Genomic DNA, 55994 nt, shown 5'->3' with positions numbered 1-55994 from the left:
GCGCTCCACCACCGTCACGTCCGCGCCCAGACGCGCGGCAACGAGGGCGGCCTCGTAACCGCCCGGTCCTCCACCCAGAATTACGATACGCGTGCTCACAACGCCCATTCTCCCGCACGGAGGGCGATGAGCGGGCCGGTACTCTAAGGCAGCGTGGCTCTGTATGCGGCGTACGCCTCCAACTTGGACCCCGACCAGATGGCCGAGCGGGCTCCCCACTCGCCCCTGCGCGACACCGGCTGGCTGAAGGGCTGGCGGCTGACCTTCGGCGGTGAGGAGATCGGCTGGGACGGTGCGCTGGCCACCGTCGTCGAGGACTCCGGCGCCGAGGTCTTCGTCGCCCTCTACGACGTCCCCGAACTGGACGAGCAGGCCCTGGACGCCTGGGAGGGGCACGAACTCGGCCTCTACACCAAGATCAGGGTCCGGGTGCAGACCCTCTTCGGCGAGGAGCTGGCCTGGATCTACGTCCTCGACGCCTACGAGGGCGGCCTGCCCTCCGCGCGGTTCCTCGGCATCATCGCCGACGCCGCGGAGAAGGCGGGGGCGCCCGAGCCCTACGTCAAGGAGTTGCGGGCCCGGCCCTGCGACACCCTCGGCACCGAGCCCTGATCCCGCCCCACCTGGAGAACCCTCCAAAACCCGCCGGAGCGGCACCGGAGAGTTTGGTAGAGATTCGGCGCGTGTCGACTTCACCGTCCCCCTAGCCTGGTGGAGTGCAGAACAACCCGTATGAGCTGGCCCGTGAGGCCGCGACCGCGCTGACCGAGCGAACGTTCGAGAAATTCGATGTGGCCCTCGTCATGGGCTCCGGATGGGTTCCGGCCGCCGACGTCATCGGCGAACCGGAGTTCGAGCTGCCGTTCACGGACCTGCCGGGGTTCGCCGCCCCGGCCGTCCAGGGGCACGGCGGGAAGGTCCGCGCGGTGCGGGTCGGAGACAAGAACGCGCTGGTCTTCCTCGGCCGCACCCACCTGTACGAGGGCCGGGGGGTGGACCCGGTGGTCCACGGCGTCCGCACGGCCCTGGCCGCGGGGGTCGAGACCGTCGTCCTGACGAACGCCGCCGGAGGCCTGCGCCCGGAGAAGCAGAAGATCGGCGACCCGGTGCTGATCGGCGACCACCTGAACCTGAGCGGGGCCAACCCGCTGACCGGCACGTCCTTCCTCGACCTCACCGAGGTCTACTCCAAGCGGCTGCGGACGCTGGCCAGGAGCGTCGACCCGGAACTGGACGAGGGCGTCTACGCGGCGTTCCGCGGCCCGACGTACGAGACCCCGGCCGAGATCCGCATGCTGCAGACGCTGGGCGCCGACCTCATCGGCATGTCCACGGTCCTGGAGGCGATCGCGGCGCGCGAGGGCGGCGCGGAGGTCCTGGGCATCTCCCTGGTGACGAACATCGCGGCGGGCCTGTCGGACTCCCTGCTCGACCACGAGGAGGTGCTGGCGGCAGGGCTGGCCGCCGCCGAGCGCATGGGGCGCCTGCTGGTGACGGTGGTGGAGCGGCTGTGAACCTGCGGGAACGCGCGGAGCTGTGGCTCGCCCAGGACCCCGACCCGGTCACCCAGGCCGAGCTCGGCCTGATCCTGGAGAGCGGGGACACCGCGGCGCTGGCCGACAGGTTCGGCTCCTCCCTGGAGTTCGGGACCGCCGGGCTGCGCGGCGAGCTGGGCGCCGGCCCCAACCGGATGAACCGGGTGACGGTCATGCGGGCCGCGGCCGGGCTGGGCCGCACGCTGCTGGCCGGGCGGGAGGCGCAGGGCCAGGCCGTCATGATCGGCTACGACGCGCGCCACGGCTCCCGCAGGTTCGCGCTGGACACCGCGGCGGTGCTGTCGGGCATGGGGATCCGCCCCTGGCTGCTGCCGGCCCCGCTGCCCACGCCCGTCCTGGCGTACGCGGTGCGGCACGTGTCGGCCGACGCCGGGGTGATGGTGACCGCCAGCCACAACCCGCCGGGCGACAACGGCTACAAGGTCTACTGGAGCGACGGCTCCCAGATCGTCCCGCCGGTCGACGAGGAGATCGCCGCCGCGATCGAGGCGGTCGGGCCGGTGAACGAGCTGCCGCTGGGCGTGGCGCCCGGCGGCTCCCGCGGCCCGGACGACCAGAGCTGGAAGGTTCTCGGGGACGAGATCGTCCAGGCGTACCTGGAGGCGCTGCGCGGGATCCCGCTGGGGGACGCGCGGGACGTCCGGGTCGCCTACACCCCGCTGCACGGCGTCGGGGCGGCCACGGCGCTGCGGGCGTTCATGGAGTTCGGGTTCGCCGCGCCGCTGGTGGTGCCCGAGCAGTGCCTGCCGGATCCGGCCTTCCCCACGGTCGCCTTCCCCAACCCGGAGGAGCCGGGGGCGATGGACCTGGTGCTGGAGCTGGCCGGCCGGGTCGGCGCGGACCTGGCGCTGGCCAACGACCCGGACGCCGACCGGTGCGCGGTCGCCGTCCCGCTGCCCGGAGGCGGCGGGCGCATGCTCACCGGGGACGAGGTCGGCGGTCTGCTGGCCGAGCACGTGCTGCGCCGCACGAGCGGCGACGACCGGCTGGTCGCGACCACGATCGTCTCGTCGTCGCTGCTGGGGAGGATCGCCCGGGAGTACGGGGCGCACTACTCCGAGACCCTCACCGGCTTCAAGTGGATCATGCGGGCGGGTTCGCCCACCCACCGGCTCGTCTTCGGCTACGAGGAGGCCCTCGGCTACAGCCTCGGCGGCGACCGGGGCGTCCCGGTGCACGACAAGGACGGGATCGGCGCCGCCCTGGCGGTGGCGGCGCTGGCCGCCGAGGCCAAGCGCGACGGCCGGACGCTGCTGGACCTCCTGGACGACCAGGCGCGGCGCTTCGGCGTGCACGCCACCGGCCAGCTGTCGGTGCGGGTGGCCGACAAGGCGCTGATCGACGAGGCGATGGCGGCGCTGCGCCAGGCCCCGCCCGCCGAACTGGGCGGCCGCGCGGTGGAGCGGATGGACGACCTGGCCGAGGGCGTCGACAACCTGCCGCCCACCGAGGGCCTGCGGTTCCGGCTGGAAGGCGGCGCCCGGGTGGTGGTCCGCCCGTCGGGCACCGAACCCAAGCTCAAGTGCTACCTCGAGGTCGTCGTGCCGGTGGAGGGCGACGACGTCGCGGCCGCACGGGAAGCGGCCGCCACCGGACTGGAGTCCCTGAGGACGGCGATGGCGGCCCACCTGCCCGCCTAGATCATCGATGGGCATCGCTGATCGGCCGCATGCCACTTTCGCGGCCGAAGGCCCGGTTCCGGAGAGAGATCCGGAACCGGGCTTCACGCTTCCGGGCGTCAGGAGACGGGCGCGGGCGCCGCGGAGCGGAACCGGCGCGTGATTCCGGACGCCCAGAGGGCGACGGCGATGAAGAGGACCTGCTCGGGAACGCGGAACCAGAGCGGTGTGGCCGGGTCGCCGTTCAGCGGGATCTCTTCGACGGCCGCGTGGACGTTGGCCGGGAACATCAGGACGAACAGGATGGCGAGGCAGGCGCCGGCCGCCGGGCGGGTTCTCGTCAGGACGAGTCCGAGTGCGCCGAGGAACTCCAGCACTCCGGTCGCGTAGACCATGAAACGGGGAAACGGGACGTAGGACGGGACCATCGCCACCATGTCGTCGTGGTTGGGCATCACCGTGACGCTTTCCGGAAGGAAGTGCGCGAAGCCGGTGAAGACGAGCATGACGGCCATGCCGTGGGCGGCGCAGATCCGCAGATCGGTGAACCCGCGGACCCCGAGCGAGCCGAGGAGGCGGAATCCCAGCAAGGGGACGGCGAGGAGCAGGAGGGTCGTGAACATGATTTTTTCTCCAAGGGGCGGGCCGGTCGGCTTAGGTAGTGATTGACCAATAACTTTCGAGGGTGAAAAAAGAGGGCCGTGAGGCCCTCGGGAATCAGCCGGAGGAAAGCCTCACGCCGGTCCAGACGCGGTCTTCGGGCGGGTAGCCCAGGGCCACCCAGGTGTTGATCATCATGCCGGAGGACAGGAACTCGGTGGTGATCGCGGGGTCCCCGCCGAGCAGCAGGTGGACGGTGTCGTAGAGCTCGTTCCAGTCGCGCCGGACGATCTGCCCGAACTCCTCGTCCCCGCGCTGCTGGGCCTGGAAGGTCGCGACCTGGACCTGCATCTGCATCATCAGCAGGTCGGTGTCGGCGATCAGTTCCAGGTAGGCGCCGGCCAGTGCTCCGTAGACCTGGTTCGGCGGCACCCCCTCGGCGGCCTCGACGAAGGTGTCGCGGGTCCGGGTGAGGCAGAGCCGCGTCGCGGCCAGAAAGATGGCTCGCTTGTTGGAGAAGAGGCGGAACAGATAGGGCTGGGAGACCTCGGCCCGCCTGGCGATGGACTCGGTGGAGGTGCCCTCGTAACCGCCGCGGGCGAACTCGCTCATCGCCACGGCGGCCACGCATCGGCGGCGCTCCTCCGCGCTCATCCTCGGGCTCATGACAGGAAGGTTAGTGACTGATAACTAACTCCGCAACCCTCCTCAGAAATCTCCGCCGCCGAAACCGCCACCGCCGAAGTCGCCGAACCCCCCGAAGTCACCTCCGCCTCCGAAGTCCCCACCGCCGCCGAACCCGTCGGAGTGGCCGACCGTGCCGTAGCCCATGCCCAGCCCGCCGCCCCACATCGAGCCGATCGCGGTGCCCAGGAGGATCGAGTTGAGCATGCCGAACCCGCCGTAACCGGCGTAGTAACCGCCCGCGTAGGGGGCCCACTGCGGTCCGGCCTCCCAGTAGGGGCGGCGCTGCCCGGAGACCTCCACCATCCGGGCCTCGGGGTCGTACCCGTTCTCGACCCGCTCGGCGTCCGCGGCGCAGGCCGGTACGTCGCGTGGTCGCCCGCCGACCGGGGCCCACATCACGTCCTTGACGGACGGGCCGTGCTGGGGGTTGAAGAAGCAGGGGGCGCGGCGTTCGGGGACGGGTTCGCCGGCCTGCCTGGCCCGGACGGCGACCATCGAGTAGCGGCCGTCCTCCAGGGCCTGGGTGACCCGTTCCATGTCCTCGGACGTGCGGGCGGACTCGGTGGCGGCCTTCGCGCGGTCGTAGGAGTCCAGGGCGCGCACGTAGTCGTCCTTGGCGGCCTGGTCGACCTTCGGGCTCTTCAGGTCGAGGTCGAGCGCCGCGATGTCCTCGCCGAGCCGGGTGACGTCCTCCTCCACCCCCTGCTTGAGCTCCTGCATCTGCCGTTGCTCGTCCCGGGCCCGGCGGCGCCTGCCCGCCCTGACGTAGAAGAACCCGCCGACCACCAGGAGCAGCAGCACCCCCAGGAACCCGTAGGTGAGGGCGCTGCTGGCGGTGGACGGCTTCTGCCCGCTGGCGACGTTCACCGACTCGACGAAGGCGACCAGCCCGTCGGCGGGTTCGCCCCGGTTCTCGCCGGCGGCCTCCGAGGCGAGCCGGCCGGCCTCGCCGCGGTTCAGCCCGGTCTGCCCGAGCGAACCGGCGACGAAGTGCCGCCCCGACAGCAGCCCGTAGACGCCGGTGCTGCCCACCGCGTTCGCCACGTCCGACAGGTACTGGTCGGAACTGGCGGCGGTGCCCATGTCGCCGGTGACCATGAGGTACACCGGTGATTCGGACTCCTTCAGCGCCTGTTTCACCCGGGCGATGCCCGCCGCGTCCAGCGAGGTCTGGTCCGGAGAGGCGTAGAACCTCTCGCTGCGCAGCGCGGAGACCACCTGGGGATCGGGCGCTTTCACCGCGTGCGCCCCCGCGGCTCCGGCCGGCAGGCTCGCCGCCAGCAGGACGAAGAGCAGGAAGAACACACGCAGTGATCTCATATGTCCATAGTGCGCAGTTTGTGGCTTTTTAATCGCAAAGAGGCGGAAAAGACTGTTTGATCGGTCACGTTCCGCCGGAAGCCTTCGGACGGCTTCTGGGATCAGGAGGCTCCGGGAGCGAGGCGAGCGGCACGGGAGAGGAGATGGCGGCGCTCCGGGGCGCTGGGGGCCCGGTGGGCGGCGGCACGGTAGGCGGCCGCGGCGGCGGAGAGGTCGCCCTGGAGCTCCAGGAGGTGGGCGCGCGTCGCCAGGAGCCGGTGGTGGCGGGCCAGGCGGGAATCGGACTCCAGGACCGCGAGCAGTTCCAGCGCGGCGGCGGGGCCGTGGACCATGGCCACCGCGACCGCCCTGTTGAGGGAGGCCACGGGGTTCGGGGCGATCTTCTCCAGGAGGTCGTACAGGGCGAGGATCTGGAGCCAGTCGGTGTCCTCCACCCGCTCGGCCTCGGTGTGGACGGCGGCGACGGCGGCCTGCAGCTGGTAGGGGCCCAACGGGGAGGGGCCGCTCAGGGCGCCGGTGAGCAGGGCGGCGCCCTCGTCGACGAGGGCCCGGTCCCACAGGGCGCGGTCCTGTTCGGGCAGGGGCACCAGCTCCCCGTCCGCGCCGGTGCGGGCCGGGCGGCGGGCCTCGGTGAACAGCATCAGGGCCAGCAGTCCCGCGATCTCGGGCTCCCCGGGAAGGGACCGGTGCAGCAGACGGGTGAGCCGGACGGCCTCTCCGGACAGCTCGGGCGCGGTCAGGGAGTCGCCGCCGGAGGCGGTGTACCCCTCGTTGAAGACGAGGTAGAGGACGTGCAGCACCTCGGCGAGCCGCTCGGCCCGCTCGGACTCCTCGGGGAGCCGGAAGGACAGCCCGGCGGCCCTGACGCTCTGCTTCGCCCGGCTGATCCGCTGGGCCATCGTCGCCTCCGGGACCAGGAACGCCGCGGCGATCTGCGCGGTGGTCAGGCCGCCCACGGCCCGCAGGGTCAGGGCGATCCGGCTCGGCGTGGACAGGGCCGGGTGGCAGCACAGGAAGAGCAGTGCCAGGGAGTCGTCCCGGTCTGTCTCCGGGTCGGTGTCGGCGGGCCTGCCGAGCAGCTCCGACTGCGGAGTGGCCAGCATGACGCGGTCCTCGCGGTCCCGGCGGGACCTCTCGGCCCGCATCTGGTCCACCAGCCTGCGCGAGGCGACGGCGACCAGCCACCCCCGGGGGTTGTCCGGAACGCCCTCCTGGGGCCACTGCAGGGCCGCGGAGAGGAGCGCCTCCTGGACGGCGTCCTCGCACAGGTCGAACTGCCCGTACCGCCGGACGAGGGCCCCGAGGGCCTGCGGCGCGAGTTCGCGCAGCAGGCCCTCGAAAGCGGGGACGCCGTTCACGCGTCCGCCGGAGCCTCGTGCAGGACCGGCCACAGCTCCACCGGGTCCTGGTCGGCGAAGGGCATGTCCGCCGCGATCTCCAGCGCACGCTCCTCGCTCTCGCAGTCCAGGAGGTAGAAGCTGGCCATGTACTCCTTGGTCTCCAGGTAGGGCCCGTCGGTGACGACCGGGGCCCCGTCCTTCCGCCGCACCAGCTTGGAGTTCACGGCGTCCGCCAGCCCGTACGCCCCGAGGAGCTCCCCGCTTTCCCGGTACCGCTTGTTGAAGGCGTCCTGCGCGGCGACGGCCTGAGGGAACTCCTCGGCCGGGATCGAGTCCCACTTCTCCTGGTTCCCGTAGATCATCAGCAGGTACTTCATTGTGGTCTCCCTTCGTTCCGGTGTGTTCTCACCCCTCGGTCGGAGCCGTTCACGCCGCCTCGACACCCCCGCCGTTCTCTCCTCGATTTTTTTCACGGCTCCTCCGGGCGGACCGGGAAACGGCCGGAGGCCGGTGCGCGCTCGGGGAGCGTGCGCCGGCCTCCGGGAGGAGACGGAAGGGACCCGTCAGTCCTTGAGCTCGCAGATGGCGGCGCCGCTGGTGACGGTCTGGCCGACCTCGGCGGACAGGCCGGTGACGGTGCCGGCCTTGTGCGCGGTGAGGGGCTGCTCCATCTTCATGGCCTCCAGGACGACGATGGTGTCGCCGGCCGCGACCGCCGCCCCCTCCTCGACGAGGATCTTGACGATGGTGCCCTGCATCGGGGAGACGAGGGAGTCGCCGCCGGCCGCGGCCGCCCCGCCCTTCTTGCCGCCGCGCTTGGGAGCCGCCTTGCCCGCGGCGGCCGGGGCCGCGCCCGCGCCGAGACCCGCGGGGAGCACGACCTCCAGGCGCTTGCCGCCGACCTCGACGACGACCTTCTGCCGCTCGGCCTGCTCCTCCACCTCGGTGGCGGCGGCGTACGGCTCGATGGTGTTGTCGTACTCGGTCTCGATCCACCGGGTGTGGACGGAGAACGGCGCCGAGGTGTAGGCGTCCTGGGTGAGGACGTCCCGGTGGAAGGGGATCACCGTGGGCATGCCCTCGATGACGAACTCCGCCAGGGCGCGGCGGGAGCGCTCGATGGCCTGCTCGCGGGTGGCGCCGGTGACGATCAGCTTGGCGACCAGCGAGTCGAACGACTGCGGCACCGTCTGGCCCGCGACGTACCCGGAGTCCAGGCGCACGCCGGGACCGGTCGGGGCCTGCAGGCCGGTGATCGTGCCGGGCGCCGGGAGGAAGCCGCGGCCGGCGTCCTCGGCGTTGATGCGGAACTCGATGGAGTGGCCGCGCACCTCGGGGTCGCCGTAGCCGAGCTCCTCGCCGTCGGCGACGCGGAACATCTCGCGGACCAGGTCGATGCCGGTGACCTCCTCGGTGACCGGGTGCTCGACCTGGAGGCGGGTGTTGACCTCGAGGAAGGAGATCGTGCCGTCCTGGCCGACGAGGAACTCGCAGGTGCCCGCGCCGACGTAGCCGGCCTCCTTCAGGATCGCCTTGGAGGAGGTGTACAGCAGCTCCATCTGCTCGGAGCTGAGGAACGGCGCGGGGGCCTCCTCCACCAGCTTCTGGTGGCGGCGCTGCAGCGAGCAGTCACGGGTGGAGACGACGACCACGTTGCCGTGGGAGTCGGCCAGGCACTGGGTCTCCACGTGCCGGGGCTTGTCCAGGTAGCGCTCCACGAAGCACTCGCCGCGGCCGAACGCGCCGACGGCCTCGCGCACCGCCGAGTCGTACAGCTCGGGGACCTCTTCGAGGGTGCGGGCGACCTTCAGGCCGCGGCCGCCGCCGCCGAACGCCGCCTTGATCGCGATCGGAAGGCCGTTGGCCTTGGCGAACTCCACGACCTCGTCCGCGCCCGACACCGGGTCGGCTGTGCCGGCCACCAGCGGAGCCCCGACCTTCTGCGCGATGTGGCGGGCCTGGACCTTGTCGCCCAGCGCGGTGATCGCCGCGGGCGGGGGGCCGATCCAGATCAGGCCGGCGTCGATCACGGCCTGGGCGAAGTCCGCGTTCTCCGCGAGGAAGCCGTAGCCCGGGTGCACCGCGTCGGCGCCGCTGTCGGAAGCGATCTTCAGCAGCTTGTCCACGCTCAGATAGGACTCGGCCGCGCTCTGCCCGCCCAGCGCGTAGGCCTCGTCGGCCACGCGTACGTGCAGGGCGTCGAGATCCTGCTCGCTGTAGACCGCCACGCTGCCGAGCCCCGCGTCCCGGCATGCGCGCGCGATCCGCACCGCGATCTCGCCCCGGTTGGCGATGAGAACTTTCCGCAACGTACGTCTCCGTCCCTGAGAACCGTCGAGAGGGATCACCCCTGACCTGACCCGTCAGAACGCGAGTTTAGGGAATCGGGTTTTCTGCTCCGTAATCGCCTCCTTATTTGGACGCTTCCGCAGCTGAAACACCCACCTGAGGCCGTTTTGGCCGGATGCGGACGCGCCCCGGACGAGCCGCCCGGGGGCGAAGTGGTGTGAGCTGTGGAAGGTACGCCGGAAACCGGCTCTACGAGCGGAAGGACCACCCCATGGGAGCGGACCGCAGAGGCGGCAACATCGCCCAGATGGAAGAACTCGCCCGCCTGTTCTCCCGGCACTCCAAGAACCTCGACGCCCTGATCAAGGACCTCAACGGCCGCACCGTCGGCTCCGCCGAGATCTGGTGGGGCCCCGGAGCCGACCGCTTCCGCGCCGCCTGGGCCGAGGCCAAGTCCGCCTTCGACAAGATGGCCGTCGCCCTCGAAGAGGGCTCCGCCGACGTCCGCCGCTCCCAGCAGAACATCGAGTCCGCCACCCGCTGACCCCCGCCCCGGCGGGCCCGCCCCGCCGAGGGGAGGGCTCAGGGGACGATCTCGCGGACGGTCACGCCCATGCCCGCGTACCGCGCGGGAAGGACGGTGCAGATCGGCCGGCCGTCGGGGGAGTCCGCCCTGGGGCGGGCTTCGAGCGCCGCGTGGGCGAAGGCCCAGTCGGCGCCGTTCTCGAGGAGCGCGCCGAGGGAGTAGCCCTCGACGCCGCCCAGGGGCAGGAACTGGAGCTTGTCCAGGGTCAGCAGGAACTCGCCGAGGCGGGGCCGGCTCGCGGTCGCGGCGGCCAGGCAGAGGGCGGGGACCAGCAGGGGCTGCCCCGGCTCCTTGGCGGCCTCGACCATGATCTGCGCCATGCGGCGGCTGCCGATCGCCACCAGCGCCGTGTGGTCCAGGACGTGCGGGATCACCGGGGCCTCGTGTCGGCGGGGATCTCCTCGGCGGGAGTGCCCTCGGCGAGCCACCGCTCCCAGTCGGCGCGGGTGCCCTCGGGGTCGACGTTCGCGCGGTACTCGGCGAGCAGGAAGTCGTACAGGTGCCGCCTCTGCTCCTCGAGCTCGGCGAGGTCCGGCTCGCGGGGCCGGCCGAAGGCGCTCTCCAGCAGCTCCTGCACGGAGATCTTCCGCTCCGCGGCGAGCTCGGCGAGGTGACGGCGCATGCGGTCGTCGATCTGGAAGGACGGGGCTCCGGAACGGTCCGTCCGCCGAGCGCGGTCCCGGGCCCCCGCCGACCCCGGGGCGTCTCGGGAATCGAACTTCGGTGTCATGGCCAGATCCTGGCACGACCATCCGACACTCTCTGTGATTTTCGAGATACCCGCGGTCATGAACGGTCTGCGGTGGCGGGCCTGGGGCCATACGGCGGACTCGCTCCCCTCGCTCGACCCGGCCGGTTCCGGTGCCCGGCCCGCCGGGCCGGGCGGAGGACCGCCTCCGGAGGGCGTCAGTCCTCCTCCGGGGCCGGGGGGAGGGCGGCCTGGACGGGGGCGGGGATGCCGGAGAGCACGAGGAGGCCGCGGCCCGGAGGGCCGGTGTAGGTGGCGTTGCGGGGGAGGCGGAGGCCGAAGAGCTCGCCGTCGTCGGGGGACTGGATGCCCAGGAGGAGGCCGGTGCGGGTCTTGCGGGCGTCGGCGATGAAGCCCCGGTAGCCGCGGCCCAGGTCCTCGGTGGTGCCCGCGATGACGACGGCGTGCTCGCCGTCGCGGGCGCTGCGCAGCAGGGACTGGACGGCGTCGCCCAGCTCGGTCTCGTCGATGAGCTCGGCGTCGTCGACGAGGACGGCGAAGCGGTGCTCGGGGGCGACGATCGCCTCGACCTCGGCCTCCTCGGCGGTGGAGTCGAGCACGGCCAGCACGCCGGGGACGTCGCGCAGCTCCCGCAGCGGGGAGCGGCGGGGGGCGATCGCCAGCAGGGGCACACCCCGCTCCAGCAGGGACCGCGCCATCGTCATCAGGGTGGTGGAGCGGCCGGAGCGCGGCGGGCCCGCCACGATGAAGGACGGGCCGTCCTCCAGCAGGTCGATGCCGACGGGCGAGAGCGTGTCGCCGCCCGCGCCGACCAGGCACCACAGCGGGGACGGCGGGCGGTGCTCGGGGGCGAGGGCGAGCGCCTCCTCGGTGGTGACGCGGGCGGGGAGCTCGTCCACCCGCAGCGGGCCCGGCCGCACCCTGCCGTAGCGGGCCGAGGCGGCGGAGGCGATCGCGTGGAGGGCGGCGACCTGGGCGGTGCCGGACGGGTCCTGGCCGAGGAGCCCGATCTGCGACTCCAGGGTCGGGGCGTTGGGGGTGACGCGCAGGGCCCGCCCCGGAGGCATGCGGGCGGGGATGTGCGCGTCGGGCAGGCCCGCGTAGCCGTAGTCGGACGGATCGGCCATGCGCATGATCAGCCGCCGGTCGAAGGCCATCGCGGCCTGGCCCATCAGCCCCGTGCGGTCGCCGGTGAAGACGGCGCGCAGCCCGACCGCGGCGCCCTCCTGGAGCAGCCGCAGCAGGGACGTGACGAGCCGCCCGTAGTCGTAGTGCTCGAAGGAGGCGGTGAAGCCCTCCCAGCGGTCGAGGAGGAGCACCATCCAGGGCAGCCGCTCGCCCGCCGAGACGGTGGCGCGCTGCTCGGCCAGCGAGGCGAACCCCGCCTCGGCGAGCAGCTGCTGGCGGCGCCCGACCTCGGCGCCCAGCGCGTTCAGCAGCCGCTCGACCCGGTCGTAGGAGTCGCGGGAGACGACGGCGCCGCAGTGCGGCAGGGCGGCGAGCGGCGCCAGCCCGCTGCCGCCGCAGTCGACGGCGTACAGGTGCACGTCGTAGGGGGTGCAGGAGGCGGCCAGCGCCCCGGCGAGGGAGCGCAGCGCCGTCGTGCGCCCCGACTGGGCGGATCCGGCCAGGTAGAGGTGCCCGTCGTTCTCGAGGTCGAGGGCGAGCGGCGCGCGGCTCTGCTCGGCGGGCAGGTCGGTGACGCCGAACTCGACGGGCGGGACCCGCACCACCGAGCCCCCGGCGGCGGGCCTGGGGGACAGGACGACGGCGTCGGGCAGCGGGGTGAGCCACGGGCTCGGCTGGGGCGGGATGCCGGCCTTGCGCGCGGCGTCGGCGATCGCCCGCACCAGCACCGCCAGGTCGGTGACCTGCTCGTCCTGCTCCTCCTCGTGGACCGGCAGGGGGTGCCCGAGCTGGACCCAGCCCAGCGTCCGCGCCTCGGTGGGCCGGTTGCCGCCGCCGCGCCTCCCGCCGATCCGCGCCGACTGCACGGCGGCAGGGGCGCCCGCCCCCGACCTCACGTAGCACCGGCCCGGCGTCGCCTTGGAGATGCGGGCGGCGTCGGGGACCTCCAGCACGTCGGAGGAGTCCTCCGCGTCGGTGACCCGGAGCGCGATCCGCAGGTTGGTGTTGGCGCGGATCTCCGCGGTCACCACTCCGGCGGGCCGCTGCGTGGCCAGGATCAGGTGCACGCCCAGCGAGCGCCCCCTGCGGCCGATGTCCACCAGCCCGTCGACGAACCCGGGCAGCTCCGCGGCCATCGCCGCGAACTCGTCGATGACCAGCACCAGCCGGGGCAGCGCCGGCGGTCCGCCGGGCCGCGCGGCGCGGGCGGCCTGGTAGTCCTCGATGTCCTTGGCGCCGGCCTCCAGGAGGAGGTGCTCGCGGCGGCGGAGCTCGGCGGCGAGGGACTCCAGGGCGCGTTCGGTGAGGTGGCCGTCGAGGTCGGTGACCATCCCGACGGTGTGGGGGAGGGCGGCGCAGTCCTTGAAGGCGGCGCCGCCCTTGTAGTCGATGAGGACGAAGGTCATCTCGTCCGGGCGGTTGCGGACGGCCAGGGAGGCGATGAGCGTCTGCAGCAGCTCGGACTTGCCCGCGCCGGTGGTGCCGGCGATGAGTCCATGCGGGCCGTCGGCGCTCAGGTCGACCTCGAACGGGCCGCCTCCGCCGACGCCGATCGGCACCCGGGTGCCGCGCCCGCCGCGCTTCCAGCCGTCGAGGACGTGCGCGGCGGTGGGGTCGGGCAGCCCGAGGAGGTCCAGCAGCCGGGCGGAGGCGGGCAGCGCCTCGGCGGTGTCCTCGCGGGAGACGTCCTTGACGGGCGCCAGCGCACGGGCGAGCCGCCCCGCCCACAGGGCGCTCACCCGGTCGGCGAGGACCGGCCCGAGCGCCTCCAGGGCGTGGCCGCGCAGCCGCAGGTGGTCCTCGCCGGCCCAGGAGGCGACGACGGTGCACTCCTCGGGCAGCAGCCGGTCCTCGTCGTCCAGGCAGACGACGTGGACGCCGTACTCGGGCCCGTGCTTGAGCACCTGCGGCATGCCGGGAATGCGCCGCAGGGTCCGCGCGCCGTCCAGGACGAGCAGGATGTTGTAGGGGACCTCGGCCTTCGGGCGGGAGGAGGCGTCGAAGAAGCCCTGCTGCCGCCCCCGGCGCCGCTCGGTGATCTTGATGGCGAGCTCGGTGACCCGCGCGGCGGCGCCCGCCGGGTCCGCGCCGACCAGCGCCACGCACTCCTCGCCCTCGCGCGGCGCGCAGTGCGGCAGCCAGCGCACCCAGTTCCAGTCCTGCTCGGCGTCCCCGTCCGCCGCCAGCACGACGATCGACAGGTCGCGGGGGCTGTGCAGCACCGCGGCCTGCGCGAGGAGCCAGCGCGCGACGCTCCGGGAGCGGTCGCGCGGCCCGGTGAGGCCCAGCACGCCGTACTCCGGCAGGGGGAGCGGCACCGGGACGCTGCGCGCGAGCGGCGGCATCTCCTGCTCGCTGCGGGCGAGCGCCTCGCGGACGTCCTCCTCGCCGCCCTCCAGTTCGACGTCGGCGGCCAGGTCGGCGAGGCCGAGGCGGAGGTGCAGGGTGTCGGGGTCGTTCAGGCGGCGCTCCCACAGGCGCCGCCGCGGTCCGGTGGCGGTGAGCAGGATCTCGGCGGGGTCGGGGTGGGCGGCCCGCCGGTCCCGCTCGTCCGCCCGCCGCAGCGCCTCCAGATCCCTGGAGAAGTAAGCGGACTTAAGCTGGTATTCCTTGTAGGCCTTTTTGTAGGACTTCCTGCCGTACATGCGGTCGCCGATCCATTCGGCGACCATCATCAGCGGCCAGGCCAGGGCGAACAGGGCCCAGTACCACTGCCCCAGCACCCAGGCCATGACCAGCCCGAACACCGAGAACAGAAGCGCTCCGAACAGCCGCAGCCGTTCTCTTCCCTGCTTTTCCGGAAGGTGGGGGACCTTCATTCTCTTCGGTTCCCGGCGCGGCGCTATCCGGGGCGGCCGGTTGAAGGCCAGGCCCTGGGAAAGGGGCTCCAGATGGGTGTCGGGAGAAGTGTTCGGCATGAGGGCCAGAACCGTGCTCCCGCGGACGAGCACCGCGCCCTCGGGCCATTCCCGCTCCTCGTCCAGCTCCTCGCCGTCCAGGGTCGCCGGCTCCAGGGCGCGCACCGTGGTGCCCGAGCGCCCCACCGTCACCGTCACCCCCGACGGGAGGTTCACGACGCCGGGACCCAGCCGGTGCACCCGCCCGGCCTCGGGCCCTCCGATGACGCGGACCTCGACCAGCCCGCCGGGTTCGGACGTCATGGTGGCCGGGACGGTGGAGGCGTCCAGCGTGACGATCGCGCCGTCGCGCAGCTCCCGCGCGGCACGGGCCGTGGGGTCGAGCATGCGCCCGTCGGCGTAGATCGCCTGCTGCAGCGGGACGATCTTCTGGCCGTTCCGGCCGTCTCCGCCGCTCCGGTCGTCCCGCCCGGCCTCCCCGCCCTGCGCGAGCAGCCCCGCCAGCGTCCGTGCGACGGCCGCCACCGAGGCGTCCGCGTCACCGCTGACCAGGACGTCGCGAGGACCCGAGCTGTCCAGCGCCGTCAACGAGATCCGCACGCACCACTCCCGCTTCGCCGGGGGACGGAAGGTCGGCACAAGAGTCCCACAGGAGCCCGGCGCGCGGGAGCCGTCGAATGACGTCCTGTGGACGAAGCCCGTTCCGGACGGAGGCGTTCAGCACCCATGACGAATCTGCGGTCATATGTCAGTCAGATCGATGGAATCGGCGGTGATTTCCGGCAGGGCGACGGCGTTTGCACATCGGGGGAAAAGGGTAGCGGGGCTGCCGTTACTCTTGATCATGCCCCTCGCGCGAATGTGCGGGGATCGCCCCTGAGGACTTCCGAAAAACGGTCAATTTCTTACACCGGGTTACGAGACTGCGTCAGGTACCGGAATCCATTGACGTGAGGTTGTCAAGACCGCGAGCATGGTCGCTCCGGCCGTTTGCAGAGTGCTCGGATATCCCCCCGGAGTGGCCAGAGCGATGAGGACCAGTCAGCCCAGTCAGCCGACGACCGGCACCAACAACACCGGCCCCCGCGGCCTCGGCACCGGCCTCGCGGCCTCCGCCGGACAGCGGCTGCCGGTGCCGCCGCGGGAGCGCAAACCCGCCCTGGCGGCCCTCGCGGTGCTGCTCATCCTGGGAGGTGCGCTGGTCAGCGCCTACCTCGTCATCCAGAGCGGCCAGCGGGTCTCGGCGATCGCCATCGACAAGGCGGTCGCCGCCGGCGAGCAGATCCCCGTGACCGCCCTCAAGCAGGTGTCGATCGGCGACACCGGCATCCCGTACGTGAGCTGGAGCGAGCTCGACGAGGTGACGAAGTCGTACGCCCTGGTGCCGCTGACCCCGGGCGCGCTGCTCGTCAGCGGCATGACGACCCAGACGCAGGAGACCGCCAAGGGGCGGGTCCTCGTCGGCCTGTCGCTGAAGGCCGGCCAGCTGCCGAGCGAGGGCCTGAAGCCGGGGCAGAGGCTCGCCCTCTACGCGGTCGGCGGGCGCAGCGAGTCGGGCATCAAGCCCGGGACGATGCTGTCGGCCGACGCCCTGGTGTACAAGACCCCCGCCACGTCGGACGACGGGTCCCTGGCGTCGAAGACGAAGACGAGGACGAGCACCGAGGTCCGCGTCTCCGTCGAGGTGCTGCCCGAGCAGGCGCCGGCCATCACCCTGGCGGCCTCCGCCGGGGACATAGCGGTCGTGGTCGTCCCGCCGGGCACCACGGTGACGATGCCGCAGGCCCCGCAGTCCAAGCCCCAGTCCAAACCGCAGCAGCCGACGACCAAGCCGGGCGGGTGACCCGTTGGCACTGATCGCACTGGCAGCGGACAAGGGCGCGCCGGGGGTGACCACCGCGGCGGTGGCGCTCGGCGCCGTCTGGCCCCGTCCCGTCCTGGTCGCCGAATGCGACCCGGCCGGCGGCGACCTCGTCTACCGGCTCCCCGGCGAGCACGGCATGCTCGACCCGGCCAAGGGCATGCTCTCCCTGGCCACCGAGGCCCGGCGCGGCCTGCGCCCCGAGCAGATCGCCCCGCACACCCAGCGGCTGGTCGGCGGCCTCGACGTGCTGGCCGGGCTGACCAACGCCGAGCAGTCCAAGGGCCTGGACTGGCTGTGGAGCCCGCTGGGCCGCTCGTTCGCGATCCTGCCGGGCGTGGACGTGCTGGCCGACTGCGGCAGGCTCGGCCCCGGCGCGGGGCTGCTGGACCTGCTGCGCGAGGCGGACCTCGTCGTCCTGGTCACCCACGCCACCCTGGAGCACGTCGCCCACCTGCGCGAGCGCATCTCCCAGCTGTCGGCCGACCTGCCCCAGCAGCGCGCCCAGCTGGGCGTGATCGTCGTCGCGGACCCGCGCGGCTACCGCGGTTCGCTGACCGAGGTCGAGCGGGTGCTGGCCCAGTCGAAGCTGCCCGCCCAGGTGATCGGCGGGCTGGCCTACGACCCCAAGGGCGCGCAGATGCTGCGCGGCGAGTGGGGAGGCAGGCTCGACAAGTCCCTGCTCATCCGCTCCGCGCGCGAACTGGCCGGCCACCTGCTGGCGCGGCCCGCGCTGGAACGCGTGGCACAGGCGGCCCGCGACCACCCGTCGGTGACGGCCGAGCCGCTCCGCGGCCACTCCACCGGCCCCCAGCAGGCGTTCCGGCAGCCGGATCCCCGCCAGTCGGGATCGCACCAGATCCTGGGCGACGGAAGGGGCCGCTAGATGGACCACGTCCTGGTCAAACGACTCCGCCAGGAGGTCGGCGACAGGCTGGCCCACCAGCGCAGGCTGGACGCCGCGTCGGGCCTGCAGCCGATGTCCTCGGAGGACGAGCGGCAGTTCGCCCGCGCGCTCATCTCCCAGGTGCTGGAGGAGCACGCCCGCTCGGAGATCGGCTACGGGCGCCGCCCGCCGACCCCCCACGAGGAGGAGGAGTACGCGGCGGGCATCCACGCCGCGCTGTTCGGCGTCGGTCGGCTCCAGCCGCTCCTGGAGGACCCCGAGATAGAGAACATCGACGTCAACGGGTGCGACCGGGTGTTCCTGTCCTTCGCCGACGGACGCGAGGTGATGGGCGAGCCGGTCGCCGACTCCGACGAGGAGCTCGTCGAGCTCATCCAGATCCTCGCCGCCTACTCGGGCCTGTCGTCGCGCCCGTTCGACACCGCCAACCCGCAGCTGGACCTGCGGCTGCCCGACGGGTCCCGGCTGTCGGCCGTCATGGACGTCACCCAGCGGCCCGCGCTGTCCATCCGGCGCGCCCGCCTGGGCAAGGTGTTCCTGGACGACCTGATCGGCAACGGCACCCTCTCGCCCGAGCTGGCGTCGTTCTTCCGCGCCGCGGTCGGCGCCCGCAAGAACATCATGATCTCCGGGGCGACGAACGCGGGCAAGACGACGCTGCTGCGCGCCGTGGCCAACGAGATCCAGCCGCACGAGCGGCTCATCACCGTCGAGCGCGCGCTGGAGCTCGGCCTGGAGCAGTTCCCCGAACTCCACCCCAACGTCGTGGCGTTCGAGCAGCGGCTGCCCAACTCCGAGGGCCAGGGCGAGATCTCGATGGCCGAGCTGGTGCGCCGCTCGCTGCGCATGAACCCCTCCCGGGTCATCGTCGGCGAGGTCCTGGGCGACGAGATCGTCACCATGCTGAACGCGATGACCCAGGGCAACGACGGCTCGCTGTCGACGATCCACGCCAACTCCTCGATGGAGGTCTTCAACCGCATCGCGACGTATGCGATCCAGTCGGAGGAGCGGCTGCCGATCGAGGCGACCCACATGCTCATCGCGGGCGCCATCGACTTCGTCGTCTTCATCGACAAGCGCAACGACTACCACCGGGGCGGCAGGCTGCGCCGGTTCGTCTCCAGCGTCCGCGAGGTGACCGGCTGCGACGGCCGGGTGCTCTCCTCGGAGATCTTCGCGCCGGGACCCGACGGGGCCGCCCGGATCCACGCGCCCGTCGCCTGCGCCGACGAGCTCGCCGAGTTCGGCTACGAGCAGCAGGGGACGGTGGTGTGGCGGTGACGCTCGACCTGGACGTCGTCCTCGCGCTCTTCGGCGGCGGCATCGCCATGGCCGGCCTCGTCCTGCTGGCGATGGCGGTGCGCGGGATGCCCGCCAAGCCCGGCCGGCGCACCCCGCGCTCCCGTGAGGAGCTCGTCAGGGCGATCACCACCAGGACGGGCATCGCGGTCATCGTCGGGGTGGTGTCGCTGATCGTCACCCAGTGGGTGGTCGTCGCGGTCGGCATGGCGCTGCTGGTGCTGGGCTGGGAGAGCGTGGCGGGCGGCGCGGCCGAGGAGCGCCGCTCGATGGCGCGCCTGGAGGGCCTGGCCTCCTGGGCGGAGTCGCTGCGCGACACCATCGCCGGCGCGGTCGGCCTGGAGCAGGCCATCCCCGCCTCGGTCAGGGCCGCCGCGCCCGCCCTGCAGCCGCCGCTGCGCGCGCTGGTCGACCGGATGCACACCCGGGTGCCGCTGCCCGAGGCGCTGCGCCGGTTCGCCGACGACCTGAACGACTCCTCCGCGGACCTCATCGTCGCGGCGCTGATCCTCAACGCGCGGCTGCGCGGGCCGGGCCTGCGCGAGATGCTCGGCGCGCTGGCCACCTCGGCCCGCACCGAGCTGGAGATGCGCCGCCGCGTGGCCGCCTACCGCGCCTCCACCCGGCGCAGCGTCCAGATCGTCGTGACGTTCTCGGTCGGGTTCGCGCTCGTGCTGACCGTCCTCAACCCCGGGTACGTGGCGCCCTACCGCTCGTTCATGGGCCAGATCGTCCTCGCGGCGGTCGTCGGCCTGTACGCGCTCGGCTTCTTCTGGCTGCGCCGCCTGGCCAGGTTCCAGCTTCCGCAGCGCCTGCTGGGCGAGTCCGAGCCGGCCGCCGCCGAGACGGAGCGGCCGCTGCGCGGCCGCGCCGCGATGGACGCGGGGGTGGGCCGGTGACCGGGGCGATGCTGGCGGGAGCCGTCGTCGGGCTGGGGCTGTTCGCTCTGCTGCGGGCGCTCTTCCCCGCCCGCAGGGGACTGCGCTCCAGGCTGTCGGAGTACGACGAGGTCGCCAGGCGCGCCCAGCCGGGGAAGTCCGGCGCGCGTCCCCAGATCCTCGTCAGGCCCTCGAAGCCGGCGAGGGCGGAGGGCGAGCCGGAACGCCGGATGGACAGGGTCCAGTCGGAGCTGGGCAGGGAGCTGGCGAAGTTCTGCGAGGACCGCGGCTGGGAACTGCGCAGCACCCGCGCCGACCTGGCCATCCTGGGCCGCGACTACGAGTCCTACCTGGCCAGCAAGATCCTCGCGCCGGTCGCGGCGCTCGCCTTCACGCCGGTGTTCGTGGTGCTGGTGATGTTCGCCGGCGGGATCTCGCTGAGCATCCCGCTGTGGGCGGGCCTCGCCTTCGCCGGAGTGGCGTTCTTCTTCCCCGACCTCCAGCTGAGGCAGGCCGCCGCGGAGGCCCGCGAGGACTTCCGGCACGTGGTCGGCGCGTTCCTCGACCTGGTCGCGATGAACCTGGCCGGGGGCCGGGGCGTGCCCGAGGCGCTGATGACCGCCTCGCAGGTCGGGTCCGGCTGGCCGATGCTGCGCATCCGGGAGACGCTGGCCAACGCGCGGATCGCCGGCATGACGCCCTGGCAGGCCCTGGGGGTGCTGGGCGAGGAGATCAACGTCGCGGAGCTGGCAGACCTGGCCGCCGCGCTGGCGCTGGTCGCCGACGACGGCGCCAAGGTGCGGCAGTCGCTCTCGGCGCGGGCCGGCTCGATGCGCAGCCGGGAGATCTCCGCCATCGAGGGCAGGGCCGGCCAGAACTCCCAGACCATGCTCATCGCCCAGCTCTCCTTCTGCCTGGGCTTCCTCGTCTTCCTGATCTACCCGTCGGCCATCCAGGTCATCAGTTTCTAGGAGGTCAAATGAACCCGCTTCAGCATCCCGCCGTCGCCTATCTCCGGACGGTGCTCGCGGTCCGGATGGACCGCCTGCGCGACGAGGAGGACCGCAGCGCCGGGGCGTCCGCCATCGAGTGGGCCATCATCACCGGCCTGATCGCGGCGATCACCCTGGCGATCGCGGTCACCATCCGCAACGCCATCGAGGGTGCCGCCAACAACATCCAGACCCAGTAGTCCGATGGCAGCCCCCGCCGGGAAGGACCGGGGCGCCACGGCCATGGAGTGGGCCCTGCTCACGCCGGTGATCCTGCTCGTCATCCTGCTGTGCATCCAGTTCATGATGGTGTACCACGCCAACCACATCGCGCTGGCGGCCGCGCAGTCGGGATCCCGGGCGGCCCGAGAGGCCGGTCCGGGAGGCGGATGGGAGGGCGTCGGCGACGACGCGGCCCGCACCACCGTGGCGCAGCTCGGTCCCGGAGTGCTCCTGCTGACGAACGTCACCCCCTACGGGGACGGCGTCTACGACCGCGGATTCGAGGTGACCGGCACGGCCAAGGCCGTCGTCCCGGGAATGACGTTCACCGTGACCAAACGCGCCGTCGGGCCGGTGGAGTGCTTCCGCCCGGACGTCGGCGAGGCCAAGGTCTGCGAGGAGGACGCCGGATGAGCTCCGGGCGCGACGACCGCGGCGGCATGACGCTGGAGCTGGTGCTGCTCACCCCCGTGCTGGTGCTGCTGTTCCTCTTCCTGGCGCTGGTCGGGCGGCTGGTGAACGTGCAGAGCCAGCTCGACGGCGCCGCGAGGGACGGGGCCAGGGCGGCCTCGGTCGCCCGCGACGAGGGCGACGCCCAGGCGTTCGCCGTCGAGGCCGTGGACCAGTCCCTGGGCGGCGGCAACTTCTGCCTCGGCGACGCCGCCCAGACCGAGGTCGACCTGGGCGACTGGGGCCCCGGCGGCCAGGTCACCGTGACGGTCACCTGCCAGACCGACCTCACCGGCCTGAACCTGGTGCCGTTCGCGGGCAACCCCGAGAAGACCGGGACGGCCTCCGCCCCGATCGACACCTACCGCCGCATGGACTGCGGCGGAGAACCCTGCGAGGTCCCCGAATGACGGGAGAGGCGCGAACCGGCCGCCGTGAGGACCGCGGCACGTTCAGCATGTTCACCGTTCTGTTCGCCCCGATGGTGCTGCTGTTCGCCGGACTGCTGTTCGACGGCGGGCTGGCCATCCACGCCAGGCAGCGCGCCCTGGACATCGCCGAGCAGGCGGCCCGGGCGGGCGCCGACGAGATCGACGTCGAGGTGCTGCGCGACACCGGCGAGCCGGTCCTGGACGGGGACGCCTGCGGCCGCGCGCTGGAGTTCGTCGCCGCGTTCGACGCCGACGGCTACGACGGGGGCTGCGCGCTGACCGGCGTCGACGAGGTCACCGTTCAGATCGCCAAGCAAGTCGACACCCTTTTCCTCGGTCTGATCGGAGTGAACGCGTTTACCATCGAGATCGAGGCCTCGGCACATCCGGAAGACGGGGCGTGACTGAACTGATGCGTAGGCAACCCGTGGCGGCGAGGGAACGCCGGAGCGCCGGCGAGGTGCTGGGGGGGCTCCTGGCCCTGCTGGCGCTCGTGGCGCTCGCCGTCGGCGTGCCGGCGGCGCTGCTGCGCTTCACCGGTTCGCCGATCCCCTCGGAGGCGCCCGACGCGTCGGTCTTCACCGATCCGCTCGACATCGAGAGCATCCTCTACGTCATCACGCTCGGCGTCTGGCTGGCGTGGCTGCAACTGGTCTTCTGCCTGGTCGTCGAGCTCCACGCGGGGGTTCGCGGCATCGGGGTCCCGGCGCGGGTGCCGCTGGCCGGGGCGACCCAGGCGGTCGTGCACAAGCTCGTGGTGGCGGTGCTGCTGCTGTTCACCGCGACGACGGCCATCATGCCCGCCTTCACCCAGATCCAGCAGGCCCAGCAGCCGTACCGGATCACGCAGGCGGCCGCGCACGAGGAGCTCGCGCAGCACGGCCGGCACGCGCCGGGCCACCTGGAGCGGCAGAAGGTCGCCTCGGCCCCGGAGGAGCGGGACGGCGCCACCGCCAAGATCTACACCGTCCAGCCGCCGCACGGCCGCCACCATGAGAGCCTCTGGGAGATCGCCGAGAAGTGCCTGGGCGACGGGCGGCGCTACAAGGAGATCTTCGAGCTCAACAAGGGCCACGTGCAGCCCGACGGCTCACACCTGCACAAGGCGAGCCTGATCCGTCCCGGCTGGGTGATGGAGATGCCCGCGGACGCCCGCAACACCCAGATCATCCCCAAGTCCCAGCTCCAGGACTACTTCCGCGAGGGCCACGCCGACCCGAAGGACGCGAAGCCCAGGCCCGCGCCGAAGCCGGAGCAGCAGAAGACCGAGGACAAGACCCTCGCCGCCCCGCCTCCGGCGCAGGAGGAGAAGAAGCCCGGGACGCAGGCGCCGCGTCCGGACCGGCCCGGCGAGGTGCACGCCGAACAGCGGCCCCAGCAGTCGCCCGCGCCGACCCCCGTCCTGGAGATCCAGCCGCAGGCGCCGGCGTTCCCCTGGCCCGAGGCGCTGGCCGGCACGTCGCTGCTGGCCGCCGGGGTGCTCACCAGCCTGGGCATGCGCCGCCGCGCCCAGCTGTCGCGGCGCCGGGCCGGGCAGATGATCGCGCGCCCGGAGGACGGGAGCGCGCTGGCCGAGCAGGCGCTGCGGATCGGCGCGGACACCGAGGGCGTGCGGGTGCTGAACCTGGGCCTGCGCCAGCTCTCCCAGGGCCTGGCGGCCCAGAAGCGCACCCCGCCGACCGTCTACGGCGTGCACCTGGGCCCGCGCACCCTCGACCTGTGGATAGCCCCCGCCGACGAGAACCCGCCGAGCCCGTGGGAGGCCCACGACGGCGGCCAGGTGTGGCGGCTGCCCACCTCCGCGCTCGCCTCACTCGAGGCCTCGGACTTCGCCGACGTGCTCGCCCCCTACCCGGGCCTGATCTCGCTGGGCACCAACGAGGGCGGCCGGGTGCTGGCCGACCTGGAGGCCGCGCACGGCCTGATCGCCGTGGACGGCCCGCCCGAGCAGCGCAAGGCGGCGCTCGCCGCGATGGCCGTGGAGCTGGCCACCAACAGCTGGTCGGACCACATGCGGCTGACCCTCGTCGGCTTCGGCGACGAGCTCCAGCAGATCGCCCCCGACCGGATCCGCTGCCTGCCCTCGCTGGCCGAGGCGCTGCCGGAACTGGAGGCGCGGACGGCCGAGGTGCGCCAGGCGCTGCAGGCGGCGGGCGCGGACTCGGTGCTCACCGGACGGTGCCGCGGGGTGTTCGGCGAGGCGTGGATGCCGCACTACCTGGTGATGGCCGACCAGCCGTCCAAGTCCGACGCGGCCAGGCTGGTCGCGCTGGCCAGGACGGGGCAGCGGCTCTCGGCGGGGTACCTGGTCGCCGGGCACGTCGAGGACGCCACCTGGCACTGGAAGATCGACTCCGAGGGCGTGCTGGACGCCGGCGTCCTGGGCTTCCAGGTGGAGGCGCAGCGCGTCTCCGAGTCCCAGTACCACGCGGTCGCCGGCCTGTTCCGCGTCGCCGCGCGCCAGGAGGGCGTCCCGCTGCCCGCGGTGCGGCCGGAGCAGCCCGCCGGCGCGGCCGGAGACCGTCCGGCCGCCGACATCAGGGTGCTGGGCCGGATCTCCGTGGACGCGCCCGGCGCGGTCGACCCGAACCGCCGGGACATCTGCGCCGAGGTTCTGGTGTACCTGGCGACGCATCCCGGCGGGGTGCACCCGACGGTGCTGAGCGGCGCGGTCTGGCCGCGCGGCGTCACCGCGGGCGTCCGCGACAGCACCATCGCGATGGCCTCCGACTGGCTGGGCCGCGACTCCCGGGGCAGGCCGAACCTCTACTACGACGAGCGGGGCAGGCTCAAGCTCGGCTCCGAGGTCCGGATCGACCTCCAGCACTTCCGGTTCCTGCTGTGGCGTTCGGCGGCGGAGCCCGCCTCGGAGGCCGCGTACCTGTCGCACGCGCTGGAACTCGTCCGGGGCCCGCTGCTGGCGGACCGCGCGAAGGGCCGCTACTCCTGGCTGGCCGCCGACGCGCTGGAGTACGAGACCGTCGCCCGGGTGGTGGACGCCGCCCACCGGCTGGCGGAGCTCCGCCTGGCCGAGCCGGACCCCCGGGGCGCGGTGCAGGCGGCACGCTCCGGCCTGCGCCTGGCCCCCGACGACGAGCTCCTGTGGCGCGACCTCCTGCGCGCCACCGGGGCGACCGGCGACCGGACGGCCGTCCACGCCGTCCTGGACGACCTGCGCGGCCGGCTCGACTTCGACCTCCTCCAGCCGGAGACCGAGGCCCTCATCGACGAACTGGCCCCCCGCGCCCATGCCCGCGGCGCGTGAGGGTCGGGGGCGGTGACGTTCTCCGCGCTCGGCCGGACGGGAGGAACAGCGGGGCCGGGAGAGAGCTCAGGCGTCGGACTTGCCGAAGCCGATGCCGAACTCCCGGTAGATGCGCTCCCAGAAGCCGTCGCGCAGCCAGGTGCGGGCCTCCTGGTAGGGGCGCAGCGAGCGGCCGAGCATCTTCTCGGCGTCGATGAGGAGTTCCTTGTCGATGACCGGCGGCAGGATCGGCCCGGGCAGGAGGTCCCGGATGTTGTCGCGGCCCCGCTCGAACACCCATTTCTGCGCCACGTGCTCGCCGACCTCCAGCATCTGGTTGCGATCGGGTCCGAGCTTGCTCTCGGCGGGCGCCTTGGCGGCGGGCACGGGGGGCCGGACGGGGATCGGCGGCGCGACCTTCCCGGCGAAGACCTGGGCGGGGGAGGGGACGGGCGGCGGCTTGGGCCCGTTCAGCGCGGTGGGCGCCGGGGCCGCGGCGGGCACGGCGAGCATCCCGGCCTTGACGAAATAGGGGCGCAGGAAGTCGGCGGGCAGCACCTCGACCGTGTCGGACTCCCAGACCAGCCACTCGGCCTGGTTGGAGCCGTGGGTGGGCTCGACGCCCCACAGGTGCACCCGCACCCCGTACCGCTGGGCCGCCTCGACGGCGGGCAGCATGTCCTCGTCCCCGGCGAGCAGCACCGCGTCGGTGATCGCGCGGTGCCGGGCCAGCGCCTCGAGGTCGGCGCGCAGCTGGGCGTCCACGCCCTTCTGCTGGCCCTGGGCGTTGAGATTGCCCAGGCGCAGCTTCACCAGCGGCAGGTTGGCGATGACCCGCTGCTCGACGGTCGGCTGCTTGCGGGGCGCCGCGTCGAACCAGTACAGGCGCAGCAGCTCGCCATTGATCTTGGCGTCGGCATGCGCGGTCAGTGCTTTGATGAGCTTTTCCGCGAATACCCGGTATTCACGCCTGGAGCCGGCTTCGAGTAGCAGGGCTCCGGAGGCAGCGTAAAGATAGCCCGCGTCCACGAAAACGGCATAGCGGGCAGGTTGCGGTAGGAACTCCGAAGCAGCCATTGGTACACCACCTTATGTGTACCCGAGCTTTCCGCGCGGCTAGTTGCACCCCGCGTTTCCGCCGATCACGGAGCGTCAGCCCGGCAGGGCGCTCGCCCTCCACGCCCCGGGGCCGGGGCGGAGAGGGCGGCGCGCCAGGCGGGAGCGGTCGGTCCAGGCCGACGGGCGGCGTGCCGGAGGCGCGGCCGCCCCGCCCGCCGCGCGGGCGGAGACGACCGCGATCAGTGCGGCGATCTCCTCGGGGGTCGCGTCACCCTTGACGATCTGAAGGAACGGACGCTCACTCATCTTCAACCTCCGGCGAAGTGCACCGACACCGATCGACTACAGCGACATATCTACTAAAGCGGAATATTGCCGTGCTTCTTCGGCGGAAGGGTCTTGCGCTTGTCCTTGAGGGCGCGCAGCGCCTTGATCACCTGAATGCGGGTCTCGGACGGCTTGATGACCGCGTCGACATATCCGCGCTCGGCGGCGATGTAGGGGTTGGCGAGGGTGTCCTCGTACTCGGTGATCAGTTCCGCGCGGCGCACGTCCGGGTCCTCGGCCGTCGCCAGCTCGCGCCGGTAGAGGATGTTGACCGCGCCCTGCGCGCCCATCACCGCGATCTGCGCGGTCGGCCACGCCAGGTTGACGTCGGCGCCCAGGTGCTTGGAGCCCATGACGTCGTAGGCGCCGCCGTAGGCCTTGCGGGTGATGACCGTGACCAGCGGGACGGTCGCCTCGGCGTAGGCGTACAGCAGCTTGGCGCCGCGCCGGATGATGCCGTCCCACTCCTGGTCGGTGCCCGGCAGGAAGCCCGGCACGTCCACGAAGGTCAGGACCGGCACGTTGAAGGCGTCGCAGGTCCGGATGAACCGGGCGGCCTTCTCCGAGGCGTCGATGTCCAGGCAGCCGGCGAACTGCATCGGCTGGTTGGCGACGACGCCGACGCTGCGCCCGTCCACGCGGCCGAAGCCGACGACGATGTTCGGCGCGAACAGCGGCTGGACCTCCAGGAAGTCGCCCTCGTCCAGCACCGCCTCGATGACCTTGTGCATGTCGTAGGGCTGGTTGGCCGAGTCCGGGATCAGCGTGTCGAGCTCGTCGACGAGGTCCAGGGCGTCGGCCGGCTCGAACTCCGGCGCCTCGGACATGTTGTTCGAGGGCAGGTAGGACAGCAGCGCCTTGACGTAGTCGATCGCGTCCGTCTCGTCCGGGGCCAGGTAATGGGCCACGCCGGACTTGCTGTTGTGCGTGTGGGCGCCGCCCAGCTCCTCGAACGTCACCTCTTCGCCGGTGACGGTCTTGATCACGTCGGGGCCGGTGATGAACATGTGCGAGGTCTTGTCGACCATGACGATGAAGTCGGTCAGCGCGGGGGAGTAGACGTGCCCGCCCGCGTTCGCGCCCATGATCAGGGAGATCTGCGGGACGACGCCGCTGGCGTGCACGTTGCGCTTGAAGATCTCGGCGTAGAGGCCCAGGGCCACCACGCCCTCCTGGATCCGGGCGCCGCCGCCCTCGTTGATGCCGATGATCGGGCAGCCGGTCCTCAGCGCCATGTCGAGCATCTTGACGATCTTCTCGCCGTAGACCTCGCCCAGGGAGCCGCCGAAGGCCATGACGTCCTGGGAGAACACGCAGACCTGGCGGCCGTCGACCGTGCCGTAGCCGATCACGACGCCGTCGCTGTAGGGGCGCTTCTTCTCCAGCCCGAACATGGTCGAGCGGTGCCGCGCGAACTCGTCGAACTCGACGAAGGAGCCTTCGTCGAGCAGCGCGTCGACACGCTCGCGGGCGGTCATCTTGCCCTTGGCATGCTGCTTTTCCACGGCCGCCGCCGAGCCCGCGTGCACGGCTTCGTACCTGCGTCGCTCAAGGTCGGCGATTTTTCCCGCCGTGGTGTGAATGTCGATCTTTTCGACAGGGGGTTCAACCGCTTCCATCGCCATGCGCGCAAGAGTAACGGGGCGCTTTCTCCGGATCTCGCACCGGGGGGTCGCGTGAGTGGTATAGACCAATCGTTTCCTAGGTAGGATGCTGAAGTGACCAAGAGCCTCGCCACCCGCATCCGCCTTGACCTGCCCGAAGAGCTGCGCGCGGACGTGCGGCTGCTGAGCTCCCTGCTGGGCCGGGCCCTCGTCGAGTACGGCGGGCAGGACCTGCTGGACGACGTCGAGAACCTCCGCCACTCGGTGATCGCGGCCCGCAAGGGCGACCTGCCCGGGGACCGGGTGGCCGAACTGGTGGCCTCCTGGTCGCTGGAGCGCGCCGAGCTGGTCGCCAGGGCCTTCTCCGTCTACTTCCACCTGACCAACCTCGCCGAGGAGCACCACCGCGTCCGCACCCTGCGCCAGCGGGACGTGGCGGGAGGCGAGCCGCAGCGGGCCTCCTTCGCCGCCGCCGTGGCCGAGCTGGAGGACCCGGTCGCGGCCGTCGCCGGGCTGGAGTTCCGGCCGGTCTTCACCGCCCACCCCACCGAGGCGCGGCGCCGGGCCGTGGTCACCTCCATCAGCCGCGTCAGCGACCTGCTGCACGCCTACAACGGCTCCGGCGCCCAAAGCGAGCGCGTGGACCTGCGCCGCAGGATGCGCGAGGAGATCGACCTGCTGTGGCGCACCGCCCAGCGCAGGCAGCAGCAGATGGACCCGCTGGACGAGGTGCGGGTCGCGCTCGCCGCCTTCGACGAGACCATCTTCCGGGCGGTCCCCCGGATCTACCGGTCGCTGGACACCGTCCTCAAGGGCGACGACGAGAACGACGACGGCGCCACCCGCCCCCCGCTGGCCCCCGCCTACCTGCGCTTCGGCAGCTGGATCGGCGGCGACCGCGACGGCAACCCGTACGTGACGGCCCAGGTCACCCGCCAGGCGTTCAAGATCCAGTCCCAGCACGTGCTCATCGCGCTGGAGAACGCCGCCACCCGGATCGGGCGGCAGCTGACCGTCCACGACGGCACCACGCCGCCGTCCCCCGCGCTGCGGAGCGCGCTGGGCGCGGCCCGCACCGCCCACCCCGAGGCGCTCGGCGAGATCGCCGCGCGCTCGCCCGGCGAGCCGCACCGCCAGTACCTGCTGTACGCGGCCGAGCGGATCAGGGCGACCAGGACGCGCAACGCCGACCTCGGCTACGGCGGGCCCGGCGAACTGCTGGCCGACCTCGTCCTGCTGCAGGAGTCGCTGGCCGCGGCGGGGGCGACCCGGCAGGCCTACGGCGAGCTGCAGCACCTCCTCTGGCAGGTGGAGACCTTCGGCTTCCACCTGGCCGAGCTGGAGATCCGCCAGCACTCCGCGGTCCACGAGAAGGCCCTGGCGGAGGTGCGGGCGGGCGGCGCGCTCTCGCCGCAGACCGAGGAGGTCCTCGACACGATGCGGGTCGTCGCCTGGGCGCAGAAGCGCTTCGGCGAGCGGGCCTGCAGCCGCTACATCATCTCCTTCTCCCGCTCGGCCGCCGACATCGCCGCCGTCTACGAGCTGGCCGCCTCCCTCGGCGCGGAGGCGCCGGTCCTGGACGTCGTCCCGCTGTTCGAGACGGGCGAGGACCTGGAGCGCGCCGTCGAGGTGCTGGACGAGGCGATCGGGCTGCCCCCGGTGCGCGACAGGCTGGCGCGGACGGGCCGGCGCCTGGAGGTCATGCTCGGCTACTCCGACTCGGCCAAGATCCTCGGCCCGGCCAGCGCGACCCTGCTGCTGTACGACACCCAGGAGGCCCTGGCCCGCTGGGCGGAGGCCAACGACGTCACGCTGACGCTCTTCCACGGCCGCGGCGGCTCGCTGGGCCGGGGCGGCGGCCCCGCGGGCCGGGCGATCCTGGCCCAGGCCCCCGGCTCGGTGGCGGGCCGGTTCAAGGTGACCGAGCAGGGCGAGGTGATCTTCGCCAGGTACGGGCACCCCGAGATCGCGCGCCGGCACGTCGAGCAGGTGACCCACGCGGTGCTGCTGGCCTCCACCCCGGAGGTCGAGCGCACGGCGCGGGAGGCCGCCGCGCGGTTCCGCCCGCTGGCCGACCGGCTGAGCGAGGCCGCGAACCGGGCGTTCCGCGGCCTGGTCGAGGCCGAGGGCTTCGCCGAGTGGTTCTCCCGGGTCTCCCCGCTGGGCGAGATCGGCGAGCTGCGGATCGGCTCCCGCCCGTCCCGCCGCACCGGCGCGAGCACTCTGGACGACCTGCGCGCCATCCCGTGGGTGTTCGCCTGGACCCAGACCAGGGTCAACCTGCCGGCCTGGTTCGGGCTCGGCTCGGGACTGGCCGCGGTGGCCGGCGACCCGGACCTGCCCGAGGCGTACGCGTCCTGGCCGTTGTTCGCCGCGATGATCGACAACGCCGAGATGTCCCTGGCCAAGACCGACCGCGACATCGCCGAGCGCTACCTGGCCCTGGGCGACCGGCCCGACCTGAGCGCCGCCGTCATGGCCGAGTACGACCGGACGCTGGAGCTGGTGCTGTCGGTCACCGGGCACACCCGCCTGCTGGAGAACCGCGTGGTGCTCTCCCGCGCGGTGGAGCTGCGCAACCCCTACGTGGACGCGCTCAGCCACCTCCAGCTGCGCGCGCTCAGGGCGCTGCGGGAGGGGGGCGCCGCCGGGGGCGAGGAGGCCCAGCTGGAGAACCTCCTGCTGCTGTCGGTGAACGGCGTGGCCGCCGGCCTGCAGAACACCGGTTGAGCACCTCCCGCGGCGGGTGGGGTTGGATGGGTTCATGAGCTCCTACTCCGACCTCGACCGGCCGCCGCTGAACGAGCGGTCCCTGAACCGCGCGCTGGTGCGGGAGGGCTCGTTCTGGCGGGACATCCGGGTGCTGGAGGAGACCGGCTCGACCAACGCCGACCTGGCCGCGCGCGCCGTGCGGGCCGCGGCGGGCGGGGACGAGCTCCCGGAGGGGACGGTCCTGGTGGCCGAGACGCAGACGGCGGGCCGGGGGCGGCTGGGCCGCGCCTGGAACGCCCCGCCGCGCTCGGGCCTGATGTTCTCGGTGCTGCTGCGGCCGGGCGCCGCGGTGCCCCCGGCCCGGCTGGGCTGGGTGCCGCTGCTGACCGGGGTCGCGGCGGCCGCCGCGATCAGGTCGGTGACGGCGCGGGCGGGAAGGGGCGGCTTCGAGGACGAGCCCGGCGGGTCCGTCGTGGAGGCGGGCCTGAAGTGGCCGAACGACCTGCTGGTGGGGGACCGGAAGCTGGCCGGGATCCTGGCCGAGCGCGTCGACGACGCCGTGGTGGTCGGGATGGGGCTGAACGTGTCGCTGCGCGAGCACGAGCTGCCCGTTCCGACGGCGACCTCGCTGGTGCTGGAGGCCGCCTCGGTCAGCGACCGCGAGATCGTCCTGCGGGAGGTGCTGCGGGAGCTGGCGCTGCGGTACACCGAGTGGAAGGCCGCGGACGGCGACCCGGACGGCAGCGGGCTGCGCGCGGCCTACCGGGAGCACTCCCTCACCCTGGGCCGGGAGATCAGGATCGAGCTGCCCGGCGGGAACGCCGAGACGGGCACGGCCGTTGACGTGGACGCGGAGGGCAGGCTGGTGGTCGGGACGGGCACGGCAGAGCAGGCGTTCAGCGCGGGTGATGTCGTCCATGTCCGGAATGCGAGACTGGCGGGACAGTAGTGACAACCATCACATAACCTTTGTCGCGCGGCAGTGGCGAGCGGCCGCGGAATCGGGGAGTCGAAGGATGTCCGGGCAGGGGCAAGGGTCCCAGGAGCTGGAAGAGCTCCTGCTGGGCGGTCAGTTGCGCTACACCAGGGTGGACGCCGCGGAGATGACCGGAGTCTCCAAGGAGTTCTCCGAGCGGCTGTGGCGCTCGTTCGGCTTCGCCGGCCCTGCGGACGACGTTCCCGCCTTCTCCGACAGCGACCTGGAGGCGCTGCGGCGGGTCAAGGCGCTGCTCGACCGGGGCGGGAGCGCGGAGGAGTTCGTCCTGCGCCAGGCCAGGGCCCTGGGGCAGACCATGGCGAAGCTCGCCGAGTGGCAGACCGGCATCATGCTCAACGGGAACGGCAACGGCGAGAGCACCCGGCTGAGCGAGGGCTACCTGGCCGAGATGGAGCCGCTGGTGGTGTACGCCTGGCGGCGGCAGCTCGCGGCCTCCGCGGCGCGGGCGCTGGCCGAGGCGTCGGACGGCGACCTGCCGGGCCGGGGCCCGGTGGCGGTCGGCTTCGCGGACATGGTCTCCTTCACCGCGATGAGCCGGGAGCTCAGCGAGCTGGAGCTGGGCCGGGTGGTCGAGCGGTTCGAGGAGACGGCCGCCGACATCGTGGCGGCGCACGGCGCGCGGCTGGTGAAGACCCTCGGGGACGAGGTGCTCTACGCCGCCGCCGACGCCAGGGTCGGGGTGGAGATCGGGATGGCGATCTCCGAGGCGGTCCGGGAGGAGACCGAGGTCCCCGACGTCCGGGTGGGCATGGCCTACGGGCCGGTGCTCCCGCTGATGGGGGACATCTTCGGCACGACGGTGAACATGGCCTCGCGGCTCACCTCGCTCGCCCGTCCGGGCACCCTGGTGGCCGACCCGGCCCTCGCCGCGGAGCTGGAGGGAGATCCCGACTACGAACTGGTCCGGATCGTGCGTAGACCGGTACGTGGTCTGGGCATCATCCAACCGTACGTAGTGCGGCGTTCCTCACAGCGATGACAAACGATAAAAAATCATGGACACACGGAGTAAACCGATAGTTCATCTTCAAGGGGGACTGTTAAGAATCATGAGCGCGACTCCAGGGCAGATTCCCCGTGACGACTCCCTTCCCGAAGATCGTTTCCTGGACCGCGAGGAGAGCTGGCTCCAGTTCAACCAGCGGGTCCTGGAACTCGCGGAGGACCAGGGCCTTCCGCTGCTGGAGCGGGTGCGGTTCCTGGCCATCTTCGCCACCAACCTGGACGAGTTCTTCATGGTCCGGGTGGCCGGACTCCTCCGCCGGATGGCCACCGGCCTGGCCGTCCGCTCCGCCAGCGGCCGCCAGCCCCGCGAGGTGCTCGAGCGCACCGCGGTCATCGCGCACGACCTGATGCTCCGCCACGCGGCCTGCTTCCGCGACGACGTCCTGCCCGCCCTGTCCAAGCAGGACATCGAGATCCTGCGCTGGGAGGAGCTGGCCGAGACCGAGCGCGAGCACCTGCGCCGCCTCTTCCGCGAGCGGATCTACCCGGTGCTCACCCCGCTCGTCGTCGACTCCGCCCACCCGTTCCCCTACATCTCCGGCCTGTCGCTGAACCTCGCGATCGTCGTCCGCGACCCCGACACCGAGGCCCGCCTGTTCGCCAGGGTGAAGGTCCCCGAGGTCCTGCCGCGGTTCATGGAGGCCTCGCCCAACCGCTTCACCCCGCTCGAGGACGTCATCGCCGCGCACCTCACCCAGCTGTTCAGCGGGATGGAGATCCTCGAGCACCACGCCTTCCGGGTCACCCGCAACCAGGACCTGGAGGTCGACGACGACATCACCGAGGACCTGCTGCAGGCCCTGGAGCGGGAACTGCTGCGCCGCCGCTTCGGCCCGGTGGTCCGGCTGGAGGTGGAGGAGTCCATCTCCCCCGAGGTGCTGGACCTGCTCACCGACGAGCTGGGCGTGGAGGAGCGCCAGATCTACCGCGTCCCCGGCCCGCTGAACCTCGGCGGCCTGAACCAGATCGCCGACCTCGACCGCAGCGAGCTGAAGTACCCGCCGTTCGTGCCGTCCAAGGCGGCCCTGCCCACCGAGCTCAGCGTCTTCACCGCGCTGCGCGAGCGGGACGTCGTCGTCCACCACCCCTACGACTCCTTCGCCACCACCGTGCAGCGCATGGTCGAGGAGGCCGCGGCCGACCCCAGGGTGCTGGCGATCAAGCAGACCCTCTACCGGACCAGCGGCGACTCCCCGATCGTGGACGCACTCATCGACGCGGCCGCGGCGGGCAAGCAGGTCGTGGTGGTCGTCGAGATCAAGGCGAGGTTCGACGAGAGCGCCAACATCGAGTGGGCGCGCAAGCTGGAGCAGGCCGGCTGCCACGTCGTGTACGGCTTCGTCGGCCTGAAGACCCACTGCAAGCTGCTGCTGGTCGTCCGGCAGGAGCCCGACGGCACCCTGCGGCGCTACTGCCACATCGGCACCGGCAACTACCACCCCAAGACCGCGCGCCTGTACGAGGACCTCGGCCTGCTGACCGCCGACCGCGAGATCGCCGAGGACGTCACCGAGCTGTTCAACCACCTGACGGGCTACTCCCGCCAGGTCAGCTACCGGCAGCTCCTGGTGGCCCCCAACACCCTGCGCAGCGGCCTGGTCCTGCGCATCGAGCGGGAGATCGGGCACCACCGCGCGGGCCGCCCGGCGCACATCCGCTTCAAGTGCAACAGCCTCGTGGACGAGGTCGTCATCGACGCCCTCTACCGGGCCTCCCAGGCGGGCGTCCCGGTGGACGTCTGGGTGCGCGGCATCTGCGCCCTGCGCCCCGGCGTCCCGGGCCTGTCGGAGAACATCCGGGTCCGCAGCGTGCTGGGCCGCTTCCTGGAGCACTCCCGGGTCTTCGCCTACGAGTGCGGCGGCAACCCCGAGGTGTGGTTCGGCAGCGCCGACCTCATGCACCGCAACCTCGACCGGCGCATCGAGGCGCTGGTGCGGGTCAACGACGTGGGCCACCGCGACGAGCTGCTCAGGCTGCTGGACAAGGGCGTGGCCGCCGACACCTCCTCCTGGTGGCTGGCCGGCGACGGGGTCTGGACCCGCCACCACAACGACGCCGACTCCCCGGCGCTGGACATCCAGACCCATCTGATGCGCTCGCGACGCTGGAGAACCGTGGATGGCGGCTGATCCGGAGATCCGGGCCGCCGGGGCCGTGCTGGGCCGGTGGAACGGCGCGGTCCGGGAGGTGGCCCTGGTCCACCGCCCGAGGTACGACGACTGGAGCCTGCCCAAGGGCAAGCCGGATCCGGGGGAGCATCCGCTGCGCACCGCGGTGCGCGAGGTGACCGAGGAGACGGGGAGCGTCCCCCGGCTGGGCCCCCGGCTCCCGACCGTCTCCTACCTGACGGCCAGGGGCCCCAAGCGGGTCGACTACTGGGCGGCCGAGGTCGCCGAGGAGGGCCCGTTCCGGCCGGACGACGAGGTGGACGCGCTGGAGTGGACGCCCGTCCCCGAGGCGTTCGGCATGCTCAGCCATCCCCCCGACGCCGAGGTCCTGCGCGCCTACGCGGCGCTGCCCGCCCGCACCCGCCCGGTGATCGTCCTGCGGCACGCCTCGGCGGGGGAGAAGAAGGACTGGCGGGACAGGGACCTCGTCCGTCCGCTGGACGACCGGGGCCGCCGGGAGTCCGCCGAGCTGGCCCCGCTGCTGCGCGCCTACGCGCCCCGCCGGGTGATCAGCTCGGCCACGGCCCGGTGCGTGGAGAGCCTGCTGGACTACGCGTCCGCGCTGGACGTCGCGTTCGCCGCCGAGCAGGACTTCACCCTGGACTCCACCACTCCCGAGCGGGCCGCCGCCCGGTTCCGCGAACTGCTCGGCTCCCGCGGGTCCGACGGGATACTCGTGTGCACGCACGGCGAGCTGATCCCCGTCCTGGCCCGGGAGGCCTGTCCCGGCGAGGGGCTCCCGGAGGACCCGTCGCTGCGCAAGGCATCCTTCTGGGTCTTCCACCAGCCGGGCCAGGACGGCGGCGCGCCGGTGTCGGTGGAGCGCCACGCCGTCCGCGAACCCTTCGGGGCCTAACCCAGCCGGGGGACGGCCCTGGAGCGGGCGTCCGCCCAGGCCGCCTCGACCTCGTCCCGGGCGCGCTCGGCCTCGCAGTGCTCCAGCCCGTACAGGGCGCCGAGGCCGAACGCCTCTTCCACGGAGGCGGGTTCCACGGCCCTGAGCTGCTCCTGGGCGATCACGCCGTCCTGGAACCGGCCCAGCACCTCCTGAAGGTCCTTGGCGGCCTTGGAGACGGCCTTGGCGTCCCCGCCGAGCACCTCGCAGGCGGCGTCGGCGGTGTAGCGCACCCGCTTGGCGGCCTTGCGCGTCTCGTGGCGTGCCGCGTCAGCGGCGGCAGCGCCCTCGGCGGACTCGCTCTCGCCGATCGCGTCGTGGGCCCGTTCGAGCCGCCTCCAGCTCCGCCGGACGAGCTTGCGCAGTTCCTTCTCGGCCTCGCCGTGCGCGCGTGCGGTGAAAGGCGGGGCGGCCAGTAGCCGGTCCAAGGCGTCGAGCAGGGCGAAGTACCGCTCGCCGGAGAGCTCCTTGCGGATGGAGGTGTAGCCCTTCCGCTCCCGCTTCTTGATCTGGCGGAGCCACGGGGGGTTCTGCCGGCAGACCTCGGGCAGCGAGGCCAGGCGCCCGCTGAAGCGCTCGTGCAGCACCTCGGCATCCCGGACCTCGCCCAGTACGCCGGCCAGCCAGCGCAGCTCGGACTGCAGCGGGTCGGTCACCGCGCGGTCCAGCAGGGGGCGGCCGCTGGCCAGGACGCTGCGCAGCCGCCGTACCGCGACCCGCATCTTGTGGACGGAGTCGAACACCTCCAGCCGGACCCTCGGGTCGTAGGCCAGGATCTGGTCCATCTGCGCGGCGATGTGCCGCAGCAGCGCGTCCCCGGCACGGGAGCCGTCGAGGGAGGGCGGGACGGGGACCCGGGGGCCGAGCAGCCTGCCCAGCTTCGAGGAGCCCGCGGCGCGCTCCGCCCCGGCCTTGCGCAGCCGGGCGCCGACCTTCTTCAGCAGCCTCGGATCGCCGGAGACCAGCTCGACCTCGACCTCGCGCCAGGAGGAGGAGCCCGGAGTCCCGGTGATCGTCCCGGTGACCAGGTCGTCGGCCAGCTCGGCGAGCACCTCTCCGGACGGGGAGCGCAGCTTCCGCACGGTCCGGACGGTGGAGAGCACGGCGACCGGACCGACCTCCCGCCCCCGGACGTAGGCGGGCAGGAGGCGCGCCAGTTCGGCGGGAAGCTCGTCGGAGAGAGGGGCCTGACGTTCGTGCTTGGAGTCCGGCCCGGCGGGGACCTTCAGGTGCCATCCCGCGTCGGTGCCACCGGTGCGGCGGCGCAGGGTGACCTTGCGGGCGGCGAGCCTGAGGTCCTCGGTGTCGTGGTAGACGGCCTCGAGCTCGTACGTGACGGGCTCGCCCACCTCGGCCAGACCGCTCAGGTCCGGCAGGACGAATCCGGTGTCCGCGTCGAACTTGAGCTCGACCTCCAAGTGCTCGGTCATGTCCGATGGCCCCTTCTGCCGACCTCGATCAGGACATCCAGGGTTTCACTTGGAGATAACGGATGCGAACCCGTTCGGCCGGGGCTCGTTCTAGCTGGGGTCGGTGAAACGCTGGATGTAGAGCGGCTCGCCCAGCTTCTGCAGGAGTTCCAGCTCGGTCTCCAGGTAGTCCACGTGCTTCTCCTCGTCCTCGAGGATGTGCTCGAAGATCCGGGCCGAGGTGACGTCGCCCTTGCGGCGCATGACCTCGATGCCGTGCCGCAGCCGGGTGACGGCCTCCATCTCGACGGCCAGGTCGGCCTCGAGCTGCTCCTTGACCGTCTGCCCGATGCGGAGCATGTTGAGCTTCTGGTAGTTCGGCAGCGCCTCGAGGAAGAGCAGCCGGTCGGTGAGGACCTCGGCGTGCTTCATCTCGTCGATGGACTCTTCGTAGGTGTGCTTGGCCAGCTTCACCAGGCCCCAGTTCTGCTGCATCTTCGCGTGCAGGAAGTACTGGTTGATGGCCGTGAGTTCAGCGGTGAGCTGCTCGTTCAACAGTGCGAGGATTTCCTTATCGCCTTCCATGGGTACATCCAAGCACGTTATCCGGGCAGCACAACAAGCCCGGTAGCGTGTCGCTACCAGGCTCTTTGGGTGCTCTTGGCCCCCGTGCCGGGGAAGGGGATCAGGCGGCCGGCTGCTTCACCTCCCTGCGGGTGCGGCGCGGCTGCTGCTGCGGGGCGCGGACGGGTTCGCCGGTCGCGGGCTCGGCCCGCGGGAACTCCGTGTCGCCCTCGGGAGCGGAGACCGGCTGCAGGGTCGCCGGGCCGCCGGTGAAGGCGTCCATCAGCTCCGAGGCGGTCTTCCACTCGCTCACCATGGCGCGGATGCGCCTGGTGCAGGTGCCGCAGCCGGGCTTCATGCCGCAGCCCTCCTTCACCTGGCGCGTGTTCTGCGCCCCTGACGCGAGGCACTCGTGCACGGCGTCTTCGGTGACGGCGTTACAGATGCACACGTACATCGCGAATCCTTAGGGGCGTTGATTAGGTTAGGCATCCCTAAGTTACCTGAGCCTTACCTCACCTGACCAGACCCCATCTGGTGCCGACGGACCCGGCGGGAGGGGTGGAAGTCGCGAGAGTCCCTGAAAACAAGGAGCTCCGGGCGTTTTCGAGTCTTGGGTGATCTGGGTCACATATCCGGGTCATGCTTGTTTGTTGACCCTGTCCCTGGCGGAGACGACCGGCAGCCCCGTGTTCCTCTGCCGGGTCCTCAGCACCCACGCGGAGAGCATCACGAGATTCCCCGAGAAGAACAGCAGGAGGAGCCCGTTCCGGTCGGACCACTGCCCCTTGTAGGACGTCTCGGTCACCGGGAGCCCGAACAGGTAGGTGAAGAACCAGGCGAAGATCGTTGAGGTGCCGTTGGCCAGTGCGTACCACCAGACGGGTCTCCCGCCGTCGGCCAGGAGCCCCACGGCCCCCGCCCAGGCGAGCAGGCCGGACAGGATCATGATGACGCCGAGGTAGCTCTCCAGCCTGAACCCGAGGGGCAGTCCGAGGAACTGGGTCATCAGGACGCCGCCGAAGAGCACGACTCCCGTCGCCCGTGCCACCTCGGGGTGTGGCTGCACCGGCGTCTGGGACATAGGGCTTTTCCTCCACAACAATGTGATCAGTCGTATTTGAGTTTGTACTACGAGTGGCAAACCGCAGGTCAAGCCTGTGTGCTTGGCCAGGAAACGTTCATGAATGGTCCTACGATCGGTGCATGACCTCAGTACTGCTCGCCGAGGACGACACGTCCATCTCCGAGCCTCTCGCGCGTGCGCTGCGCCGGGAGGGCTACAACGTCGAAGTGAGTCCCGACGGGCCCCAAGCCCTGGAGAGGGCCCTTGGAGGCGGAGTCGATCTCATAGTGCTGGATCTCGGGCTGCCCGAGCTGGACGGGTTGGAGGTGGCGCGCCGGGTCCGGTCCGAGGGGCACGGCGTGCCCATCCTGATCCTCACGGCCCGGGCCGACGAGGTCGACACGGTGGTCGGCCTGGACGCCGGGGCCGACGACTACGTGACCAAGCCGTTCCGTCTGGCCGAACTGCTGGCACGGGTTCGAGCGCTGCTCCGCAGGGGCAGCACCGAGACACCGATAGTGCAGGGGGTCAGGATCGACGCCGAGTCCCGCCGGGCGTGGATGGGCGAGAACGAGCTGCAGCTGACCACCAAGGAGTTCGACCTCCTGCGGGTGCTGGTGCGCGACGCCGGCAAGGTGGTCACCCGCGAGCAGATCATGCGCGAGGTGTGGGACACCAACTGGTGGGGGTCGACCAAGACCCTCGACATGCACATCTCCTGGCTGCGCCGCAAGCTCGGGGACGACGCCGCCAGCCCCAGGTACATCACCACGGTGCGGGGCGTCGGCTTCCGGTTCGAACGCGGAGACTGAGGACGAGCCCGGCCGCCTCCGCCGGCCATGGGGGATGAATGAGACGCCGACTCGTACTGTCCACCCTCGGGGTGGCGGTCACGGCGATCCTTCTGCTCGGCATCCCGCTGGCCTACGTGGTCAGCAAGCTCATCTACGACGATGCCAAGCAGGGGTTGGACACCGCGGCCGCCAGCCTGGTCAAGGAGGTGGAGGTACCGCTGGGTCAGGGCCGCAGGCCCGACCCGGCGCAGATCTCCGGCGCCTACCCGAACCTCTACGTCGAGATCAGGCTGCCCGACAACACGGTCGAGACGGCGGGCCTGCCGCCCAGCGGGCCCGTCATGTCGTCGACCAGCAGCCGGGGCAACGTCACGGTCACCGTCCACCGGCAGTACTCCGAGGTCCGGGACGACGTGCTGCGGCAGCTGATGCTGATCGCCAGCCTGGTCCTGCTGGGCGTGGCGATCGCCACCGGGATGGCGATCCTGCTGGCCCGCAGGCTGACCCTGCCGCTGGTCGACCTCGCCGAGACCGCCGCGGGGCTGGGCACGGGCAACGCCCGGCCCCGGCGCCGCCGCTACGGGATCTCCGAGGTCGACACCGTGGCGGAGGTGCTGGACAGCAGCGCGGTCCGGATCGCCGACCTGCTGGCGGCCAGCCGCGAGTTCGCCTCGGACGCCAGCCACCAGCTGCGCACCCCGCTCACCGCGCTGACCATGCGCCTGGAGGAGATGATCGAGGCCGCCGACTACCCCGACGTGGTACGTGAGGAGGGGCAGGCGGCCCTGGCGCAGGCCGAACGGCTGGTCGCGGTGGTGGAGCAGCTGCTGGCCAGGGCGCGGCACGACCGCACCGGCCAGGCGGTGCCGACCGCGATCGACCTGGTGATCGAGCAGCAGGTCGAGGAATGGCGGCCGATCTTCGCCAAGGACGGCAGGCAGCTCAGGATCGAGGGCGAGCCCGACCTGGTGGCGGTGGTGACGCCCAGCTGCATGTCGCAGGTCCTGGCGACCCTGCTGGACAACTCCCTGATGCACGGCGAGGGCACGGTCACCATCCACACCCTGATGACCAAGCAGAACGTGATCATCGAGGTGGGGGACGAGGGGCCCGGGGTGCCGCCGGAGCTGGCCAGGAAGATCTTCGAACGGAACGTCAGCGGGGGCGGGGGCACGGGGCTCGGCCTCTACCTGGCCCGCTCGCTGGCGGCGGTGGACGGCGGCAGGCTGGAGCTGGTGCAGCCCAAGCCCGCGCTGTTCGCCTACCTCATGCGGCGCAAGGAGGACGCCCAGCTGGCCTCCGAACGGGTCGTCAGCGGCCCGGTCTGATCCCGGCGGAGGCGCCCGCCTGCGGGCGGCGCTGCTGCGCGGGCATGGACGCCCGCACCGCCTGCGGGGAGACGGCCTGCGAGGCCGCCGGGGCGGACGCGGTCTGGACGACCGGGGCCGACGGCAGGAACACCCACTTGCGGTACGTCCAGAACCGGAAGACCGTGGCGGCCCCGGTACCGATGATCATCGCCAGGTTGACGCCGATCGCCGAGGTCTGGTGCAGGACGTAGTAGCCGAACGAGATGAAGATCTGGCTGATCACCAGGCCGGCCCCGTTGAGGGCGAAGAACAACGTGTACTCCCGCCGCAGCCCGCTGCGCTCGCGGTGCCGGAACGTCCAGTACCGGTTGGCGAAGTAGGCGAACGTGGTGGCGATCACCGTGGCGATGGTGAACGAGGTCATCGGCCCGATGCCCAGGCCGACCTTGAACAGGTTGAACGTCGCGAAGGTGATCACGAACGCGATGGCGCCCACGCTGCCGAACTTGGCCAGTTCGCGGGCGATGCGGCGCACCCGCGTGCGGAGGTCCACGAGGAGGCTCACAGCAGAACGACCAGCCCTTCGGTCAGAGCACCTTCACGCACGGTGTGCGATGAGAACAGAACGTCATCCCGGTAAGCGGACATTCCCGTCATGACGGTGAGCGAGGTCCGCAGGGGCGCCATTCGGATACGGTACCCCCGCTCCGGGTAGCGGGAGGGGAAAGGGAGGAGAGATCCCCCTTACAGACCCTCTCGCAATCTCTCGCCCTTGGCTTTCGCCTGACGGTACAAGTCCTGCTGGAACTCCTGCATCTTCTTCTGAAGTTCGGGGTTCTCCACGGCGAGGACGCGCACGGCCAGCAGGCCCGCGTTGCGCGCGGCCCCGACCGCGACCGTGGCGACCGGCACCCCGGCCGGCATCTGGACGATCGACAGGAGGGAGTCCATGCCGTCCAGGTACTTCAGCGGGACCGGAACCCCGATCACCGGAAGGGGGGTGACGCTCGCCAGCATCCCGGGCAGGTGGGCGGCGCCCCCGGCCCCCGCGATGATCACCTTGAGCCCGCGCCCGGCGGCGCCCGAGCCGTACTCGATCATGTCGTGCGGCATCCGGTGCGCCGAGACCACGTCGGCCTCGAACTCCACCCCGAACTCGGTGAGCGCCTCGGCGGCGGCCTTCATCACCGGCCAGTCCGAGTCGCTGCCCATGACCACGCCGACCTGCGGAGCCATCAGTTCTTCCTTTCCTCGGGGTAGACCGACCCCGGATCGCGCAGGTAGTCGACGGCATGCGCGGCGCGCGCCCGCATGCGCGGAAGGTCGTCTCCGGTCACGTTCACATGGCCGATCTTGCGGCCGGGCCGTACGCCCTTGCCGTAGAAGTGGATCTTCGCGCCGGGGTCGTGCGCCATCACGTGCTCGTAGCGCGGGTAGAGATCGGGGTCCTCGCCGCCGAGCAGGTTGCCCATGACCGTCCAGGGGGCGCTGACGGAGGTGTCGCCCAGGGGCAGGTCCAGGACGGCCCGCAGGTGCTGCTCGAACTGGGAGGTGCGGCTGCCGTCCATCGTCCAGTGGCCCGAGTTGTGGGGCCGCATGGCCAGCTCGTTGACGACCACGCCGCCGGCGGTCTCGAACAGCTCGACCGCCAGCAGCCCGACCACGCCGAGCTCCTCGGCCAGCCGCAGCGCCAGCTCCTGGGCGCGGGCGCCGGTCTCGGGGTCCAGCCCCTCGGCGGGGGCGACCACCTCGACGCAGATACCGTCCTTCTGCACGGTCTCCACCACCGGGTAGGCGGCGCCCTGGCCGTGCGGGGAGCGGGCGACCAGCGCCGAGAGCTCCCGCCGGAAGTCCACCCGCTCCTCGGCCATCAGCGCGGTGCCCGAGGGCAGCACCTCGGCGAGCAGCGCGGCGGCCTCGTCGGCGGAGCCCACGATCCACACGCCCTTGCCGTCGTAACCGCCGCGTGTGGCCTTCAGCACCACCGGCCATCCGTGATTTTCGGCGAAGGCCGTGACATCGTCTTTGCCGTGCACCGGGGCGAACGCGGGACAGGGGGCGCCGAGGGCGGACAGCCGCTCGCGCATCACCAGCTTGTCCTGGGCGTGCAGCAGGGCGGCGGATCCGGGGTGGCAGACCACTCCGGCCTCCTCCAGCGCCCGGATGTGCCCGCCCGGGACGTGCTCGTGGTCCCAGGTGACCACGTCGCAGCCCTCGGCGAAGGCGAGCAGGTCCTCCAGGGACTCGTGCGAGCCGAGCCGGACGTCGGCGCACACCAGCGCCGCGGACTCGTCGGGGGCGCCGGCCAGGACCCGCAGCCGGACGCCGAGCGCGATCGCCGCCTGCTGGGTCATACGGGCGAGCTGACCGCCGCCCACCATCCCGACGACCGGCATCTGACCAGGACTTCTCACACCGAGCAGCTTAGTGGGGCGCACCATGATGTTTGACGGCACACCGACGATCATCGGACACCGGGGCTGTGGCACGGGTCCGGAGGAGAACACCCTGGAGTCCCTCCTGGGGGCCGTGGAGCTGGGCCTCTCCTGGGTCGAGGTCGACGTCCAGCGCACCGCCGACGACAGCCTGGTGGTGCGGCACGACTTCACGTCCGAGGACGGGTCCTTCCTCATCGACGGGCCGGGGGAGGGCCTGCTGCGGATCGAGGAGGTCTTCGAGGCGCTGCCCGAGCACGTCGGCGTCGACGTGGACGTCAAGACGGTGCTGGAGGACGCGCTGGACCCGCGCACCGGGCCCCTGCTGGAGGGGATCCTCAGGGCCGAGGCCCGGCGGCGCCCCCTGATGGTCACCTCGTTCGACCCGGCGCTGCTGCTGGCCCTGGCCGGGACCGGGATCCCGCGCGGCCTGCTCACCTGGCTCTGGTTCCCCATCGGCCACGCCGTCGCCACCGCGGCCGGCCTGGACCTGCAGGCCGTGGCCCTGCACACGGCCTCCTGCGACCCCAACCCCAAGCAGCGCCCGTTCGCCGACTGCGTCGACACCGCGCACAAGGCGGGCCTGGAGGTCATAGTCTGGTGCCCCAAGCCCGAGGACCTGCACAAGTACGCCGCCGCCGATGCCCTGATCGTCGACGACGTCCCGGCCACGCTCGCCGCACTGGAGGCGAAGGTGGCCGGGTCCGCCGCTACTTGAGGATCTGGCGGGCCATGACGACGCGCTGGATCTGGTTGGTGCCCTCGTAGATCTGGCAGATCTTGGCGTCGCGCATCATGCGCTCCACCGGGAAGTCCTGGGTGTAGCCGTAGCCGCCGAGGAGCTGGACGGCGTCGGTGGTGACGTCCATGGCGACGTCGGAGGCCAGGCACTTGCACGCGGAGGAGACGAAGGTCAGGTCCGGGACGGTCTCGCCGTGGAAGGCGCGCTCGGACTTGATCGCCGCGTGGTAGGTCAGCTGGCGGGCGCCCTCCAGGCGCATCGCCATGTCGGCGATCATGAACTGCACGCCCTGGAAGTCGCCGATCGGCTTGCCGAACTGCTTGCGCTCCTTGACGTAGCCGATGGCGTAGTCCAGGGCGCCCTGGGCGATGCCGAGGGCCTGGGCGGCGATGGTGATCCGGGTGTGGTCCAGGGTCGCCAGGGCGGTCTTGAAACCGGTGCCCTCGGCGCCGATGATCCGGTCGGCCGGGATCCGCACGTCCTCCAGGATGACCTGGCGGGTCGGGGAGCCCTTGATGCCGAGCTTGCGCTCCTTGGGACCGAAGGAGACGCCCGGGTCCGACTTCTCCACCACGAAAGCCGAGATTCCGCGGGCGCCCTTGCCGGGGTCGGTCACGGCCATCACGGTGTAGTACTCCGACACGCCCGCGTTGGTGATCCACATCTTGGCACCGTTGAGGACCCAGTGGTCGCCGTCGCGCACCGCGCGGGTCTTCATGCCCGCGGCGTCGGACCCGGCTTCGGCCTCCGACAGCGCGTAGGAGAACATGGCCTCACCACGTGCGACCGGCGCCAGGTACTTCTTCTTGAGTTCCTCGCCGCCGGAGAGCAGAACGGGTACGGTGCCGAGCTTGTTCACCGCGGGAATGAGCGAGGAGGAGGCGCAGGCGCGTGCCACCTCCTCGATCACGATCACGGTTGCCAGCGCATCGGCCCCGTTGCCTCCATAGGCTTCGGGGATGTGGACGGCGTGCAGGTCGTTGGCGACCAGCGCGTCAAGCGCCTCCTGCGGGAAGCGGGCGTTCTCGTCGACCTCGGCGGCATGCGGCGCGATCTTCGTCTCGGCGAGTTCGCGGATCGTCTGTCGGAGCAGTTCGTGCTCTTCGGACGGGGCGTAGGCGGGAAAGTCAGAGCTCATGGTAGGCATGCTACCCGCCAGTAGAATTTGAGGAGATTGCGGTGGTTCAACGGCTCACGGTCATCGGGACCGGATACCTCGGCGCTACCCACGCGGCGTGCATGGCCGAACTCGGTTTCGAAGTGCTCGGGCTCGACGTCCTTCCTGATCGTATCGAACGCCTGGCGGCCGGAGACCTTCCCTTCTACGAACCGGGCCTGCCCGAGGTGCTCCGGCGCAACCTCGAGAACGGCCGCCTGCGCTTCACCACCTCCTACAAGGAGATCGCGGAGTTCGGCGAGGTGCACTTCCTGTGCGTCGGCACCCCGCAGAAGCCCAACGAGTACGCCGCCGACGTCTCCTTCGTGGACTCGGCGATCACCTCGCTCGCGCCGCTGCTGACCCGCGGGTGCCTGGTCGTCGGCAAGTCGACGGTCCCGGTCGGCACCGCGTCCAGGGTCTCGGAGCTGCTGCGCCGGCTGGCCCCCTCGCCCGAGGTGGAGCTGGCCTGGAACCCCGAGTTCCTGCGCGAGGGCTACGCCGTCCAGGACACCCTGCGCCCCGACCGGCTGGTGGTCGGCGTGGAGTCGGAGAGGGCCGAGCGGATCATGCGCGAGGTCTACGCCCGGCAGCTCGCCGAAGGCGTCCCGCTGGTGGTCAGCGACTTCCCCACCGCGGAACTGGTCAAGGTCTCGGCGAACGCCTTCCTGGCCACGAAGATCTCCTTCATCAACGCCATGGCCGAGGTCTGCGAGGCCACCGGCGCCGACGTCACCAAACTGTCCCAGGCCCTGTCCTACGACGACCGGATCGGCGGCAAGTTCCTCGGCCCCGGCCTGGGCTTCGGCGGCGGCTGCCTGCCCAAGGACATCCGGGCGTTCATGGCCCGCGCCGGCGAGCTCGGCGTCGACCAGGCGCTGTCGTTCCTGCGCGAGGTGGACGCCATCAACATCCGCCGCCGGATCCGCATGGTCGACCTGGCCCGCCACCTGCTCGGCGGATCGTTCCGCGGCCGGAAGGTCTGCGTGCTGGGCGCGGCCTTCAAACCGAACTCCGACGACGTGCGGGACTCGCCCGCCCTCGACGTGGCCGCCGAGATCAGGCGCCAGGGCGGCGACGTGACCGTCTACGACCCGCAGGCCCTGGACAACGCCCGCAAGGCCCAGCCGGACCTCGGCTTCGGCGAGTCCGCCCTGGACGCGGCCACGGACGCCGAGGTCGTCCTGCTGCTCACCGAGTGGAAGGAGTTCCGCGAGCTCGACCCCGAGGTCCTGGGAGCCCGGGTGCGCGAGCGCAACATCGTGGACGGCCGCAACACCCTCGACCCCGAGCGCTGGCGCACGGCTAACTGGACGTACAAGGCCCTGGGCCGCCCCTGACGGGCGGCCCCGGCCGGGGCGGTCAGCGGTCCCTGGTGAGCCCGAGGCCGGGCGGGCTCGTCAGGAAGCCGAGCCCCCAGGAGATGTGCATCGTCGCGTAGACGAACGGCAGGAGGAGTTTGGCCTTCCACGGCAGCTCCTCGGAGGTCAGCAGCGTGCCGCCGACCGGGATGGCGAGGAAGTAGCCGACCGGCAGGATCCAGCCCGGCCAGAACCCGACCAGCCCCGCCAGGGTGCCCACCAGGATCCCGGCGACCGCCAGCGGCGGGGCCAGGTACCGAAGGTTCAGGGTGCCCTGGTGCTCGCGGCCGACCACCCGGCGCCAGCGGCCGGTGTAGAAGAACTGCTTGGCCAGCTGCTTGATGTTCGGCCGGGGCCGGTAGGTGACCCGCATGGCGGGGGTGAACCAGACCTTTCCGCCGCTCTGGCGGATCCGGTGGTTCATCTCCCAGTCCTGGGCCCGCACGAAGGTCTCGTCGTAGCCGCCGACCCGCTCCAGCGCGCTGCGCCGGAACGTGCCCAGGTAGACCGTCTCGACCTCGCCCGGCTCGCCTCCGGTGTGGAAACGGGCGTTGCCGACGCCGAACTTCGACGTCATCGCCCGTGCCACCGCCTTCTCGAACGGGGTGACGCCCTCGGCGGCCATGAGGCCGCCGACGTTGTCGGCCTCGTACCGGTCCATGGCCTCCACCGCGATCCGGATGTAGTCCGCGGGCAGCAGCGAGTGCCCGTCGACCCGGACGATGATGGAGTACTGCGACGCCTTGATCGCGATGTTCAGCCCGTTGGGGGTCCGCCCCGTCGGATTGCGCGTCAGGATGATTCGGGGATCGCGGGCCGCGAGGCGCCCGGCGATCTCGTCGGTGCGGTCCCTGGACGGCCCGAGCGAGAGCACGAGCTCCAGCTCCCCGGGGTAATCCTGCGCCATGATGTGGTTCACGGCGTCCTCGAGGTGGCGTTCCTCGTTGAGGACCGGCATGACGACGGATACGGCCGGCCAAGTGGTGCGCGGCTCGCCGTCAGCGTGGAGAGACTGATTCATGACGGCGCCACGGTAACGTATCCAGCCAGGTCCGCAGGCCACGATCGGAGGGTTTTCCGTCCGGCGGGGTGGAGCGAAGGGGGCTGGCATGGCCGGGGAAGACGACCCGATCGAGCAGTATTTCCGCCCTCGACCAGCCGGGGCGGAGGGTCCGGGAGGGCCGGTGGCCGACGACAGCGGCAGCTGGGACGCCGTCGCCCTCGACAGCGAACGCGCGCCGAAAGTGGTGGTCGAACCGTCGCGCGGACGCCGCAGGGCGGGCGGTCCGGGCGGTCCGGGCTCGGCCCGCGAGGCGGTGCGCCGCCGCCGCAACCTCATGGCCACCGCCGCGGCCTCGGCCGTGGTGCTGTTCGCCTCCGGCGCGGCCTGGGGCTTCCAGGAGTTCCTTCAGGGAAAGATCCAGACCGTCGACATCGACCTGGGCGAGGGCTCCGGTCCGAAGGGGTCGATGAACATCCTGCTCGCCGGCGTCGACAGGCGCGACGGCATGAGCACCGCCGACATCAAGCGCCTGCGCCTGGGCCGCGAGGCGGGCGCCCGCTCGGACACGATGATGCTGATGCACATCTCCGAGGACCACTCCAAGGTCACGGTGGTCAGCCTTCCGCGCGACACGCTGGTGAACATCCCCGCGCACAAGGACTCCGAGGGCAAGCGGGTCCCCATGCAGCAGGGGAAGCTCACCTGGGCCTACTCCTACGGCGGCCGGCAGCTGATGAAGGACACCATCGAGGACCACACCGGGCTGGTCGTCGACCACTACGTCGAGGTCAACTTCCTGGGCTTCCTCAAGGTCGTCGACGCCGTCGGCGGGGTCGACGTCTGCACCGAGCAGGCCATCGACGACCGCGCCAGCGGGCTGAAGCTCAGCCCCGGCACCCACCACGTGGACGGCGCCCAGGCCCTTGCCTTCGCCCGGGCCAGGCACGGCCTCGGCGAGGACATCGGGCGCATGCAGCGCCAGCAGGTGTTCCTGTCCTCCCTGCTGAAGCAGTCGCTGAGCAAGATCAAGGATCCGGTGCGGGGCACGAAGGTGCTCAACGCGATGCTCGAGTCGGTCCGGGTGGACGCCGGGCTGAAGAAGGACGCGCCCAAGCTGGCGGACCAGTTCAAGGACCTGTCGCTGGACGACGTGGAGTTCGCGAAGGTCCCCATCGCCAACCAGGCGGGCAGCGCGCTGATCGGCGGCGTCAACCAGTCCGTCGTGCTGTGGGACGAGTCCGAGGCCCGCAAGCTGTTCAAGAGGATCGACCGGGACGAGCCGCTGGCCGAGCCGAAGCCCACCGCGACGGCCACCGCCGCGAGCAAGCCGATCACCATCCCGCCGGAGCAGATCTCCGTCCAGGTGCGCAACGGAACCGGCGTCACCGGCGTGGCCAAGAAGGCCAGCGCCGGGCTGACCGCCGCCGGATTCCGCGCGTCCTGGCTCATGGGGGTGGTGCAGCGCCAGAACACCAAGCCGACGGTCATCCGCTACGGTCCGGCCCGCGCCGACTCCGTGCGGACCCTGGCCGCCTCGATCCCGTTCGCGAAACTGCAGAAGGTCGACGCCCTGGGCACCCGCATCGAGGTCGTCGTGGGCAGCGAGTGGGCCAAGCCCAAGGCCGTGAAGACGGCGGCCGAGCAGGCCGCCCCCGAGTACGAGACCAGGACGGCCGCACAGAACCTGTGCGGCTAGCGGCCGGCGGCCAGATGCTCGGCCACGACCAGGTCGAGCGGGGTGGTGACCTTGAGCAGCCGCTCGTCGCCCTCCACCACCCGGATCGGGACGTCGGGGAGGTAGCGGTGCACCACGCCGCAGTCGTCGGTGGCGACGAACTCCGGGTCGCGCAGCGCCAGCTCGTAGGCGGCGCGCAGGGTGCCCAGCCGGAATCCCTGCGGCGTCTGGAAGCGGGCGAGGCTCGGCCGGGGCGGCATGTCGCGGACCAGCCCGCCGGAGACCGCCACCACGGTGTCGGTGACGGGCAGCGCCACCGCGACGGACTCGTGGGTCTCCAGGGCGGCCAGGCAGCGGTCCAGCACGTCGTGTCCGACGAACGCGCGGGCGGCGTCGTGGAACAGGACCCGGGTGTCGCCGGGCTCGTCCCCCATCGCCTCCATCGCCTTGAGCGTGGAGGCGGTGCGGGTCTCGCCGCCCTCGACGACCTCGACCCTGCCGCCGTAGGGGGCGGCGAGCTTCTCGGCCGCCGCCACGTGGCCGGACGCCATGACGACGATGACCCGGTCCAGCCCGGCCGCCGTCGCGAAGGTCTCCACGGGATAGGCCAGCAGGGGCCGCCCGCCGACCTCGATCAGCTGCTTCGGCCTGCCCGCGCCGACCCGCAGGCCGAGCCCCCCGGCAAGGATCACACCGGCTGTTTTCACCTGGTACACCTCAGTTTCCCGCCCGTACACCCAGTAGGGTGAGGGCTTTGTGATCTGACCTGCTGTGTTGTGGAGGCCGCGGGTGACGTTCGTGGTGCTGGCCACCGAGCCAGACGACCCGACAGCCGAGCTCGCGTATGACGACCGGGTGACCGTGCTCGACCGGCTGCTGGCGCAGCTGGCGGCACACAACGTATCGGACGTGCGGATCGTCGCCCGGCCCGAGGCGGCACCGGTGCTGCGCAAGAACGGGCGCGAGGTGATCGAGTCGCCGGACCTGGCGACCGACCTCTTGGAGATCGGGAGGCTGGCACGGGCCGGGCGAGAGCTCTACCTCGCGCACGCGGACCTGGTGATCAGCGACGAGCTGCTCGTCCGGCTGCTGTACGACAAGACCACCACCGCGGTCACCGCCAGGCAGCCGGTGACGGGGAAGCGGCCCGCCGTCCGCATCGTCCGGCGGCGGGTGGTCTCGGCGGGCTCGCCCTTCCACCAGGTCACCGACCCCGACGGCGTCTTCCGCGGCGCGCTCAAGGTCACCGAGCCGGAACGGCTCGCCGACCTGTGCGACCGGCTGACCATGCTGGTGGACCTGCTGCCGCGGGTGGACGTCCCGGTCCGCAGGCTGGGCCGCCGCACCGCCGAGGGCCCCGAGGTCTTCGTCGACAACGACGCGCGCGACGAGTTCGACCGGCGCGTCGAACAGGACGCCGTGCTCGGCACCACCGCCCCGCGCGGGGACGACGCCGCCGGGCTCCTGCTGGTCGCCCTGGCCCGCTCCGGCACGCGGGTCGCCGCCCGCAACGTCGACGTCCTGGTCTGCGAGCGGGTGCTCGCCCCCGAGCAGGCGGACGCCGCCCGCCGGGCCGTCGAGGCGGTCGACGAGGACGCGGTCAGGCTCGCCGCGGCGGTGAAGTCCAACGACGGCTTCTTCACCACCTACTTCGTCAGCAGCTACTCCAAGTACCTCGCCCGCTGGGCGGCGCGGATGCGGCTCACCCCCAACATGGTGACCTGCATCTCGATGGCGATCGCCGCGATCGCCGCCCTGTGGTTCGCCGAGGGCACCCGGACGGGCCTGGTCACCGGCGGGATCCTGCTCTACTTCGCCTTCGTCTTCGACTGCGTGGACGGCCAGGTCGCCCGCTACACCCGCCAGTTCTCCACCCTGGGCGCCTGGCTGGACGCCACCTTCGACCGGGCCAAGGAGTACCTGGCCTACGCGGGGCTGGCCGTCGGCTACAGCGTGACGCACCCGGGCGACGTCTGGGGCCTGGCCTGCGCGGTGATCATCCTGCAGACCTGCCGGCACATGGTCGACTTCAGCTTCGCGGTCCACAAGGGCGCCGCGCCCCCGGCCCCGATCAAGGAGATCCCGCTGGACGTCCCCGACGACAGCCTGCTCGACCCGCCGGCCCGGGCCGCCGCCGCACGCAGGGGCGGCCTCGGCATGCTGGCCGTCCGGGCGAGCGCCGCGCTGGAGCGCGTCCCCGGCGCCCGCTGGGCGAAGAAGATCGTGATCCTTCCGATCGGCGAGCGGTTCGCGCTCATCGCCCTGACCGCCGCCTTCTTCGACGCCCGGGTCACCTTCCTGGCGCTGCTGGCCTGGGGCGGCCTGGCCGCCGCCTACACCCTGTCCGGACGGATCCTGAGGTCCCTCGCATGACCGTCGAAACCGACCCGCGCGCAGCGGCGCGCACCGCCCAGCAGCGCGCCTACCGCGACGACGGGATCCTCTCCCGCTCGCTGGGGGAGATGGCCGGCGGACGGCTCGGACCGCTGGCGCCGACCCTGATCGTCGGCGCGCTGACGGTCCTCGTACTGATTCTGGGCGCCTCCGGCGGCGACCTTCCGGCGCTGCTGGCGCCCGCCGTGCTGCTCACCCTGCTGGTCGGCCCGACCTCGACGCACCCGCACGACGGGAGGCTCGACTGGCTCGTACCCCCGGTGATCAGGGCCATCGAGTATGGTTACCTGGCCGTGCTCGGGTTCAGCCAGGGGGTTCCCCGCCCGCTGGTCTACACGCTGCTCGCAGTGCTGGTCTACCACCACTACGACACCGTCTACCGGACCCGCCAGGGACTGTGGCCGCCCGACTGGGTGTACCAGGCCGGACTCGGCTGGGACGGCAGGATGCTGATCACCGCGGGCGCCGCGATGATCGGGCTGGCCACCCCCGCCTACGCCGTCCTCGCCCTTTATCTGGGCGTGCTGTTCGGGTGGGAGAGTGTCCGCACCTGGCTGGAGAACGAACGCGGCGGTACAGGTACCGAAATTGATTTGGAAGAGGAGGCCGGCGCATGATCGGCATGATTCTGGCGGCGGGCGCGGGACGCCGGCTCCGCCCGTACACCGACACCCTGCCGAAGGCGCTGGTGCCGGTCGATGGTGAGACCACCATCATGGACATCGCGCTGAAGAACCTCGCCGAGGTCGGTCTCACCGAGATCGTCGTCGTCGTGGGCTACCGCGCGGAGGCGGTCGAGGAGCGCAAGGCGGCCCTCGAGGAGAAGTACGGCGTGAAGCTCACGCTGGTGCACAACGACAAGGCCGAGGAGTGGAACAACGCCTACTCCATGTGGCTGGCCCGCGAGCACTTCGCCAAGGGCGTCCTCATGGTGAACGGCGACACCGTCCACCCGGTCTCGGTCGAGCGGACGCTGCTGGCGGCCCAGAACCCCGACAAGGCCGACATCCTTCTGGCCGTCGACGACGTCAAGAAGCTCGCCGACGAGGAGATGAAGGTCATCCTCTCGCCCGAGGGCACCCTGCAGCGCATCACCAAGCTGATGGACCCCTCCGAGGCCGCCGGCGAGTACATCGGCGCGACCCTGCTGTCCCCGGCCGCCGCCGAGGCCCTCGCCGACGCGCTCAAGGCGACCTTCGAGAAGGACACCGACCTCTACTACGAGGACGGCTACCAGGAGTACGTCAACCGGGGCGGCACCATCGCCGTCGCCCCCATCGGCGACGTCTCCTGGGTGGAAGTCGACAACCACGACGACCTCGCGAAGGCCAGGGAGATCGCGTGCCGCTACTGACGCGGATGCTGACCGCGCCGCTGTCCATCGACGTGCGGCGCGGCGCCATCGCGTCCCTCGGGGAGCTGCTGGCCGACCGGCGGATCGCCACCGAGGGCCGCGTCGCGGTCGCGGTGGGGCCGGGGCAGGGCGACGTCATCGCCGAGCACATCCGGCCCACCCTCGCCGACTGCGAGGTCTTCCGGGTGCCGGGCGGAACGGTCGACGCGGCCGTCCAGCTCGGAAGCCAGCTGCGCGGCGGCTCCTACGAGGCGATCGTCGCGATCGGCGGCGGCAAGACCATCGACGCCACCAAGTACGCGGCGACCCTCGCGGGAATCCCGATGGTGTCGGTCGCCACGAACCTGTCGCACGACGGCATCTGCTCCCCGGTCGCCTCGCTGGAGCACGACAAGGGCAAGGGCTCCTTCGGGGTCGTCATGCCGATCGCGATGATCGTCGACCTGGACTACGTGCGGGCCGCCCCCGAGGGCCTGGTGCGCTCGGGCGTCGGCGACGTCGTCAGCAACCTGTCGGCCGTCGCCGACTGGGAGCTGGCGCACGCCGAGACGGGCGAGCCCATCGACCGGCTCGCCCTGACCGTCGCCCGGACCGCGGCCGAGGCACTGATCTACCAGCCCGCCTCGATCGAGTCCGACGCGTTCCTGACCGTGCTGGCCGAAGGGCTGGTGCTGTCGGGCATGGCCATGTCGTTCGCCGGCTCCTCCCAGCCGGCCAGCGGCGGCGACCACGAGATCCTGCACGCCGTCGACCGGCTGTTCCCCGGCACCGGCAACCACGGCGAGCTCGCCGGGATCGGCGCGCTGTTCTGCCACTTCCTGCGCACGGAGTACCTCGGCGAGGAGCCGCGCAGGGCGGAGGTCGTCGCCGAGTGCCTGACCCGCCACCGGCTGCCGCTGGTGCCCGGCGACGTCGGCCTCACCGCCGAGCAGTTCGCCGAGGCCGTCGCCTTCGCGCCGTCCACCCGGCCGGGCCGCTACACCGTCCTGGAGTACCTGAACCTGGACGAGGCGAAGATCCGGACCGCGGTCGGCAAGTACACACAGGAGTTCGGTAGCTGAGATGCCTCCCAGGAGCTACACCCTCAAGGAGATCCGCGAGAAGGGGCAGCCTCCGGGCCTGAAGGACCGCCGCAACGAGGAGCACTGGGCCGGACGGCTCTACGCCCGCTCGCTGTCGCCGTTCCTCACCTGGATCTCGCTGCGGATCGGGCTCTCGCCCAACCAGCTCACCTACCTGATGATCCTGTCCGGCATCGGGGCCGGGGTCGCCTTCGGCTTCGGCACCGGCCTGGTCAGCGCGATCGTCGGGGCGTTCCTCGTCCAGCTCTACCTGGTGCTGGACTGCACGGACGGAGAGGTCGCCCGGGTCACCGGACGCACCTCCATCACCGGCGTCTACCTGGACCGGCTGGGGCACTACTTCTCCGAGGTCGCCGTCGTCATCGGGCTCGGCTTCCGCGCGGAGAAGCAGTTCGACCTGCCGTGGGGGCAGGGCGGCTGGATCATGCTCGGCCTGCTCGGCGCGCTCGGCGTGGCACTGATCAAGGCGGAGACCGACAACGTCGTGGTGGCCCGGGCCAAGTCCGGGCTGCCCGCCGACCCGCCCGGGGGAGACCGCGCGCTGCGGCCCACCTCGCCCTGGCTGGCGCTGGCCCGCCAGGCGGCGTCGTTGCTGAAGTTCCACCGCATCATCGGCGCTGTCGAGCTGTCTTTGCTGATCCTCGTCGCCGCGGTGCTGGACCACCTGCTCAATCTTCCTTCGGTCGCGACCGAAAGTTTCGGGTGGTTCGCCTACACGAGCGACGGGACGCGGCCCCTCATCGAATCAGGCGGCTATTTCGGTTCGCCGGTCGAATGGACCGTGACCAGAGGGCTGCTGGTGGCGGTCGCGGCGGTCGCGGTGCTGCAGACGGTGCTGCACTTCGTGAGCGTCGTCGCATCGCGGCGTCTGAAGTAGAAGGATGGTGTGATGCTCTCCGTCGTGGTGCTGACCATGGGAAACCGTCCCGTCGAACTGGATCGGGCGCTGCGCAGCGCGTTGAACCAGAAGGACGTGGACGTCGAGGTCGTCATCGTCGGCAACGGCGTGCGCGGTGACTGGACGTCCCCCGTGGACGACTCCCGGATCAGGACGCTGTTGCTGCCCGAGAACATCGGCGTCCCGGCGGGACGCAACCGCGGGGTCCTGGAGACGAGCGGAGACATCGTCGTCTTCCTGGACGACGACGGCTACTACCCGTCGCTGGAACTCGGCAAGAGGCTCCAGTCGATGTTCGACGAGGATCCGACGCTCGGCATCGTCTCCTTCCAGATCAAGGACCCGGACGGAGGGCCCGGCCAGCGGCGCCACGTCCCCCGGCTGAGGGCGGGGGACCCGAACAGGTCCTCCGCCGTCACCACGTTCCTGGGCGGGGCGAGCGCCATGCGCCGTTCGGCCTTCGACGCGGGCGGGGGACTGCCGGAGAACTTCTTCTTCGCGCACGAGGAGACGGACCTGGCGTGGCAGGCGATGAACGCCGGCTACCGCATCGTCTACGACGCCGAATCGGTGATGTGCCACCCGCCGACGCTGGCGACCAGGCACGCGGCGTTCTACCGGTACAACGCCCGCAACCGGGTGTGGCTGGCCAAGCGGAACCTGCCGTGGCCGATCGCGCTGACCTACCTCGCGGTCTGGGTGGCGCTCACGATCCTGAGGGAGCGCAGGCCGTCCGCCCTGAAGCCCTGGTTCAAGGGTTTCGTGGAGGGATGCCGCAACGACGCGGGGCCGCGTCGGCCCATCAGCTGGCACACGGCCTGGCGGATGACCCGCACCGGTCGCCCGCCGATCATCTGAGAAAAATCTTGTGGTTTTGGTTGACTCCCCTCGGGGCAGGAGGTAAGTTTCTCTCTTGTGCCCGACCGGGGCGCGGGACGCTGGGCGGTCTGAGACCGCGGCGGCCGGCCGGCGGGTAAAAAGCCAGGAAAATGAAGGTGCGCTACT

Annotated in this window: 54 protein-coding genes (1 of these 54 running past the window's edge); 30 read left to right on the top strand and 24 right to left on the bottom strand. The window is 71.7% G+C overall.

Annotated features, from left to right (window positions below):
• Window positions 1-99, bottom strand: partial view of an NAD(P)H-quinone dehydrogenase gene (locus ABD327_RS00270; RefSeq protein ID WP_344447976.1) — the beginning only. The gene continues 1290 nt to the left of window position 1, outside the view; the window shows 99 of its 1389 coding nt (coding positions 1-99); it begins with the start codon at window positions 97-99; its stop codon lies off the left edge, out of view.
• A 54-nt stretch (window positions 100-153) separates the two neighbouring features.
• On the opposite strand from ABD327_RS00270, the gene ABD327_RS00265 reads away from it, so the two are divergent.
• The 3 genes from ABD327_RS00265 (at window position 154) to ABD327_RS00255 (ending at window position 3196) form a co-directional block, all read left to right on the top strand.
• Window positions 154-612 carry a gamma-glutamylcyclotransferase family protein gene (locus ABD327_RS00265; protein ID WP_344447975.1) on the top strand — a complete coding sequence of 153 codons (459 nt, stop codon included), beginning with the start codon at window positions 154-156 and terminating at the stop codon, window positions 610-612.
• A gap of 104 nt (window positions 613-716) precedes the next feature.
• Window positions 717-1514, top strand: a complete 798-nt coding sequence (locus ABD327_RS00260; protein ID WP_344447974.1) for a purine-nucleoside phosphorylase — start codon at window positions 717-719, stop codon at window positions 1512-1514.
• Window positions 1511-3196 (top strand): phospho-sugar mutase, encoded by a 1686-nt coding sequence (locus ABD327_RS00255; RefSeq protein ID WP_344447973.1) that lies wholly within the window; start codon window positions 1511-1513, stop codon window positions 3194-3196. The genes ABD327_RS00260 and ABD327_RS00255 overlap by 4 nt, the downstream gene beginning before the upstream one ends.
• Before the next feature lie 98 nt (window positions 3197-3294).
• Here the strand turns inward: ABD327_RS00255 and ABD327_RS00250 are convergent, their stop codons facing one another.
• The 6 genes from ABD327_RS00250 to ABD327_RS00225 form a co-directional block, all read right to left on the bottom strand.
• Complete coding sequence (locus ABD327_RS00250; protein WP_344447972.1) at window positions 3295-3798, bottom strand: DoxX family protein; 504 nt, start codon at window positions 3796-3798, stop codon at window positions 3295-3297.
• Window positions 3799-3892: 94 nt separating this feature from the next.
• On the bottom strand, window positions 3893-4441 hold the full coding sequence (locus ABD327_RS00245) for a TetR/AcrR family transcriptional regulator (RefSeq protein ID WP_344447971.1): 549 nt from the start codon (window positions 4439-4441) through the stop codon (window positions 3893-3895).
• 42 nt (window positions 4442-4483) lie between these two features.
• Entirely contained in the window at window positions 4484-5782 is a 1299-nt protein-coding gene (locus ABD327_RS00240) for a hypothetical protein (protein WP_344447970.1), read from the bottom strand.
• Between the two features lie 101 nt (window positions 5783-5883).
• Window positions 5884-7140: an RNA polymerase sigma factor gene (locus ABD327_RS00235; RefSeq protein ID WP_344447969.1), complete on the bottom strand. Its 1257-nt coding sequence runs from the start codon at window positions 7138-7140 to the stop codon at window positions 5884-5886.
• On the bottom strand, window positions 7137-7499 hold the full coding sequence (locus ABD327_RS00230) for a YciI family protein (RefSeq protein WP_344447968.1): 363 nt from the start codon (window positions 7497-7499) through the stop codon (window positions 7137-7139). Before ABD327_RS00230 ends, ABD327_RS00235 begins: the two co-directional genes overlap by 4 nt.
• A gap of 186 nt (window positions 7500-7685) precedes the next feature.
• Complete coding sequence (locus ABD327_RS00225) at window positions 7686-9431, bottom strand: acetyl/propionyl/methylcrotonyl-CoA carboxylase subunit alpha (protein WP_344447967.1); 1746 nt, start codon at window positions 9429-9431, stop codon at window positions 7686-7688.
• A gap of 251 nt (window positions 9432-9682) precedes the next feature.
• Here ABD327_RS00225 and ABD327_RS00220 point away from each other — a divergent pair, with 251 nt between their 5' ends.
• Complete coding sequence (locus ABD327_RS00220) at window positions 9683-9955, top strand: WXG100 family type VII secretion target (RefSeq protein WP_344447966.1); 273 nt, start codon at window positions 9683-9685, stop codon at window positions 9953-9955.
• A 38-nt stretch (window positions 9956-9993) separates the two neighbouring features.
• Here the strand turns inward: ABD327_RS00220 and ABD327_RS00215 are convergent, their stop codons facing one another.
• The 3 genes from ABD327_RS00215 to ABD327_RS00205 form a co-directional block, all read right to left on the bottom strand.
• Window positions 9994-10371: a PIN domain-containing protein gene (locus ABD327_RS00215; protein ID WP_344447965.1), complete on the bottom strand. Its 378-nt coding sequence runs from the start codon at window positions 10369-10371 to the stop codon at window positions 9994-9996.
• Window positions 10368-10727 (bottom strand): hypothetical protein, encoded by a 360-nt coding sequence (locus ABD327_RS00210; RefSeq protein WP_344447964.1) that lies wholly within the window; start codon window positions 10725-10727, stop codon window positions 10368-10370. Before ABD327_RS00210 ends, ABD327_RS00215 begins: the two co-directional genes overlap by 4 nt.
• 176 nt (window positions 10728-10903) lie before the next feature.
• Window positions 10904-15292 carry an FtsK/SpoIIIE domain-containing protein gene (locus tag ABD327_RS00205; RefSeq protein WP_344447963.1) on the bottom strand — a complete coding sequence of 1463 codons (4389 nt, stop codon included), beginning with the start codon at window positions 15290-15292 and terminating at the stop codon, window positions 10904-10906.
• Between the two features lie 430 nt (window positions 15293-15722).
• On the opposite strand from ABD327_RS00205, the gene ABD327_RS00200 reads away from it, so the two are divergent.
• Genes ABD327_RS00200 through ABD327_RS00155 form a run of 10 tightly spaced genes read left to right on the top strand, consistent with a single transcriptional unit; the run spans window position 15723 to window position 25000 of the window.
• Window positions 15723-16535: a CpaB family protein gene (locus ABD327_RS00200; RefSeq protein WP_344447962.1), complete on the top strand. Its 813-nt coding sequence runs from the start codon at window positions 15723-15725 to the stop codon at window positions 16533-16535.
• A gap of 4 nt (window positions 16536-16539) precedes the next feature.
• Window positions 16540-17439: a CpaE/TadZ family protein gene (locus tag ABD327_RS00195; protein WP_344447961.1), complete on the top strand. Its 900-nt coding sequence runs from the start codon at window positions 16540-16542 to the stop codon at window positions 17437-17439.
• Complete coding sequence (locus ABD327_RS00190; RefSeq protein WP_344447960.1) at window positions 17440-18744, top strand: TadA family conjugal transfer-associated ATPase; 1305 nt, start codon at window positions 17440-17442, stop codon at window positions 18742-18744.
• Window positions 18741-19661, top strand: coding sequence for a type II secretion system F family protein (locus tag ABD327_RS00185; RefSeq protein ID WP_344447959.1), 921 nt, complete (start codon window positions 18741-18743; stop codon window positions 19659-19661). Before ABD327_RS00190 ends, ABD327_RS00185 begins: the two co-directional genes overlap by 4 nt.
• Window positions 19658-20611: a type II secretion system F family protein gene (locus tag ABD327_RS00180; protein ID WP_344447958.1), complete on the top strand. Its 954-nt coding sequence runs from the start codon at window positions 19658-19660 to the stop codon at window positions 20609-20611. Before ABD327_RS00185 ends, ABD327_RS00180 begins: the two co-directional genes overlap by 4 nt.
• An 8-nt stretch (window positions 20612-20619) precedes the next feature.
• Window positions 20620-20832: a Flp family type IVb pilin gene (locus ABD327_RS00175; RefSeq protein ID WP_344447957.1), complete on the top strand. Its 213-nt coding sequence runs from the start codon at window positions 20620-20622 to the stop codon at window positions 20830-20832.
• A gap of 4 nt (window positions 20833-20836) precedes the next feature.
• On the top strand, window positions 20837-21268 hold the full coding sequence (locus tag ABD327_RS00170) for a TadE/TadG family type IV pilus assembly protein (protein WP_344447956.1): 432 nt from the start codon (window positions 20837-20839) through the stop codon (window positions 21266-21268).
• Window positions 21265-21714 carry a TadE/TadG family type IV pilus assembly protein gene (locus ABD327_RS00165; protein WP_344447955.1) on the top strand — a complete coding sequence of 150 codons (450 nt, stop codon included), beginning with the start codon at window positions 21265-21267 and terminating at the stop codon, window positions 21712-21714. The genes ABD327_RS00170 and ABD327_RS00165 overlap by 4 nt, the downstream gene beginning before the upstream one ends.
• A complete protein-coding gene (locus tag ABD327_RS00160; RefSeq protein WP_344447954.1) occupies window positions 21711-22139 on the top strand; it encodes a TadE/TadG family type IV pilus assembly protein in 429 nt (142 codons plus the stop codon). The genes ABD327_RS00165 and ABD327_RS00160 overlap by 4 nt, the downstream gene beginning before the upstream one ends.
• Window positions 22140-22147: 8 nt before the next feature.
• The gene (locus ABD327_RS00155) at window positions 22148-25000 is read left to right on the top strand and encodes an AfsR/SARP family transcriptional regulator (protein WP_344447953.1); all 2853 of its coding nucleotides are present in this window, start codon (window positions 22148-22150) and stop codon (window positions 24998-25000) included.
• A gap of 66 nt (window positions 25001-25066) precedes the next feature.
• On the opposite strand, the gene ABD327_RS00150 is transcribed toward ABD327_RS00155, so the two are convergent.
• From ABD327_RS00150 to ABD327_RS00140, 3 genes are all read right to left on the bottom strand, one after another.
• The gene (locus ABD327_RS00150) at window positions 25067-26056 is read right to left on the bottom strand and encodes an NYN domain-containing protein (protein WP_344447952.1); all 990 of its coding nucleotides are present in this window, start codon (window positions 26054-26056) and stop codon (window positions 25067-25069) included.
• A gap of 75 nt (window positions 26057-26131) precedes the next feature.
• A complete protein-coding gene (locus ABD327_RS00145; protein ID WP_344447951.1) occupies window positions 26132-26344 on the bottom strand; it encodes an acyl-CoA carboxylase subunit epsilon in 213 nt (70 codons plus the stop codon).
• A 53-nt stretch (window positions 26345-26397) separates the two neighbouring features.
• The gene (locus ABD327_RS00140) at window positions 26398-27990 is read right to left on the bottom strand and encodes an acyl-CoA carboxylase subunit beta (RefSeq protein ID WP_344447950.1); all 1593 of its coding nucleotides are present in this window, start codon (window positions 27988-27990) and stop codon (window positions 26398-26400) included.
• A 93-nt stretch (window positions 27991-28083) separates the two neighbouring features.
• Between ABD327_RS00140 and ABD327_RS00135 the strand changes: the two genes are divergently transcribed.
• The 5 genes from ABD327_RS00135 to ABD327_RS00115 all read left to right on the top strand — a co-directional run bounded on the left by ABD327_RS00135 (window position 28084) and on the right by ABD327_RS00115 (window position 35707).
• Window positions 28084-30699, top strand: a complete 2616-nt coding sequence (locus ABD327_RS00135) for a phosphoenolpyruvate carboxylase (protein WP_344447948.1) — start codon at window positions 28084-28086, stop codon at window positions 30697-30699.
• Between the two features lie 34 nt (window positions 30700-30733).
• On the top strand, window positions 30734-31630 hold the full coding sequence (locus ABD327_RS00130; protein ID WP_344447947.1) for a biotin--[acetyl-CoA-carboxylase] ligase: 897 nt from the start codon (window positions 30734-30736) through the stop codon (window positions 31628-31630).
• A gap of 67 nt (window positions 31631-31697) precedes the next feature.
• Entirely contained in the window at window positions 31698-32657 is a 960-nt protein-coding gene (locus ABD327_RS00125) for an adenylate/guanylate cyclase domain-containing protein (protein WP_344447946.1), read from the top strand.
• Window positions 32658-32727: 70 nt separating this feature from the next.
• Window positions 32728-34812 carry an RNA degradosome polyphosphate kinase gene (locus ABD327_RS00120; RefSeq protein ID WP_344447945.1) on the top strand — a complete coding sequence of 695 codons (2085 nt, stop codon included), beginning with the start codon at window positions 32728-32730 and terminating at the stop codon, window positions 34810-34812.
• On the top strand, window positions 34802-35707 hold the full coding sequence (locus ABD327_RS00115) for an NUDIX hydrolase (protein ID WP_344447944.1): 906 nt from the start codon (window positions 34802-34804) through the stop codon (window positions 35705-35707). The genes ABD327_RS00120 and ABD327_RS00115 overlap by 11 nt, the downstream gene beginning before the upstream one ends.
• Here the strand turns inward: ABD327_RS00115 and ABD327_RS00110 are convergent.
• The 4 genes from ABD327_RS00110 to ABD327_RS00095 all read right to left on the bottom strand — a co-directional run bounded on the left by ABD327_RS00110 (window position 35704) and on the right by ABD327_RS00095 (window position 38803).
• Window positions 35704-37176, bottom strand: a complete 1473-nt coding sequence (locus ABD327_RS00110; protein ID WP_344447943.1) for a CYTH and CHAD domain-containing protein — start codon at window positions 37174-37176, stop codon at window positions 35704-35706. The two genes, ABD327_RS00115 and ABD327_RS00110, sit on opposite strands and share 4 nt — an antisense overlap.
• Before the next feature lie 90 nt (window positions 37177-37266).
• Window positions 37267-37740, bottom strand: a complete 474-nt coding sequence (gene bfr, locus ABD327_RS00105) for a bacterioferritin (protein ID WP_344447942.1) — start codon at window positions 37738-37740, stop codon at window positions 37267-37269.
• A 100-nt stretch (window positions 37741-37840) separates the two neighbouring features.
• Window positions 37841-38176, bottom strand: a complete 336-nt coding sequence (locus tag ABD327_RS00100) for a (2Fe-2S)-binding protein (RefSeq protein WP_344447941.1) — start codon at window positions 38174-38176, stop codon at window positions 37841-37843.
• 183 nt (window positions 38177-38359) lie between these two features.
• Window positions 38360-38803: a hypothetical protein gene (locus tag ABD327_RS00095; RefSeq protein ID WP_344447940.1), complete on the bottom strand. Its 444-nt coding sequence runs from the start codon at window positions 38801-38803 to the stop codon at window positions 38360-38362.
• Between the two features lie 122 nt (window positions 38804-38925).
• Between ABD327_RS00095 and ABD327_RS00090 the strand changes: the two genes are divergently transcribed.
• Window positions 38926-39597, top strand: coding sequence for a response regulator transcription factor (locus ABD327_RS00090; RefSeq protein WP_106403512.1), 672 nt, complete (start codon window positions 38926-38928; stop codon window positions 39595-39597).
• Between the two features lie 38 nt (window positions 39598-39635).
• Window positions 39636-40907, top strand: a complete 1272-nt coding sequence (locus tag ABD327_RS00085; protein ID WP_344447939.1) for an ATP-binding protein — start codon at window positions 39636-39638, stop codon at window positions 40905-40907.
• Here the strand turns inward: ABD327_RS00085 and ABD327_RS00080 are convergent.
• Genes ABD327_RS00080 through ABD327_RS00065 form a run of 4 tightly spaced genes read right to left on the bottom strand, consistent with a single transcriptional unit; the run spans window position 40891 to window position 43285 of the window.
• Window positions 40891-41454, bottom strand: a complete 564-nt coding sequence (locus ABD327_RS00080) for a GtrA family protein (protein WP_344447938.1) — start codon at window positions 41452-41454, stop codon at window positions 40891-40893. The genes ABD327_RS00085 and ABD327_RS00080 overlap by 17 nt on opposite strands.
• Window positions 41451-41576: a hypothetical protein gene (locus ABD327_RS00075; RefSeq protein ID WP_344447937.1), complete on the bottom strand. Its 126-nt coding sequence runs from the start codon at window positions 41574-41576 to the stop codon at window positions 41451-41453. The genes ABD327_RS00080 and ABD327_RS00075 overlap by 4 nt, the downstream gene beginning before the upstream one ends.
• 57 nt (window positions 41577-41633) lie before the next feature.
• Window positions 41634-42125, bottom strand: coding sequence for a 5-(carboxyamino)imidazole ribonucleotide mutase (gene purE, locus ABD327_RS00070; protein ID WP_344447936.1), 492 nt, complete (start codon window positions 42123-42125; stop codon window positions 41634-41636).
• The gene (locus tag ABD327_RS00065; RefSeq protein ID WP_344448071.1) at window positions 42125-43285 is read right to left on the bottom strand and encodes a 5-(carboxyamino)imidazole ribonucleotide synthase; all 1161 of its coding nucleotides are present in this window, start codon (window positions 43283-43285) and stop codon (window positions 42125-42127) included. The genes purE and ABD327_RS00065 overlap by 1 nt, the downstream gene beginning before the upstream one ends.
• Before the next feature lie 43 nt (window positions 43286-43328).
• Here ABD327_RS00065 and ABD327_RS00060 point away from each other — a divergent pair, with 43 nt between their 5' ends.
• A complete protein-coding gene (locus ABD327_RS00060) occupies window positions 43329-44042 on the top strand; it encodes a glycerophosphodiester phosphodiesterase (RefSeq protein WP_344447935.1) in 714 nt (237 codons plus the stop codon).
• Here ABD327_RS00060 and ABD327_RS00055 read toward each other — a convergent pair.
• The gene (locus ABD327_RS00055; RefSeq protein ID WP_344447934.1) at window positions 44035-45204 is read right to left on the bottom strand and encodes an acyl-CoA dehydrogenase; all 1170 of its coding nucleotides are present in this window, start codon (window positions 45202-45204) and stop codon (window positions 44035-44037) included. The two genes, ABD327_RS00060 and ABD327_RS00055, sit on opposite strands and share 8 nt — an antisense overlap.
• A 41-nt stretch (window positions 45205-45245) precedes the next feature.
• On the opposite strand from ABD327_RS00055, the gene ABD327_RS00050 reads away from it, so the two are divergent.
• Entirely contained in the window at window positions 45246-46562 is a 1317-nt protein-coding gene (locus ABD327_RS00050; RefSeq protein ID WP_344447933.1) for a UDP-glucose dehydrogenase family protein, read from the top strand.
• Window positions 46563-46584: 22 nt separating this feature from the next.
• Here ABD327_RS00050 and ABD327_RS00045 read toward each other — a convergent pair whose 3' ends face one another.
• Complete coding sequence (locus ABD327_RS00045) at window positions 46585-47604, bottom strand: glycosyltransferase family 2 protein (RefSeq protein WP_344447931.1); 1020 nt, start codon at window positions 47602-47604, stop codon at window positions 46585-46587.
• 163 nt (window positions 47605-47767) lie between these two features.
• Between ABD327_RS00045 and ABD327_RS00040 the strand changes: the two genes are divergently transcribed.
• Window positions 47768-49282 (top strand): LCP family protein, encoded by a 1515-nt coding sequence (locus ABD327_RS00040; RefSeq protein WP_344447930.1) that lies wholly within the window; start codon window positions 47768-47770, stop codon window positions 49280-49282.
• Here the strand turns inward: ABD327_RS00040 and ispD are convergent.
• Window positions 49279-49968: a 2-C-methyl-D-erythritol 4-phosphate cytidylyltransferase gene (gene ispD / locus ABD327_RS00035; RefSeq protein WP_344447929.1), complete on the bottom strand. Its 690-nt coding sequence runs from the start codon at window positions 49966-49968 to the stop codon at window positions 49279-49281. The genes ABD327_RS00040 and ispD overlap by 4 nt on opposite strands.
• 82 nt (window positions 49969-50050) lie before the next feature.
• On the opposite strand from ispD, the gene ABD327_RS00030 reads away from it, so the two are divergent.
• Genes ABD327_RS00030 through ABD327_RS00005 form a run of 6 tightly spaced genes read left to right on the top strand, consistent with a single transcriptional unit; the run spans window position 50051 to window position 55847 of the window.
• On the top strand, window positions 50051-51634 hold the full coding sequence (locus ABD327_RS00030) for a CDP-alcohol phosphatidyltransferase family protein (protein WP_344447927.1): 1584 nt from the start codon (window positions 50051-50053) through the stop codon (window positions 51632-51634).
• Window positions 51631-52272, top strand: a complete 642-nt coding sequence (locus tag ABD327_RS00025) for a DUF5941 domain-containing protein (RefSeq protein WP_344447925.1) — start codon at window positions 51631-51633, stop codon at window positions 52270-52272. The genes ABD327_RS00030 and ABD327_RS00025 overlap by 4 nt, the downstream gene beginning before the upstream one ends.
• The gene (locus ABD327_RS00020) at window positions 52269-53009 is read left to right on the top strand and encodes a phosphocholine cytidylyltransferase family protein (protein ID WP_344447924.1); all 741 of its coding nucleotides are present in this window, start codon (window positions 52269-52271) and stop codon (window positions 53007-53009) included. Before ABD327_RS00025 ends, ABD327_RS00020 begins: the two co-directional genes overlap by 4 nt.
• 5 nt (window positions 53010-53014) lie before the next feature.
• The gene (locus ABD327_RS00015; protein ID WP_344448070.1) at window positions 53015-54070 is read left to right on the top strand and encodes an iron-containing alcohol dehydrogenase family protein; all 1056 of its coding nucleotides are present in this window, start codon (window positions 53015-53017) and stop codon (window positions 54068-54070) included.
• Window position 54071: 1 nt separating this feature from the next.
• Entirely contained in the window at window positions 54072-54968 is an 897-nt protein-coding gene (locus tag ABD327_RS00010) for a CDP-alcohol phosphatidyltransferase family protein (protein ID WP_344447923.1), read from the top strand.
• A gap of 12 nt (window positions 54969-54980) precedes the next feature.
• Window positions 54981-55847, top strand: a complete 867-nt coding sequence (locus ABD327_RS00005) for a glycosyltransferase family 2 protein (protein ID WP_344447922.1) — start codon at window positions 54981-54983, stop codon at window positions 55845-55847.
• Window positions 55848-55994 lie beyond the last annotated feature (147 nt).

Source organism: Actinocorallia aurantiaca (assembly GCF_039533685.1).
Taxonomy (GTDB): domain Bacteria; phylum Actinomycetota; class Actinomycetes; order Streptosporangiales; family Streptosporangiaceae; genus Actinocorallia; species Actinocorallia aurantiaca.
The sequence above is the reverse complement of the archived record's forward strand: the minus strand, read 5'-3'. Positions and strand labels throughout refer to the sequence as shown.

Bases quoted from the DNA above. Each gene is read 5' to 3' on its own strand.
- ABD327_RS00140 (WP_344447950.1), bottom strand. From the start codon at position 27,990: ATGGCGATGGAAGCGGTTGAACCCCCTGTCGAAAAGATCGACATTCAC.
- ABD327_RS00150 (WP_344447952.1), bottom strand. From the start codon at position 26,056: ATGGCTGCTTCGGAGTTCCTACCGCAACCTGCCCGCTATGCCGTTTTC.
- ABD327_RS00220 (WP_344447966.1), top strand. From the start codon at position 9,683: ATGGGAGCGGACCGCAGAGGCGGCAACATCGCCCAGATGGAAGAACTC.
- ABD327_RS00145 (WP_344447951.1), bottom strand. From the start codon at position 26,344: ATGAGTGAGCGTCCGTTCCTTCAGATCGTCAAGGGTGACGCGACCCCC.
- ABD327_RS00210 (WP_344447964.1), bottom strand. From the start codon at position 10,727: ATGACACCGAAGTTCGATTCCCGAGACGCCCCGGGGTCGGCGGGGGCC.
- ABD327_RS00115 (WP_344447944.1), top strand. From the start codon at position 34,802: ATGGCGGCTGATCCGGAGATCCGGGCCGCCGGGGCCGTGCTGGGCCGG.
- ABD327_RS00125 (WP_344447946.1), top strand. From the start codon at position 31,698: ATGTCCGGGCAGGGGCAAGGGTCCCAGGAGCTGGAAGAGCTCCTGCTG.
- bfr (WP_344447942.1), bottom strand. From the start codon at position 37,740: ATGGAAGGCGATAAGGAAATCCTCGCACTGTTGAACGAGCAGCTCACC.
- ABD327_RS00165 (WP_344447955.1), top strand. From the start codon at position 21,265: ATGAGCTCCGGGCGCGACGACCGCGGCGGCATGACGCTGGAGCTGGTG.
- ABD327_RS00200 (WP_344447962.1), top strand. From the start codon at position 15,723: ATGAGGACCAGTCAGCCCAGTCAGCCGACGACCGGCACCAACAACACC.
- ABD327_RS00170 (WP_344447956.1), top strand. From the start codon at position 20,837: ATGGCAGCCCCCGCCGGGAAGGACCGGGGCGCCACGGCCATGGAGTGG.
- ABD327_RS00175 (WP_344447957.1), top strand. From the start codon at position 20,620: ATGAACCCGCTTCAGCATCCCGCCGTCGCCTATCTCCGGACGGTGCTC.
- ABD327_RS00110 (WP_344447943.1), bottom strand. From the start codon at position 37,176: ATGACCGAGCACTTGGAGGTCGAGCTCAAGTTCGACGCGGACACCGGA.
- ABD327_RS00010 (WP_344447923.1), top strand. From the start codon at position 54,072: ATGCCTCCCAGGAGCTACACCCTCAAGGAGATCCGCGAGAAGGGGCAG.
- ABD327_RS00245 (WP_344447971.1), bottom strand. From the start codon at position 4,441: ATGAGCCCGAGGATGAGCGCGGAGGAGCGCCGCCGATGCGTGGCCGCC.
- ABD327_RS00085 (WP_344447939.1), top strand. From the start codon at position 39,636: ATGAGACGCCGACTCGTACTGTCCACCCTCGGGGTGGCGGTCACGGCG.
- purE (WP_344447936.1), bottom strand. From the start codon at position 42,125: ATGGCTCCGCAGGTCGGCGTGGTCATGGGCAGCGACTCGGACTGGCCG.
- ABD327_RS00065 (WP_344448071.1), bottom strand. From the start codon at position 43,285: ATGCCGGTCGTCGGGATGGTGGGCGGCGGTCAGCTCGCCCGTATGACC.
- ABD327_RS00090 (WP_106403512.1), top strand. From the start codon at position 38,926: ATGACCTCAGTACTGCTCGCCGAGGACGACACGTCCATCTCCGAGCCT.
- ABD327_RS00190 (WP_344447960.1), top strand. From the start codon at position 17,440: ATGGACCACGTCCTGGTCAAACGACTCCGCCAGGAGGTCGGCGACAGG.
- ABD327_RS00045 (WP_344447931.1), bottom strand. From the start codon at position 47,604: ATGAATCAGTCTCTCCACGCTGACGGCGAGCCGCGCACCACTTGGCCG.
- ABD327_RS00240 (WP_344447970.1), bottom strand. From the start codon at position 5,782: ATGAGATCACTGCGTGTGTTCTTCCTGCTCTTCGTCCTGCTGGCGGCG.
- ABD327_RS00055 (WP_344447934.1), bottom strand. From the start codon at position 45,204: ATGAGCTCTGACTTTCCCGCCTACGCCCCGTCCGAAGAGCACGAACTG.
- ABD327_RS00095 (WP_344447940.1), bottom strand. From the start codon at position 38,803: ATGTCCCAGACGCCGGTGCAGCCACACCCCGAGGTGGCACGGGCGACG.
- ABD327_RS00025 (WP_344447925.1), top strand. From the start codon at position 51,631: ATGACCGTCGAAACCGACCCGCGCGCAGCGGCGCGCACCGCCCAGCAG.
- ABD327_RS00100 (WP_344447941.1), bottom strand. From the start codon at position 38,176: ATGTACGTGTGCATCTGTAACGCCGTCACCGAAGACGCCGTGCACGAG.
- ABD327_RS00060 (WP_344447935.1), top strand. From the start codon at position 43,329: ATGATGTTTGACGGCACACCGACGATCATCGGACACCGGGGCTGTGGC.
- ABD327_RS00120 (WP_344447945.1), top strand. From the start codon at position 32,728: ATGAGCGCGACTCCAGGGCAGATTCCCCGTGACGACTCCCTTCCCGAA.
- ABD327_RS00160 (WP_344447954.1), top strand. From the start codon at position 21,711: ATGACGGGAGAGGCGCGAACCGGCCGCCGTGAGGACCGCGGCACGTTC.
- ABD327_RS00005 (WP_344447922.1), top strand. From the start codon at position 54,981: ATGCTCTCCGTCGTGGTGCTGACCATGGGAAACCGTCCCGTCGAACTG.
- ABD327_RS00130 (WP_344447947.1), top strand. From the start codon at position 30,734: ATGAGCTCCTACTCCGACCTCGACCGGCCGCCGCTGAACGAGCGGTCC.
- ABD327_RS00250 (WP_344447972.1), bottom strand. From the start codon at position 3,798: ATGTTCACGACCCTCCTGCTCCTCGCCGTCCCCTTGCTGGGATTCCGC.
- ABD327_RS00075 (WP_344447937.1), bottom strand. From the start codon at position 41,576: ATGGCGCCCCTGCGGACCTCGCTCACCGTCATGACGGGAATGTCCGCT.
- ABD327_RS00015 (WP_344448070.1), top strand. From the start codon at position 53,015: ATGCTGACCGCGCCGCTGTCCATCGACGTGCGGCGCGGCGCCATCGCG.
- ABD327_RS00020 (WP_344447924.1), top strand. From the start codon at position 52,269: ATGATCGGCATGATTCTGGCGGCGGGCGCGGGACGCCGGCTCCGCCCG.
- ABD327_RS00155 (WP_344447953.1), top strand. From the start codon at position 22,148: ATGCGTAGGCAACCCGTGGCGGCGAGGGAACGCCGGAGCGCCGGCGAG.
- ABD327_RS00230 (WP_344447968.1), bottom strand. From the start codon at position 7,499: ATGAAGTACCTGCTGATGATCTACGGGAACCAGGAGAAGTGGGACTCG.